The organism is Chelatococcus sp. YT9, from assembly GCF_018398315.1.
In the GTDB taxonomy this organism is placed as follows: domain Bacteria; phylum Pseudomonadota; class Alphaproteobacteria; order Rhizobiales; family Beijerinckiaceae; genus Chelatococcus.
In genome coordinates, this window is the sequence record NZ_JAHBRW010000001.1 from 656521 (window position 1) to 711275 (window position 54755).

At 61.7% G+C, this 54755-nt stretch carries 66 protein-coding genes and 1 tRNA gene (2 of these 67 only partly in view); 38 read left to right on the plus strand and 29 right to left on the minus strand.

What is annotated here, in order from left to right; genetic code table 11:
* The 10 genes from KIO76_RS02945 to KIO76_RS02990 form a co-directional block, all read left to right on the plus strand.
* Positions 1–370 carry the 3' portion of a hypothetical protein gene (locus tag KIO76_RS02945; protein WP_213321385.1) on the plus strand. The gene continues 92 nt to the left of window position 1, outside the view, so the window shows 370 of its 462 coding nt (coding positions 93–462); its start codon lies off the left edge, out of view; it ends in the stop codon at positions 368–370.
* Between the two features lie 33 nt (positions 371–403).
* Complete coding sequence (locus KIO76_RS02950) at positions 404–889, plus strand: hypothetical protein (protein WP_213321386.1); 486 nt, start codon at positions 404–406, stop codon at positions 887–889.
* 245 nt (positions 890–1134) lie between these two features.
* Positions 1135–1611, plus strand: a complete 477-nt coding sequence (locus KIO76_RS02955) for a hypothetical protein (RefSeq protein ID WP_213321387.1) — start codon at positions 1135–1137, stop codon at positions 1609–1611.
* A gap of 213 nt (positions 1612–1824) precedes the next feature.
* Entirely contained in the window at positions 1825–2646 is an 822-nt protein-coding gene (locus KIO76_RS02960; RefSeq protein WP_213321388.1) for an RICIN domain-containing protein, read from the plus strand.
* 26 nt (positions 2647–2672) lie between these two features.
* On the plus strand, positions 2673–3185 hold the full coding sequence (locus KIO76_RS02965) for a hypothetical protein (protein WP_213321389.1): 513 nt from the start codon (positions 2673–2675) through the stop codon (positions 3183–3185).
* A gap of 178 nt (positions 3186–3363) precedes the next feature.
* Complete coding sequence (locus KIO76_RS02970) at positions 3364–4047, plus strand: hypothetical protein (protein ID WP_213321390.1); 684 nt, start codon at positions 3364–3366, stop codon at positions 4045–4047.
* A gap of 502 nt (positions 4048–4549) precedes the next feature.
* A complete protein-coding gene (locus KIO76_RS30850; RefSeq protein WP_249729457.1) occupies positions 4550–9388 on the plus strand; it encodes an autotransporter domain-containing protein in 4839 nt (1612 codons plus the stop codon).
* A gap of 30 nt (positions 9389–9418) precedes the next feature.
* The gene (locus KIO76_RS02980; RefSeq protein WP_213321391.1) at positions 9419–10351 is read left to right on the plus strand and encodes a hypothetical protein; all 933 of its coding nucleotides are present in this window, start codon (positions 9419–9421) and stop codon (positions 10349–10351) included.
* A gap of 5 nt (positions 10352–10356) precedes the next feature.
* Positions 10357–10908 (plus strand): invasion associated locus B family protein, encoded by a 552-nt coding sequence (locus tag KIO76_RS02985; protein WP_213321392.1) that lies wholly within the window; start codon positions 10357–10359, stop codon positions 10906–10908.
* A 73-nt stretch (positions 10909–10981) separates the two neighbouring features.
* The gene (locus tag KIO76_RS02990; RefSeq protein ID WP_213321393.1) at positions 10982–12091 is read left to right on the plus strand and encodes a helix-turn-helix transcriptional regulator; all 1110 of its coding nucleotides are present in this window, start codon (positions 10982–10984) and stop codon (positions 12089–12091) included.
* On the opposite strand, the gene KIO76_RS02995 is transcribed toward KIO76_RS02990, so the two are convergent.
* The 6 genes from KIO76_RS02995 to KIO76_RS03020 all read right to left on the minus strand — a co-directional run bounded on the left by KIO76_RS02995 (position 12088) and on the right by KIO76_RS03020 (position 16432).
* Complete coding sequence (locus KIO76_RS02995) at positions 12088–12666, minus strand: SMI1/KNR4 family protein (protein ID WP_213321394.1); 579 nt, start codon at positions 12664–12666, stop codon at positions 12088–12090. The two genes, KIO76_RS02990 and KIO76_RS02995, sit on opposite strands and share 4 nt — an antisense overlap.
* Positions 12667–12902: 236 nt before the next feature.
* Positions 12903–14537 (minus strand): recombinase family protein, encoded by a 1635-nt coding sequence (locus tag KIO76_RS03000; protein ID WP_249729459.1) that lies wholly within the window; start codon positions 14535–14537, stop codon positions 12903–12905.
* A 241-nt stretch (positions 14538–14778) separates the two neighbouring features.
* On the minus strand, positions 14779–15516 hold the full coding sequence (locus tag KIO76_RS03005) for a hypothetical protein (protein ID WP_213321395.1): 738 nt from the start codon (positions 15514–15516) through the stop codon (positions 14779–14781).
* Positions 15517–15849: 333 nt separating this feature from the next.
* Positions 15850–15924 (minus strand) — tRNA-OTHER (locus KIO76_RS03010).
* 8 nt (positions 15925–15932) lie between these two features.
* Positions 15933–16190, minus strand: coding sequence for a hypothetical protein (locus KIO76_RS03015; RefSeq protein ID WP_213321396.1), 258 nt, complete (start codon positions 16188–16190; stop codon positions 15933–15935).
* Positions 16190–16432: a hypothetical protein gene (locus tag KIO76_RS03020; protein ID WP_213321397.1), complete on the minus strand. Its 243-nt coding sequence runs from the start codon at positions 16430–16432 to the stop codon at positions 16190–16192. Before KIO76_RS03020 ends, KIO76_RS03015 begins: the two co-directional genes overlap by 1 nt.
* Before the next feature lie 102 nt (positions 16433–16534).
* Between KIO76_RS03020 and KIO76_RS03025 the strand changes: the two genes are divergently transcribed.
* From KIO76_RS03025 to KIO76_RS03035, 3 genes are all read left to right on the plus strand, one after another.
* Positions 16535–16843, plus strand: a complete 309-nt coding sequence (locus KIO76_RS03025) for a helix-turn-helix domain-containing protein (protein ID WP_213321398.1) — start codon at positions 16535–16537, stop codon at positions 16841–16843.
* Between the two features lie 95 nt (positions 16844–16938).
* Positions 16939–17310, plus strand: coding sequence for a hypothetical protein (locus tag KIO76_RS03030; protein ID WP_213321399.1), 372 nt, complete (start codon positions 16939–16941; stop codon positions 17308–17310).
* Positions 17311–17688: 378 nt separating this feature from the next.
* Complete coding sequence (locus KIO76_RS03035) at positions 17689–17982, plus strand: GlsB/YeaQ/YmgE family stress response membrane protein (RefSeq protein ID WP_213321400.1); 294 nt, start codon at positions 17689–17691, stop codon at positions 17980–17982.
* A gap of 20 nt (positions 17983–18002) precedes the next feature.
* Here KIO76_RS03035 and KIO76_RS03040 read toward each other — a convergent pair whose 3' ends face one another.
* Positions 18003–18191: a hypothetical protein gene (locus KIO76_RS03040; RefSeq protein WP_213321401.1), complete on the minus strand. Its 189-nt coding sequence runs from the start codon at positions 18189–18191 to the stop codon at positions 18003–18005.
* An 18-nt stretch (positions 18192–18209) separates the two neighbouring features.
* Between KIO76_RS03040 and KIO76_RS03045 the strand changes: the two genes are divergently transcribed.
* Positions 18210–18755: a hypothetical protein gene (locus KIO76_RS03045; RefSeq protein ID WP_213321402.1), complete on the plus strand. Its 546-nt coding sequence runs from the start codon at positions 18210–18212 to the stop codon at positions 18753–18755.
* A gap of 55 nt (positions 18756–18810) precedes the next feature.
* Here the strand turns inward: KIO76_RS03045 and KIO76_RS31300 are convergent, their stop codons facing one another.
* Positions 18811–18936: a hypothetical protein gene (locus tag KIO76_RS31300; RefSeq protein ID WP_283771401.1), complete on the minus strand. Its 126-nt coding sequence runs from the start codon at positions 18934–18936 to the stop codon at positions 18811–18813.
* A gap of 250 nt (positions 18937–19186) precedes the next feature.
* Here KIO76_RS31300 and KIO76_RS03050 point away from each other — a divergent pair, with 250 nt between their 5' ends.
* Positions 19187–19435 carry a hypothetical protein gene (locus KIO76_RS03050; protein ID WP_213321403.1) on the plus strand — a complete coding sequence of 83 codons (249 nt, stop codon included), beginning with the start codon at positions 19187–19189 and terminating at the stop codon, positions 19433–19435.
* 452 nt (positions 19436–19887) lie between these two features.
* On the opposite strand, the gene KIO76_RS03055 is transcribed toward KIO76_RS03050, so the two are convergent.
* From KIO76_RS03055 to KIO76_RS03065, 3 genes are all read right to left on the minus strand, one after another.
* A complete protein-coding gene (locus KIO76_RS03055) occupies positions 19888–20124 on the minus strand; it encodes a hypothetical protein (RefSeq protein ID WP_213321404.1) in 237 nt (78 codons plus the stop codon).
* Positions 20124–22724 carry a phage tail tape measure protein gene (locus tag KIO76_RS03060; RefSeq protein ID WP_213321405.1) on the minus strand — a complete coding sequence of 867 codons (2601 nt, stop codon included), beginning with the start codon at positions 22722–22724 and terminating at the stop codon, positions 20124–20126. The genes KIO76_RS03055 and KIO76_RS03060 overlap by 1 nt, the downstream gene beginning before the upstream one ends.
* A gap of 145 nt (positions 22725–22869) precedes the next feature.
* Entirely contained in the window at positions 22870–23175 is a 306-nt protein-coding gene (locus KIO76_RS03065) for a hypothetical protein (RefSeq protein ID WP_213321406.1), read from the minus strand.
* Between the two features lie 60 nt (positions 23176–23235).
* Here KIO76_RS03065 and KIO76_RS03070 point away from each other — a divergent pair, with 60 nt between their 5' ends.
* Entirely contained in the window at positions 23236–23748 is a 513-nt protein-coding gene (locus KIO76_RS03070) for a DUF6756 family protein (RefSeq protein ID WP_213321407.1), read from the plus strand.
* A gap of 376 nt (positions 23749–24124) precedes the next feature.
* On the opposite strand, the gene KIO76_RS03075 is transcribed toward KIO76_RS03070, so the two are convergent.
* The 15 genes from KIO76_RS03075 to KIO76_RS03145 all read right to left on the minus strand — a co-directional run bounded on the left by KIO76_RS03075 (position 24125) and on the right by KIO76_RS03145 (position 36030).
* Positions 24125–24787 (minus strand): hypothetical protein, encoded by a 663-nt coding sequence (locus tag KIO76_RS03075; protein ID WP_213321408.1) that lies wholly within the window; start codon positions 24785–24787, stop codon positions 24125–24127.
* Positions 24788–24828: 41 nt separating this feature from the next.
* Positions 24829–25518 (minus strand): hypothetical protein, encoded by a 690-nt coding sequence (locus tag KIO76_RS03080; RefSeq protein ID WP_213321409.1) that lies wholly within the window; start codon positions 25516–25518, stop codon positions 24829–24831.
* A gap of 8 nt (positions 25519–25526) precedes the next feature.
* Entirely contained in the window at positions 25527–26012 is a 486-nt protein-coding gene (locus KIO76_RS03085; RefSeq protein ID WP_213321410.1) for a hypothetical protein, read from the minus strand.
* A gap of 282 nt (positions 26013–26294) precedes the next feature.
* On the minus strand, positions 26295–27536 hold the full coding sequence (locus tag KIO76_RS03090; RefSeq protein ID WP_213321411.1) for a hypothetical protein: 1242 nt from the start codon (positions 27534–27536) through the stop codon (positions 26295–26297).
* Positions 27537–27956: 420 nt separating this feature from the next.
* Positions 27957–28127, minus strand: a complete 171-nt coding sequence (locus KIO76_RS03095; RefSeq protein ID WP_213321412.1) for a hypothetical protein — start codon at positions 28125–28127, stop codon at positions 27957–27959.
* On the minus strand, positions 28117–28413 hold the full coding sequence (locus KIO76_RS03100; RefSeq protein ID WP_213321413.1) for a hypothetical protein: 297 nt from the start codon (positions 28411–28413) through the stop codon (positions 28117–28119). The genes KIO76_RS03095 and KIO76_RS03100 overlap by 11 nt, the downstream gene beginning before the upstream one ends.
* 208 nt (positions 28414–28621) lie before the next feature.
* Positions 28622–30319 (minus strand): DUF3987 domain-containing protein, encoded by a 1698-nt coding sequence (locus tag KIO76_RS03105; protein ID WP_213321414.1) that lies wholly within the window; start codon positions 30317–30319, stop codon positions 28622–28624.
* Positions 30316–30582: a hypothetical protein gene (locus KIO76_RS03110; RefSeq protein WP_213321415.1), complete on the minus strand. Its 267-nt coding sequence runs from the start codon at positions 30580–30582 to the stop codon at positions 30316–30318. The genes KIO76_RS03105 and KIO76_RS03110 overlap by 4 nt, the downstream gene beginning before the upstream one ends.
* A 33-nt stretch (positions 30583–30615) precedes the next feature.
* Positions 30616–32358 (minus strand): recombinase family protein, encoded by a 1743-nt coding sequence (locus tag KIO76_RS03115; protein WP_249729460.1) that lies wholly within the window; start codon positions 32356–32358, stop codon positions 30616–30618.
* A 117-nt stretch (positions 32359–32475) separates the two neighbouring features.
* A complete protein-coding gene (locus KIO76_RS03120; protein WP_213321416.1) occupies positions 32476–32775 on the minus strand; it encodes a hypothetical protein in 300 nt (99 codons plus the stop codon).
* Positions 32775–32933 carry a hypothetical protein gene (locus tag KIO76_RS03125; RefSeq protein ID WP_213321417.1) on the minus strand — a complete coding sequence of 53 codons (159 nt, stop codon included), beginning with the start codon at positions 32931–32933 and terminating at the stop codon, positions 32775–32777. The genes KIO76_RS03120 and KIO76_RS03125 overlap by 1 nt, the downstream gene beginning before the upstream one ends.
* Positions 32934–32935: 2 nt before the next feature.
* On the minus strand, positions 32936–33664 hold the full coding sequence (locus KIO76_RS03130) for a hypothetical protein (RefSeq protein ID WP_213321418.1): 729 nt from the start codon (positions 33662–33664) through the stop codon (positions 32936–32938).
* Positions 33661–34614, minus strand: coding sequence for a DUF6551 family protein (locus KIO76_RS03135; RefSeq protein ID WP_213321419.1), 954 nt, complete (start codon positions 34612–34614; stop codon positions 33661–33663). Before KIO76_RS03135 ends, KIO76_RS03130 begins: the two co-directional genes overlap by 4 nt.
* Complete coding sequence (locus KIO76_RS03140) at positions 34611–35045, minus strand: hypothetical protein (protein WP_213321420.1); 435 nt, start codon at positions 35043–35045, stop codon at positions 34611–34613. Before KIO76_RS03140 ends, KIO76_RS03135 begins: the two co-directional genes overlap by 4 nt.
* A 322-nt stretch (positions 35046–35367) precedes the next feature.
* On the minus strand, positions 35368–36030 hold the full coding sequence (locus tag KIO76_RS03145) for a helix-turn-helix domain-containing protein (protein WP_213321421.1): 663 nt from the start codon (positions 36028–36030) through the stop codon (positions 35368–35370).
* Between the two features lie 106 nt (positions 36031–36136).
* On the opposite strand from KIO76_RS03145, the gene KIO76_RS03150 reads away from it, so the two are divergent.
* From KIO76_RS03150 to KIO76_RS03170, 5 genes are read left to right on the plus strand one after another with little or no spacing between them, the layout of a single operon-like run.
* Positions 36137–36409, plus strand: coding sequence for a transcriptional regulator (locus KIO76_RS03150; protein ID WP_213321422.1), 273 nt, complete (start codon positions 36137–36139; stop codon positions 36407–36409).
* The gene (locus KIO76_RS03155; RefSeq protein WP_213321423.1) at positions 36406–37023 is read left to right on the plus strand and encodes a helix-turn-helix domain-containing protein; all 618 of its coding nucleotides are present in this window, start codon (positions 36406–36408) and stop codon (positions 37021–37023) included. The genes KIO76_RS03150 and KIO76_RS03155 overlap by 4 nt, the downstream gene beginning before the upstream one ends.
* Complete coding sequence (locus KIO76_RS03160) at positions 37020–38522, plus strand: DEAD/DEAH box helicase (RefSeq protein ID WP_213321424.1); 1503 nt, start codon at positions 37020–37022, stop codon at positions 38520–38522. Before KIO76_RS03155 ends, KIO76_RS03160 begins: the two co-directional genes overlap by 4 nt.
* Complete coding sequence (locus KIO76_RS03165) at positions 38519–39454, plus strand: toprim domain-containing protein (protein ID WP_213321425.1); 936 nt, start codon at positions 38519–38521, stop codon at positions 39452–39454. The genes KIO76_RS03160 and KIO76_RS03165 overlap by 4 nt, the downstream gene beginning before the upstream one ends.
* Positions 39451–40353, plus strand: coding sequence for a hypothetical protein (locus tag KIO76_RS03170; protein ID WP_213321426.1), 903 nt, complete (start codon positions 39451–39453; stop codon positions 40351–40353). The genes KIO76_RS03165 and KIO76_RS03170 overlap by 4 nt, the downstream gene beginning before the upstream one ends.
* Positions 40354–40435: 82 nt before the next feature.
* Here KIO76_RS03170 and KIO76_RS03175 read toward each other — a convergent pair whose 3' ends face one another.
* On the minus strand, positions 40436–40741 hold the full coding sequence (locus tag KIO76_RS03175) for a BrnA antitoxin family protein (RefSeq protein ID WP_213321427.1): 306 nt from the start codon (positions 40739–40741) through the stop codon (positions 40436–40438).
* A complete protein-coding gene (locus tag KIO76_RS03180; protein ID WP_213321428.1) occupies positions 40738–40986 on the minus strand; it encodes a BrnT family toxin in 249 nt (82 codons plus the stop codon). Before KIO76_RS03180 ends, KIO76_RS03175 begins: the two co-directional genes overlap by 4 nt.
* A 486-nt stretch (positions 40987–41472) precedes the next feature.
* Here KIO76_RS03180 and KIO76_RS31305 point away from each other — a divergent pair, with 486 nt between their 5' ends.
* The 16 genes from KIO76_RS31305 to KIO76_RS03255 all read left to right on the plus strand — a co-directional run bounded on the left by KIO76_RS31305 (position 41473) and on the right by KIO76_RS03255 (position 52226).
* A complete protein-coding gene (locus KIO76_RS31305; protein WP_283771402.1) occupies positions 41473–41598 on the plus strand; it encodes a hypothetical protein in 126 nt (41 codons plus the stop codon).
* Positions 41595–41858, plus strand: coding sequence for a hypothetical protein (locus tag KIO76_RS03185; protein WP_213321429.1), 264 nt, complete (start codon positions 41595–41597; stop codon positions 41856–41858). Before KIO76_RS31305 ends, KIO76_RS03185 begins: the two co-directional genes overlap by 4 nt.
* Before the next feature lie 14 nt (positions 41859–41872).
* A complete protein-coding gene (locus KIO76_RS31715; protein ID WP_213321430.1) occupies positions 41873–42250 on the plus strand; it encodes an HNH endonuclease in 378 nt (125 codons plus the stop codon).
* A gap of 177 nt (positions 42251–42427) precedes the next feature.
* Positions 42428–42844: a hypothetical protein gene (locus tag KIO76_RS03195; RefSeq protein WP_213321431.1), complete on the plus strand. Its 417-nt coding sequence runs from the start codon at positions 42428–42430 to the stop codon at positions 42842–42844.
* Entirely contained in the window at positions 42829–44391 is a 1563-nt protein-coding gene (locus KIO76_RS03200; RefSeq protein ID WP_213321432.1) for a terminase large subunit, read from the plus strand. Before KIO76_RS03195 ends, KIO76_RS03200 begins: the two co-directional genes overlap by 16 nt.
* Positions 44392–44417: 26 nt before the next feature.
* The gene (locus tag KIO76_RS03205; protein WP_249729461.1) at positions 44418–45674 is read left to right on the plus strand and encodes a phage portal protein; all 1257 of its coding nucleotides are present in this window, start codon (positions 44418–44420) and stop codon (positions 45672–45674) included.
* Complete coding sequence (locus KIO76_RS03210) at positions 45658–46266, plus strand: HK97 family phage prohead protease (protein WP_213321434.1); 609 nt, start codon at positions 45658–45660, stop codon at positions 46264–46266. Before KIO76_RS03205 ends, KIO76_RS03210 begins: the two co-directional genes overlap by 17 nt.
* A gap of 59 nt (positions 46267–46325) precedes the next feature.
* Positions 46326–47600: a phage major capsid protein gene (locus tag KIO76_RS03215; protein ID WP_213321435.1), complete on the plus strand. Its 1275-nt coding sequence runs from the start codon at positions 46326–46328 to the stop codon at positions 47598–47600.
* A gap of 51 nt (positions 47601–47651) precedes the next feature.
* Positions 47652–47837, plus strand: a complete 186-nt coding sequence (locus KIO76_RS03220; RefSeq protein ID WP_213321436.1) for a hypothetical protein — start codon at positions 47652–47654, stop codon at positions 47835–47837.
* A gap of 1 nt (position 47838) precedes the next feature.
* Positions 47839–48465, plus strand: a complete 627-nt coding sequence (locus KIO76_RS03225) for a head-tail connector protein (RefSeq protein WP_213321437.1) — start codon at positions 47839–47841, stop codon at positions 48463–48465.
* 14 nt (positions 48466–48479) lie between these two features.
* On the plus strand, positions 48480–48800 hold the full coding sequence (locus KIO76_RS03230) for a hypothetical protein (protein ID WP_213321438.1): 321 nt from the start codon (positions 48480–48482) through the stop codon (positions 48798–48800).
* The gene (locus KIO76_RS03235; RefSeq protein ID WP_213321439.1) at positions 48800–49399 is read left to right on the plus strand and encodes a hypothetical protein; all 600 of its coding nucleotides are present in this window, start codon (positions 48800–48802) and stop codon (positions 49397–49399) included. Before KIO76_RS03230 ends, KIO76_RS03235 begins: the two co-directional genes overlap by 1 nt.
* A 7-nt stretch (positions 49400–49406) precedes the next feature.
* Entirely contained in the window at positions 49407–49817 is a 411-nt protein-coding gene (locus KIO76_RS03240) for a phage tail terminator-like protein (protein WP_213321440.1), read from the plus strand.
* Between the two features lie 84 nt (positions 49818–49901).
* The gene (locus KIO76_RS03245) at positions 49902–51377 is read left to right on the plus strand and encodes a phage tail tube protein (protein ID WP_213321441.1); all 1476 of its coding nucleotides are present in this window, start codon (positions 49902–49904) and stop codon (positions 51375–51377) included.
* Positions 51378–51483: 106 nt separating this feature from the next.
* A complete protein-coding gene (locus KIO76_RS03250; RefSeq protein ID WP_213321442.1) occupies positions 51484–51969 on the plus strand; it encodes a phage-derived protein YdaY family protein in 486 nt (161 codons plus the stop codon).
* Between the two features lie 20 nt (positions 51970–51989).
* Positions 51990–52226 carry a phage tail assembly chaperone gene (locus KIO76_RS03255; protein ID WP_213321443.1) on the plus strand — a complete coding sequence of 79 codons (237 nt, stop codon included), beginning with the start codon at positions 51990–51992 and terminating at the stop codon, positions 52224–52226.
* A gap of 34 nt (positions 52227–52260) precedes the next feature.
* Here KIO76_RS03255 and KIO76_RS03260 read toward each other — a convergent pair whose 3' ends face one another.
* Entirely contained in the window at positions 52261–52662 is a 402-nt protein-coding gene (locus KIO76_RS03260; protein ID WP_213321444.1) for a hypothetical protein, read from the minus strand.
* A 95-nt stretch (positions 52663–52757) separates the two neighbouring features.
* On the opposite strand from KIO76_RS03260, the gene KIO76_RS03265 reads away from it, so the two are divergent.
* Positions 52758–54755, plus strand: the 5' end (the start) of a protein-coding gene (locus KIO76_RS03265; protein ID WP_213321445.1) for a tape measure protein. 2922 nt of this gene lie beyond the right edge of the window; only the first 1998 of its 4920 coding nucleotides appear in the window; its start codon is at positions 52758–52760; its stop codon lies beyond the right edge, outside the window.

Genomic DNA, 54755 nt, shown 5'->3' on the forward strand with positions numbered 1-54755 from the left:
ACCTTCGGCTGCAGGAAAGGCTGCGACGCGGTGCGCCTGCCAGTCTGCCGTCTTGTGCGGCGCCGACGAATGCCACCCCGCCGACGACGGCTACTGCACCAACTCCTTCATCGCGTTCGCGACAGACCCCCCGGAAATCAACTTCTGCATCGGAGAAGACTGCATGGCCGGGCCTGCCGCGCTCCTGCGGCCGCGCGAGGAAGAAGTCTGGCTGCATGGCAGCTTCGGGCATACCGCCGCGCCGGACCAGAACCCGACCTCAGTGACGTTTCTGCTCGACCGGACAACCGGGATCGGCCTGATCCAGGCCTCCGACGAACAGGGCGTCGATCAGGTCTCGCTGATCTGCGACCTCGGAGACAAGAAATGACCCGCCACCCGTCGCGGAGCATGGGCCTTCGACGTGCCGGGAGCCTCCCTGCTTGCTGCCGCCGCCCTGTGGGCGCCGATGGCGGCCGCGGCCGCGGTCGAGGACATGATCGTCGAGGAGATCGCATGCCTGCGGGCACCTGATCCGACATCCGTTCTGCTCAGCCTTTCTGACGAAGGCCGCATACGCATCGGGGATCAGGTCATGGCGGACAGCTTTTCGTGCTGGGCGTTCGCCGAGCCTTTGACCATAGGTTCGATGGACTTCAGCCATGTGTGTGCTTCGCATGAGGATCCCGAGACCGTCGAACAATACCCGGCTCTCTATTTTCGTGGACCGGGCACATCGCCTGGCACCAGCCTTGGCCTGGTCACCGGACTGCCATCCGGGATGGTCGCGCGCTGGGCTTCCGAATGGCTGCCCGCAGAGGCCGGCGAATACATCGTCGAGCCGATCGCGATGATAGAGGGCGGGACGGAGATTTCCTGCAATAGTCTTTATCGCAACGGCGCGCCTTAAAGCCTCGACCGCGATGCAGACATGTCTGCGCCATTCGTCAGGCGGGCGACTGCTCTCTTTCAGCCGACATGCGCGATTGGCTGGAATTCGAGCTGGCTTGGTCTCCGGAGTGATCGATCGCAAATCCTCCGACGTTTGGCCTGCTTCCAGAGCCGATTCACCGTCTGTCCTTCAAATGAATGATGCGGAATGGGCTTTCTCATCGCATGCTCGTTCTATCGAAACAGAGATTGGGGTCGTCCGCCATGATTTCGTTCCGCCGTTTCAGCGTGTGGTTGGCCCTCGGCCTGGCAATCTGCGCCACCAACCCGGCTCACGCCCTCGAGTTGAAGAAATACAATGCAAAGCAATTCAAGCAGCTGGCGGATCAGCCTGCGTTCAACAGGGGTAGACTTGTCGGGCTGATGTCAGGTTGCAGCTTCTACGAGCATGCCAATGCCGCCGGAAAACATTGGCGACGAGTAACCACTACGCAGACGGAGTGGCAGGGAGATCAGGTCCATATCGGCAAGGCAAACTTTCCCGCGGACGCCGATGGCAGAATCTCGTCGGTCAAATGCGATTGGGAGCCCAGGAAGGAGGAATGCGGTGCGCTGGTCTTCACGGGTTCCAATCAAACCGGGAACAGCACATATATCCTGGGCTCGTCCGGAATCGTGAATTTGACAGGCGCCTACAACGACGCGCTCGCGTCGGCGACGATCATTTGCGACCTAGATTGAACCTTCCGCATCGAATCCCGCCGACGTCAGGGTCGGGGGCACTTTCGCCCACCGTCATCAAGATAGCACACACGATGTGCAAGCGGCGAGCGCCTTCGTCGCCAGTGCCGGGACGACGCTGAAGAGGCGGTTCGATGCAATCGGCGCCGGAAACCCGGCAACAGGCCGGCGGCACGATCGCTTCCGGCCGGAGCGACGACTGTGGAGGTAAGGATGGGAAAGTTGCTTGCTCTCTTTCTGTTCGCATTCGGCTGCACGGCCGCAGGCGGCGCCATGGCAAGAATGCTCCAACCCTATCATGCACCCCACATGTGTCTCGATTTTGTGGGCGGCAAGGGCCACTTGCGGAACTGCAATTCGCAAGATTCCCAGGATTTCAAGTTCCCGACCGGCGGCGGGACAGGCCCGATTCAGGTTGCAGGAGCCTGTGTCGCGATGGCCGGGGAAGGTCAACCGCTGATTGGTGCAAACTGCCGTTCAATGTCAGAACAGCAGTGGGTTCTAAACGCCGAGACCCATACGCTGCGCAATCCGTCTTCGGGTCTGTGTATCGATGTCCGTGGCGAAGGCAGGGAAACCGGAGCTGAGGTGATCGCCTACCGCTGCACCGGTGCAGCCAACCAGCGCTGGAAGCTCACTCAAATTCGTGTCGCGCCGCCGCAGCTCGTTACCCTGAGACCGCTTCACGCAGAGAGCCTTTGCGTTGACTTGGAAGGCGGCGGGTCACGTATCCTGTTGTGGCGGTGTCACGGACAGAGCAATCAGAAATTCCAGCTTCCACAGGGAGTGCGGGAAGGACCTATCCGCATCGAGGGCAGCAAGTGTCTGGGCACCGGTTCGGGCCGTAACGTGGCCGCAAACGCGGTGTTTTGCCATCAAGGCAATCCGATCTGGTTCGCAGACGGGACGGGCCAGATCAGGAACAAGAGGTTCGGCACCTGCCTGACAGTTCCCAATCGCTCGCAGCGAGTTGGGACCGTCCTTGTTCTCGACGCCTGCAACCAGGGCGCCCACCAGGTCTTCATCCGGAAGTAGCCATCGCGCAAGAATCGGAGAATGCCATGAAAGAGATTATGACACGCGCAGCGATCGCTGCGATGCTAGCCGCCATGTCAGCGCTACCAGTTCAGGCGCGGGAGTCATGGAGCAACCATGTCCACATGGCGCGCCTGGATTTGAACGGCACTTACGGCTGCACTTTCTACAACGCGCCAAACGGCAGTGGCGCGCGCTGGCGTATCGACGGAAAACTGAACCAGACCTATGAGGGCAAGCCGTTCTTCTCAAAACGTGTGGGTCACATGCCACCCGGACTGCTTCCCACGTCGCTTCAATGTGACGACAATAAATGGGTGCGGTGTCAAATTATTGTTCACAGTCAGGCCTTGTATCAAGGCCAGACAGGCATCTTCCACGGACGGCAAGGGCTGGTGAACCTCGCCGGCAATGGCTGGCCCAGAGGCCAGGTAAAATCTTTCGACATCCGTTGCCAGCCCGCGCCGGCATCCGCCGCCGACAATGCCAAGACCAGGCTCAAGTTGAAGAGATCGATCCCAACTGCAGGATGGAAATAGCGGGTACAATGCACGGTCGCATCACCTAGCTGGCCCCCAACGCCGACGCCCAGTGGCGGAAGGTCAGGGAACAGCTTCTGAACCTCCCTGAGTACAGGATAGGTGGAAAGCCATGAGATCTCTTGCCTGGGGCGCGTTTATCGGCGGAAGCATCGCTTCGTTGCTGATCCCGCCGATCATGGCCGACGCACGCGATGGCTCTCCCAAACCGGCTCGCTTCGCCATGCCGTTCGAACTGGTCGACAGTGCGGGTCAGGTCGTTTTCAAGGTCGAAGAGACTGCAAACGGCCCGATCCTGAAGATGACGAGCGGCAGCAAATCCATCCATCTTGGGATGAATGCCGGGGGATCGGCCCTGCAACTGAGTTCCGGTTCGGATGTCGCCTCGGCTGCGGCGGGAAGCAACGCCAGCATCTTCAGGTCTAAGGTTGGCAACGTACTGACCACGCTCGGTACAGAGGAAGCGGATACCGGCATGCAGATTGATGTCGGTGAAATGGAACAAGTCCATATCGGGATAAAGCCAACGAAGAATGCCGCCGCTCGCGTGTTCAAACCGGACGGGAGCATAGCCGTGCAGCTTGGATCAAACCCGGCAGCGCAGGGTAACGGCACCCTTTATGTCTATGGCGCAAACGGAGAACCAGCCGCTCATATCGAGGCGAAGGAAGACGGGGGATACCTCGGCATTTCAAATGGAAGCCAGCCGCTGGCCAGTCTTTCTCCGGGTCGGGATGGCAGCGCTGGAAAGATCGGTATTTTTACACCTGACGGCAACCAGGTTTTTGCAGCGGGAGCCGTTGGAGGGCGCGGGGTGGCCTGCGCGTATGGAAACAACAGGCAGCAGTGTCTCAATCCATGATGTCAGCGTTGCCAGCGGGGAACCGGGCGGATTACTTCTGAAACCTCAACAGCCCTGTGCAACAGATTGGCGCGCGGCACACTGGTTCTGCCGATGGCCGTCTGGCCCGCGCCGCAACGCGGATCGGATCCGCCATCTACTGAGAAAATGCCTCAATTGCTGATCATACACCAGGACTGAAGACTCGCCCCCGTCCTGTTCAAACACCGGCCTCATTAAAGTGAATGATGCCGTGGCGTTGCGAAAGAGCGAAGGCCACCATCGCGCGGCAACGCCGCGCAATGCATCTTAAGGCGGGCAGAAATCAAGGCCGAGAGATACAATATCTGCCGGCAGGTTGATCCCTGTCGGTCTGTGGTCATGTGCGCGGACTTGTCATTCACCGGTCAAAAGTTGTTCCAACCCTATCATATGAGAAGTGCCACCCGGTGGCCTTGCCGGTAATTTTCCGCCGATCGGGACGACTCGCGCGCTATGCGGGCTTGGAGAAAGGCGGGCCGGCATGGCGAGTATCAGGGAAACGACGAGGAACAGGCACGACGCGAAGATCGATCGGCCGACACACCGGAGGCTGCTGTGCGCAGCAGCGCTGATGGGCTCGACCGCGCTTGCAACATTGCCGGGCACCGCGCTGGCAGCCTGCGTCAACACCGGCGGATCGGACTATCTCTGTTCGGGCGCCGAAACAGCGGGGCAGGTCGTCAATGACGACAACGCCGCGGTTACGACCGCAGCGGACTTCAGTGTCGATAGCGATATTGCCACCGCGCTCACGATTACCGGAAACGGCGCCATCAGCTATCAGGACGCGAACGGCTCGAGCCTGTCCGGCGCCCCGGAGGGGCTCCATGTCGAATCGACCGGCGACGCGGGCGCTACGGCCGGAAGCGTCACGGTGGAGACGGGCGGTGCCATCTATGGTTCCGACACCGGCATGTTCATCGGGAACGACGGCTCGGGCGCAACGCAGATCACATCCACCGGACAGGTGACGGGTCTCAACAACAGCGGCATCACGGCGATAAATAGGGCCGCTGCCACCGATCTGGCCGTCGAGGCGGCGACCGTATACGGTCGCAGTTTCGGGATAGACGCCTTCAATTCCGGCACCGGCGCCACCACGATCACGGTGACCGGTACCGTCCATTCCGGCCTGGGTGTCGGAATCAATGCCAACAACGGTCTGACGGCCACCGATCTGACAATCGAAGCGATGCAGGCGAGCGGCGCGGCGTCGGGAATCGTCGCGAACAATTCCGGCAGGGGCGCGACCAGCATTACCGTGAACGCCACGGTGGATGGATACGACAACTACGGCATCTTGGCCTACAACGGCACGACCACGACCGCGAACCTTGCCGGCGACGGCCTTGTAATCGATGTCCAGACGGTCACGGGGGGCACCTACGGGATCACCGCCGCCAATTCCGGCGCGGGCGCGACGCGCATCATGGCTGCCAGCGCCTGGGCCGGCGATGTCGGCATCTACGCCACCAACGCCGTCGTCGATGCCGCCGCGTTCGCGGCTGATCCCAACACGGCGGCCTTGGCGGCCAACGCCAACGCCACCGATCTCATCATCGAGACCGGAATCGGGACGGTCGAGGCGGGCATCCTTGGCATCCAGGCGCTGAATTACGGCACCGGGGCGACCGTCATTACCGCCGCCAACACGATAAGCGGAGAAGACGAGGGTGGCATAGCCGCAATTAATACGGCGACCGCCACCGATCTCACAATCGACGTCGTGGATGTCAACGGCCGCCACTACGGCATCATTGTCGACAATCGCGGCACCGGCGCGACCAGCCTCAGCGCCAGCGGGACGATCACCGCCAGCGGCGACGGCTTGCTCGTCTTCAACGACACGACCACGACCGCGAACCTTGCCGGCGACGGCCTTGTGATCGACGTGCAGGAGGTTTCGAGCGACAATCTGGGCATCGCCGCCGCCAATTCCGGGGCCGGCGCGACGCGCATCGTGGCGGGCGATATCTCGACCTCCGGCGCAGCGGGTATTCTCGTGACCAACGCCGTCGTGGACGGAGACGATTTCCTCTCGTCTCCGCTACCGGCGCTGGACGCGGCGGCCGGCAACGCGAACGCCACCGACCTCATCGTCGAAGTCGGCAATGCCAGCGCCGCCAGTTACGGCATCTATGCCCTCAATCACGGCACCGGGGCAACCAGCATCACGGCCAGCGGCGCGGTGGACGCCATCAATGAACTCAGCTTCGGCATTCATGCCCAAAACGAAGAAACCGCCGCCGACCTGACGGTCGAGGCGGTGGATATCAGCGCCGGACTCATCGGCATCAACGCCGTGAACGCTGGCACGGGCGCGACAAATATCGCCACCACCGGCGCGGTGCAGGCCGCGCGAGCCGACGGCGTCGGCATTTATGCCGAGAACGAAGGAACCGCTACCGACCTGACGATCGAGGCGGTGGATGTCGGCGGCGGACTGGCCGGCATCCAGGCCGTGAACGATAGTGCCAATGGCGTCTTCGGTGCGACCAGCATCACTGCCACGGGGATGGTCGAGGGCTATTTCGGCATTATCGCCGAGCACGCGGGAAGTGCCACCGTCCTGACCATCGAGGCAGCGGATGTCAGCGGCGACATCTTCGGTATCGCTGCCGCGAACAACGGCAGGGGTGCGACCAACATCATCACCACCGGCGCGGTGCAGGCCTTGAGCGGCACCGGTATTTACGCCCGGAACGAGGGAATCGCCACCCATCTGACCATAGAGGCGGGCGTCGTCAGTTCGGGAGGCTTCGGCATCGTGGCCCAGAACGAGGGCATCGGCGACACCCTTATCGCCGCGACCGGCACGGTCGGGGGCGGCCATGGCGGGATTGCCGCCTTCAACGGCGTGAACGCCGACGACCTGACGGTCGAGGCCGCCGATGTCAGCGGCAGCCTATACGGCATCGCCGCCGCCAATACCGGCGAAGGCGCGACCCGCATCGTCGCTGGCGACGTCACGGCGTCCGGCGAGGACGGCATCGGCATTATCGCAACCAACGCCCTCGTGGACGGAGACGATTTTCTGATCGACCCGCTTTCGGCGACCGATCCGGGCGCCGCCAATGCCACAGCCACCGATCTCGTCATTGAGGCGGAGAACGTCAGCGGCGGCTTTGGCGGCATCTTTGCGTTCAACGCTGGCACGGGCGCGACCAGCGTCACCACAACGGGCATGATAGAGGGTGGCTCCGGCGGCATCTCCGTCTATAATGGGGAGACCACTACCGACCTGACCATTGACGTGGCTGATGTCGGCGGCACGATTATGGGCATCTCCTCCCTGAACTTGGGCACGGGCGCGACCAGAATCACCGCCACGGGCGCGGTCGAGGGCGGCATCGCCGCCGTGAACGAGGGCACCGCCACCGATCTGACCATCGAGACAACCGACGTCAGCGGCGATACCTATGGCATCTATGCCCTGAATGGCGGCACGGGCGTGACCAGCGTCGCCAGCAGCGGTTTGGTCGAGGCCGAGGGATTGGCCATCCTTGCCGGCTCGACGACGGGCAATGCTGTCAATGTGCACAATCTCGCCGGCGGCACGCTGCGCAATGCGTCCGGTTCCTCGTCGGATGCGGCGGTTATGGCACTGGGCGGCGCGGTGACGTTGATCAACGATGCCGATATTGTCGGCACGGTATCGCTCGCCGGCACGGTGACGCGCTTCGAGAACAACGGTGCCTGGAACAGCGCTGGCGGCACCAGCACGTTCGGCGGCGCTGCCGGCAGCGAACTGGTCAACGCCGTGGGGGCGACCGTCATCGGCGGTATCGATGGGGCGTTGGCGGAGACCACCATGCTGGCCGACCTGCCCCTGTTCACGACACACGGCGCCGTGACACTCATTGATGGTGGCGCGGGCGACGTGATCAACGTGGACGGTGCGGCGGATTTCCATGCCGGGTCCGCGCTTTCCGTCGATGTCGGCGGGATCGGTGGAGCGGATCGTTTCCTGGCAACCGGTACCGTCGACCTTGATGGCACGGCCTTGAACGTCAACAGCGTCGGCGTGCTCGGTTATGGCATGCGCCACAATGTGCTGACTGCGGAAAGCGGGCTGACAGGCACCTTCGACACCATAACCGGCCTGCCCGCACCGACGGCCTTCCTCGTCGTGGAAGAAGGCTATGACGCAAACAATGCCTGGCTCGAATCGATCAAGTATCGCGATTTCGCCGATGCCGGTGCGACCCCGAACCAGATTGCCACCGGCCAGGGACTCGATACAATTCCACCCGGCAGTGCCTTGTTCACTGCCGTGGCGAACCTGCCGACAGATGCTGCCGCACAGCATGCCTTCGATCAGCTTTCGGGGGAGATCCACGCGTCCGCGCAAACGGCGCTGATCGAGGATAGCCGATTCGTGCGCAATGCCGCCAATGACCGTATCCGCGCAGCCTTTGGCGATGCTCGGGCTTCGGTGACTCCGGTTCTGGCCTATGGCCCGGGGGACACGCCCATGGTGGTTGCCGCCGATCATGCCGGGCCTGTGTTCTGGAGCCATGGCTTCGGGTCCTGGGGCTCGACGGACAGCGACGGCAATGCGGCAGGTCTCGACCGCAACACCGGCGGCCTGCTGATCGGCGCGGACGGGCTCGTCGGCGAATGGCGTCTTGGTCTTCTGGCAGGCTACAGCCATTCGAGCTTCGATGCCGATGACCGTGCGTCATCGGGCTCGAGCAACAACTACCATCTCGGCCTTTATGGCGGCACGGAATGGGGCAATCTCGCTTTCCGCACCGGTGCGGCCTACACTTGGCACGATATCGACACCAACCGCACGGCGGCTTTCCCCGGCTTTGCAGACAGCCTCTCGGCCGACTACAATGCCGGCACCTTCCAGGCTTTCGGCGAGTTGGGCTACGGCCTCGCGTTGAGCAGCGCTACCCGCTTCGAGCCCTTCGCCAATCTCGCCCATGTCAGCCTGCGCACCGACAGCTTTACCGAACAGGGTGGACCGGCGGCACTGTCGGTAGACGGCGGTACGACGAGCATGACGTTCACCACGCTCGGTATCAGGGGCGAGCACACTGTCGCGCTCGGCACGGTCGATGCCACCCTGCGCGGCATGATCGGCTGGCGGCATGCCTTTGGCGATACGACGCCGGAGAGCGTACATGCCTTCTCGGGTGGCGACGCCTTCACCATTGCGGGTGTGCCCATCGCCCAGGACAGCGCGGTCATCGAGGCTGGTCTTGACCTCAACCTGACGCCCGAAGCGACTTTGGGTTTCTCCTATTCCGGCCAGATCGCCTCCGATGCCTCCGATCATGGTTTCAGGGCGAGCCTTGCCGTGAGGTTCTGATAGGTATCTGCGAGCAGAGGGAGCAAGCGAATGGTTGAAGGATGGTCTGCCGATAAACCTCGAAAGCCGCCGCCGCTCTTCGGCGTGGAGGGAAACGACGCGATCGATGCGAAGACGTTGGAACATGAGATCAAGGCGGCCGCCGCCTCGATCCGATCCGTACTCGACGAGAACGGGGCCAAGGGTGCCGTTCCGTTCAACTTCGGGATCGCCACGGCGCTCTACGGCATGTGGGTCAAGGATGGTCAGGAAAGCCAGTATACGACCCATCTGCAGACCTTCGACCAGTTTGGAAGTGTCGTCCAGGACTATGAAGCGCAGGGGTTCGCCCCGATAGATTTCATGGGCTCGGGCCGGATGTTCGAACCGTGGACTGTGCTGGTCGCCCCCAAACCGCGTGCCGGTTACTACGTATTGTCGACGACCAACGCCGACGATTTCTGCAAGAAGGACACAGAACTTTTCGAGTCAGGGTTCCGCATCGTCTCGTTCAATTATCGGCATGGCAGAAGCTTCAATGCGACTTGGCGGGGCGGCGGCGGCGGAGCTCAGTGGATTCACTGGGATATGAGCTATTTCGATTTGCTGAGTTGGAATGCGCATTACCGCTCGGAGGGGCTGCGCATTGCGGCCATCGATCGCTACGGCAATGGCGGTGCGCTCTATGCCGCCGTGTGGCAGCCGGGCGACGGAGAGCAGATTATCGAAGCCCCAGGCGGTCAGAATATCTATTTCGGCCAGCCGGCGCGGCTGAACGTCTATCGCTATCGAAACCGGGGTCTGCACGTAAGGGCCATGGGCCATAACGGCTATCCGATCGTCGTCTTCCGCCCGACTGACAGCCAGGCCGCTCCGGAATGGTTCGCCTCCTCACCATCCAACTTCAAAGCCAGGAACGACTGGATGCGGGAGCAGGGCTTTCGTCTGGACACCGTGGGCCATGCATCGTGGCAGTTCGGCTAGCATCGGTGCGCGGAGTATTGGCGATACGGCGGCTCGTTCTGGCACTTGGGCTGTTTCTGGCATGGGTGCCGGGCACCAGCATCTCGCGCGGGCAGGACGGGACACCGCTTCTTCCAGGCGGCGCGTCATCCTTGCAGGAAACCTATGGCGACTGGCGTGTCGCCTGCGTGGTACGTGAGACCGAAAGGCTGTGCAGCTTGTCTCAGCAGCACAGCCAGCAGAACGGCCAACGCGTCCTCGCAATCGAAATCGTCCCATCGGCAGAGAATGCGGCCAACGGCACCCTCGCCCTTCCGTTCGGGCTTCATCTTTCGGCGGGCGTGACACTGACTGTCGACGATCAACCGATCGGCGGCGCATTGCCGTTCTCGACATGCTTGCCTGCCGGCTGTCTTGTGCCGCTGGCGTTGGACAGCCAGACGATCGAGCGGGCAAACGCGGGAAGCAGACTCGCCATCGGCGCAACCGCAAGCAACACCGGCGCACCAATGTCGTTCACTCTGTCACTCGAAGGCTTTGCGGCGGCGATGGCCAGAACCCGGGAGCTGTTGCAGTAGAACTTGGATGACGTTGCGCTATCGAACAATGTTCATCAAAATAACCCAAGCGCTCTGACGGGCAGGAGAGGCAATGTCCGAAGATGCAACTCTGACTGATCGTATCTATGAGGCCGCGTTCGTACCCGAACTCTGGCCCGATGTCCTTGAAGGCATTGCAGCGATTTCGGGTTCGGTTTCCGGCTCCATCCTTGTCTTCGATAATCCCGATCTGCCACCTCGCTACAAGACTACCGCATTGACAGAGGCCTCACTTCAGGCCTTCGTCACGACAGACCAGTGGCAACAAAGTCGGCGTATTCCGTTTTATTTTCCTGAGCTTTTGACGGGACGATATGCGCGCTTCTTCTACGTGCACGATCTGTTGGCGCCAGAGCAGATCAGCAAAGACTCGGTCGAGAAGGCGCTTCAGCAATTGGCTCTTGGTGAACAGATCACTACCATAATTCCCATGCCCACACGGGAAGTCGTGAGCTACACGTTCGAACGTCGAGTCGGTGAGGGACGCCATGAGGCTGAGGCGATCGCTCTGTTAGACCAGATCAGGCCACACGCAGCACGTGCTGGAATGATATCCGCGCGGCTGGGACTGGAACGCGCTCAGGCGACGGTGTCTACGCTCGAAGCCTTGGGCATTCCGGCAGCCGTGCTGACCCGTACAGGGAAAGTTCGGGCGACCAATGGCCTGCTGGACTCTGTCAATGACATTGTTCTTCCTATCGCTTTTGGCGGATTGGCAATCGCTTCGGCACCTGCGAACAAGTTGTTTCAGGACGCTATCGTGCGAGCCCTCGACCATGTGGACGAATTCGTGTGGTCGATTCCGGTTCCAGCACGCGATGATCAGCCGGCGCGGGTTGTGCATGTCCTCCCTCTGTTGCGGACCGCGCGGGACCTGTTGTTCGGAGCGGACATTCTCGTTGCGATCACGAAGATGCACCCGGGCAATCTCGTTCCATCTTCCCCCATACTGATGGGTCTGTTCGATCTCACGCCGTCCGAAGCCCGCATCGCAGCCGCCTTGGCCTCGGGCAAATCCTTGCGGCAAGCCGCATCCGAGATGGGTCTGAGTTTCGGGTCAGCGCGCACATATCTGGCGCACATCTTCACCAAGACCGGAACCAACCAACAAAGCCAGCTCGTCTCTCTGCTCAAGTCGTCACAACCGATAGCTCCCCTCTAGATCACTTTCCAGCCCGGATAACGGGCCTTCAATTCCTCTTCCGTCCCTAGTTCCCTGAGGAAATCGGTGAAGCTCGGCGCGACATAGCCGACATTATTCCAGCCGTAATTGGCGTGCTTGCCGAAAACCTGCTTTCGCACATAGGGCAGATACAACACGTTGCCGAAGCTCTCCGGGCGAAGATCGATCAGCACGGCAGACTGGTTGTCGCCAGTCAGCGGCAGCAGATCACGCGAGACACGCGGGCTGACGCCCTGGAAGTCCGGATGAGGGTAGCAAAATCTCCTCACCACCCCGAAGGTCAACTTCGCATCGAGAACCGGGGTGAAATGCATATGAATTTCGTTACGCTTGGGAAACTTGCAGGGGAAATAGCCTGCTCCTATCGACTGCACGATGCCGATGGTTGAATATTTCAGCAGGAACTCCTTGTAGTCTTCCGGCAGGCTTCTGCCCATGATCTCTTCCAGAGCAGCGACATCTTCCTCGGAGCTCTCCTGGAAATAGACAGGACCTCCCGCCCTACGGAGTTCCCACATCGCGAAGACTTTCGGGTTTAACGTCTGCAGATCCATGGTCTCTCGCAAGTTAATTCCATTCAGGGTACGAGCTTATTATGGCAGTTTCTCGGAATCCTATTCCACAAGCCGACTTGCGGCAAACCACCCCATTGTAGCCATTCGCTCGCACGTCAATTTTGGAGGACTATAGCGTAGACGTGGTTCTCTGTTTCATCGGCTTCGGAGCCGGAGGGATTCGAACTGCTTGCCGTAGCCAAAACTTACGCCTCAGCCTTATGACAGCTATGGCCTCAGCAAATGAATCTCGTCGCAGCACTGTATTGGCGGTATCCCTCCTCCGCTACCAACGTCATAGACGACGCATCCGAGCCGATCAGGCTCGCCAAGTGTCCGTTGATGCTTACCTCATATTCCTCCCCTGCACGGCGTGGATTGACAACCACGCTCTCGACCAGAGCGTGAAATGGTTCGGCCAGATCGAGGCTGATCTCGCCGTCCTTCGACACGATCGCCGCCAGCGCCTCCATGTTCTCCCGGAAGCGCTCAACGGCTTGCGGCCGAAGCTCGATCACATTGGTGGTTTGACCGGCCAGAGCCAACTCCGCCGTGAATTTCTCTTTGTCGGCGCGCAGCTCGACCATACGTTCGGCGACGTCCTCCTCCGAGATCACGCCCTTGGCAAGGGCATCGACCAGCCGTTTGATTGCAGCATTTGCGTCCGCCAGTCCTTTCTCGATCCGAGCCCGGTCACGTCGAGCTCCTGCCTCGGCTTGGCGCCGCTCCTCGCGATAGGCCTCGACATATTCCCTAATGAGCGTCGGGCTCGCCAACTGGATCCTGAGGGCATCGACGACCAACCGCTCAATCTTCTCGACGTAGTACCTCGCGCCGTTGTCGCAGGCCTTACTCTCTCGACGTGTGCTGCATTGAATGCGCGGCCCCGAACGATCCCGACCAATTATGGTCATCCCCCCGCCGCAGCCGCCACATCGCAGCAGCCCCGACAACAGACGCTTCGACCGCGGCGCGTGAGCGGCATGCGCTCCCCCTCGGCTTTCCTTTCGACCGCGAACCGCATCGAAAGTTTCCTGATCCACGATCCGGAGATGCGGGGCATCCGAGGTGAGCCATTCGCTCTCAGGATTCACACGCGACACACGTCGGCCAGTGCTCGGGTCCTTGACCATCCGGACGCGGTTCCAGATGTTGCGACCGACGTATAGCGGGTTCTGCAGAATGCCGTGCCCACGCTGGCGGTTGCCATTTATGGTGCTGCCATTCCATCGCTGACCACGCGGCGGCGGCACGCCTTCGCTGTTAAGCTTGGCAGCAATCGTCCTAGGCGACACGCCTGATCGATATTCCCGAAAGATCCGTTGAATGATCGCGGCCTCTTCCGGCACGATCTCCAGCTCGCCCGGCTTGCCCGAAACGGGGCGATAACCGAAGGCCCGTCCGCCAGCATGGCGACCATCGCGCACGACGCCCTGCATGCCACGTCGCACCTTCCGTGCCCCCTCCTCCCGCTGCATCTGACCCACGAGGCCATGGATGCCGATGGCGGCTGTGTCGACCCGCCCGCCATTGACGGCGACGATCTCAATACCGAGGAACTCAAGCTGCTTGTGGATGCCTGCAAGATCCGCCATGTCGCGAGACAGGCGGTCCAGCGCCTCCACGACGATGACATCCATGCCACGCGCGCGCGCCATCTCCATCATGCGCGCAAGGCCATCGCGCCCGAAGACCGACGCGCCAGATCGCGCACGATCGTCGAACGTCGCCGTCACGACATATCCATTCCTTTCAGCGAACCGCCTGCAAAGGGCGACCTGGTCCTCGATGGAACGGTCGCTCTGCAGGTCGGTCGAAAAGCGCGAATAGATCGCCGCGCGCATTTTTCTAGTGCCTGCGACGGTTGTCATTGGCGACCTTCCCCTCCATCGCGGCAGCATCGATGCGCGCTTGCCGACGCGCGAGCGCCCGGACAAAGTGTATAAGCGCAGGCGCGGGCTCGCAGCTTGCGGGAGCGCTCGCCCCCGCTACCGCAATCCGCGTCGTGCGATTAGCATTCTCGTTGGCAACAAAAGTCATGGCTCGCCCTCGTGGCAGCCTCTGGGAACCCGGCGTTATCGCTGCGGGGTAGTCTAGGCGGCGTGGCGGAGTCTATGCTGCGACTTCCGTGATGAAAATGCGTAGGTCGGTGGGTCGACCCGTCCGTAAAAATGCTCCCCGCCTCACGCCGTTCCTGCGACAGATCCGGTAAACGTCCGCTGGCTCTACCAGCCCCCAGACGGTTCCGTTGGCGTTCGATTCATCTTCAGTGCCCGCGGTAGCGTAGGATAATTCTTCTGCCACCTCTGAAATAGCAGACCAGACATCTTCCAGGGCAACGATGCGCTGCGCGGCCCGCCACACTAGACGCTGAAATGCGAATCTGTTGCGACCGCGCGCTCCAAGGCACTTTCCGATAGTGGAAATAGACCCGTGGTCGCCTTCAGTCGCGCCCAGCATTCGCAGCGGAATGCCCCGCTCTAGTCTAAATCGGCGCTCGCCAGCTGGGCCAACTGCAGAAGTTACACCTCTGCGAAAATGCAAAGGTCGATAAGGATAGTCGATGTAGCAGGATGTTCGGCCAGCTCGGGATATTGGTCGAACCTCTCCGGCATAGGAGACGAAAGAACCGCCGGCACCATCAACCGAGTAGGTAGCGCTTACACCGATCTTGGATAGGGAAATGCCAAAGGCATACATGGCAACAGCGTGAGAGGCCTCATGAAAACAGGCGGCATTCATCTCCGATACTACTGTAAACATGTTATGTTCGCCAAGTTGGTCGTTCTGAAACATGCCCGTCGAGTAGGCGCACTGTGTCTCGGCAAGAACGCTGCTGAAGCTGTCCATCCTCTCCCCCATCGTGACAAAGCTTCGCCGCGGGCTGCTAATGCAGCGCGCGGCCGGTCAAATTGTGTTGCTACGCTTGTGACGTTGGAAAGTTAGTGCACATCGGGAGCGGCTACAATATCTAGCGGGCCTGGCTTTTTCGATGCGCAATCTCTAGAGCCGTTGATCTGCCTCACCGTCGTTTCAGCACAAGTAGAATAAACGTGCCCGACAGCTATGTGAAACAAGGCCTTTCCGCATGCCGGGGGAAAGGGGCCACAGCGTCACCATTTGTTCACCACAATCGAATTTTCCACCTTCATCCCCATGGCACGTGCAGTATGCTTATGGGTTTGGAGGCCCGTGCAGGACTCGAACCCGCATCCGCCAAGTAGAAACTGGCGATCTGTCCGGTTGAATTAACGGGCCGTCTCAGGTCACGCGGCAACTGCCTTGGGCAGGGTCTTCGCCCAATCGGGAAATTCGACAACCGCCTGCGGCCGCAGCAGCGCATCAAGCCGGTCCAGCGCCGCCTGCGCTTTGATGGCCTCGTCGCGCGCCGCCTCCATGACGAACAGCGCCTCCTGGTCGGGTTCCTCATCGCTTCCGAAATGATTGAGTAACCGGATGGCAGCGCCCAACAGTACGCTGACGCGGTCGTTCGCCCGCACTATGTCTTGCAGCGCGTCCTCCATCACGACACCAGCGCCAACGCAGGCAGCGGTCGGTTGGCGCGCCACCACATCTCGAGCCTCTCGTGCAGATCGAATGTCATGGCGACTTCCGCGTGAACGCGCTCACCATCGTGGCCGATAATCATCATGCACTCGACGATTTCCGTCAGAAGGGCCGCCAGGTCGGCGGCCCCCGCGCCCTCCGATAGGGCGCATCTTAATCTCGGAGTGCTGGTGGGGGTGACGTTGGCGCGTGCGGTCATGACAGTCTCCTCGTTTCTGGGTGGCGTTAGACGGTTGCTCATACGAGCCATATCGTCTAACGCTGGTAATTATGACGCGCATCGCCCGGAAGTCAAGTCAAAATGACTGAAAATAATCAGAATGAAATATCTGCCGCCCAATGCCGAGCCGCTCGAGCCCTGTTGGGCTGGTCGCAAGGCCAACTTTCAGATGCGTCACGGGTGTCGCGAGCCACGCTTGCCGAATTCGAGCAAGGCAAGCGTGTACCGTACGAGAGGACGCTGAGAGATATCGAAGCCGCCCTCACGGCCGCCGGCATCATCTTCGAATCGGATGGCGAGATGATCACAGGCGGCCCCGGCGTCCGACTCGCCAAGCAACAAGACGAAGGCATCCGGCCCGACAAGCTCACGAGTGAGAACGATGGCTGACACGCACCCGAGCCCTCCCGTCGTTATCCGGCCGGTAGCCATACCTAGATGACCTTGCAGCGCTGCACGGGCGGATATGCGCGACCTATGCGCTCTTGGACTTCACCCTGTCCGACGTCACCGCCCGCGCCGGCCCCGCTCAGCACTCCTATAAGATCTCCCGCCGGATAGCGGCCGCGCGCCGCGCAGAGCCGCGCCTGGCGCCCTTGCTGCCCCGCATGCGTACATATACCCACATCCGGCGCCTGGCCGCCCATGGCGTCCTGACGGCGGCGGGCGAGGTTCTGGAGTATGCTCTCTACCGGCCCGATGCAGCCAAGCGGCTGGCGATGGAGACGGTCCGCATAGACAGGCAGAAGCTCGAGCGCCAGGCCGCGGAGTTCGACGCCTACGTCGCCGAGGTGCGGGAGGTGGTCCGAGCCGCTTTGTCAGTCAGCGCTTCCTCCGCAGCATGCCAACCACGGTGATAACCGCGCTCCTCTGCCTCACTCAGTAACCGGGTCAATGCAGCCCGTTCGGCGTCGCTACGGTCGCTGCCAAACCACCATACCGTGCCGCGCCATATAACGCGCGGCAATGTCCAAGCGACAACCACCATCACCAGCGCCCCGCCGGTTTGCAGGGCCTGCGCCACGACGCTTGGCCAACTAATACCGTCCAACATCCCGCGCCCCGCCCAAGTCAAGTCTAACCCGCCGAGTATCAGCGCATTCAGTAGACGCTTCGGTCAGCTTCTCACAAGCCTCGCGACGTCAATTGTGCACGGTGTTAAGCGGCTCGCAAAGTTGTTCCCTGAATCGCTGGTGTCGTGGTAGCCGTACGAAAGCGGGTTGGGAGCCACACATATGCCTATTCTGGAGCATCTAATTGTCTGGGCCATTATCGGGCTGCTTGGAGGGAGTTTAGCGGGTCTGGTTATAAAATGGGATCGTCGCGGATTTGGGTTCTTGCGCAACCTCGCGATCGGACTCGTCGGCGCGATTATCGGCGGCCTCCTATTCCGATGGTTCATGATTTTTCCGGCGCTCGACGGCATTGCAGTTTCCCTTCGAGACATTGTTTCTGCCTTTGTCGGCTCGCTCGTGGTCCTGATCGCGTTTTGGGCTTGGAATCGCTTCGGAAAGCAGCGCGTGGGCTGAATGCCCCGCTTACGCTTCCGCTACCGGGCGCGCTTGAGGTCTTGGTAGATCTTGCTGCGGCTCTGGCCGGTGCGCTCGGCTGTTTCGGTGGCGAATTGTTTGTTGCCACGTCCGGTAGCTGGTAAAGTGTCCAGATCTTGGACGGTTTTTTCACCAACATCCCTCTCCCTCTTCCGCTTCCACGCCTCCTCACGAATTCGGACGATCATGTCGCAGAGTGGATCCGCTTGACGGAGGACAGGCAGAGAGATGGTGGCGCGTCCGACAAACCGTCACAGCCCGTGACGGTTTTCAAGGGGGGCAGGGGAAATGAAGGCGGCATTAACGCCGCCGCTCGCGAACTCGGCATCAATCGCATGGATGCGCATCGCGCAATCAAAGTGGCTTCTCTCCCGGAACAAGCCAAAGCCGTCGCTCGGGAGACGGGCTTAAGCAAAAAGCGCGGCGCGCTGCTCGAGGCTGCCAAAGAGACTAGTGACGAGGCCAAGGTCGCGAAGATGCGGGAAATCGCAGAGCGGGAGGGACGCAAGCGCCAAGAGCGCGCTGAAGCCCGTAAGGCGCCGCCCCACACCGACTCCGCTGCAGAGCCAATCACCCCCGGCGCCTCGTTCGGTGTCGCGCAGGTCGGGGTGCGCATCGTCGATGACTATGTGAAGCGGACACGCAGCGCGGTCCAGCTTCTCGCCGAGCTTGACGCGATAGGTGACTATTCGATCAGGGCGCTTGCGGACGCGATCCGTACCGCCCTCCGCCAACGCAACGAACCCATCTAACCATCCCCACGGGGGATGCGGACCGCCGTCAGAGGATCCGGGTTACGAGTCCGGTCTAGAAGGAAAATGAGAGCTGGTCGAGATGGGAACGCCAGTGAGCACAGACATGCTCAAGGCGTCCAAACCGCCAGCGGACGTAGGCCCGCACTCTCACCACCTTCGACTTCAACATGTTGGCCATGTTGTCGTCTCCCTGGTTCGAGGCAGGGGGGAGCCCTGCTGCCCCGGTCTTGCTTGCGCAAGACCGTGCCCCGTGCGGGCGCAGCAAATGCTGACGAACCAAGGCCACTCTGACGGCGGTCCAAGTCAAGCTGAGCATGCATAGCTTTTATTGTCCAGCCACAGCTAGGGCGCCCCGTAAAAAAGTAGGGCTTGCAAAACGTTAACGGCCAAGATCAAGCTCTTTATGGGGACAATCGGGGGATTTAACCATGCCACCTATAGATGCGTGGATCGAGGCGGCCAAAGCCGCAGAAATGGAAGACTGGCAGGCCGAGGAGGCGGACAGGCGCGAGGCCGAGCTGACAGCGCACGAGCCCGAGATCAGCAGGGAAATGTTGCTCGCGGGCGAGGCGGCGGCTGCCAAATATGGAGGCCACTGCAAGCACTGCAGCGGGCCTGACCCCATCGACCTTGCAGTCGAGGTCTATCTCGCGATGAGGCGAGCAGTCAGCCCATAGCTATGGCGCCGTGCGCCATAGCCTCACCGCCGAGCGCTGCACTCCAGCGTTCCGCCGTGGGGCAACTCACGACCGCAGCGGCTCGGCCATGATCAACGCCTCTTGTGAACGCCGCACATCAAGTAGGTCGCAAAGGGGCTTCACAACAGACCCCATGCTCGATACCGGCCGACTTCCTTGTAGGACTCATTGATACGCTCATGCTTGAACGCATCATGCTCTGCCTGGTTCGTCCCCAATCCCCCTAACCGCCCATCCACGCCGGCCGGATCACGGCCGGCCAGGGAATCCTGAGGAGCACCGACTTCCCCCTTTCCCCGGTAGTGGAAGTCATTTCGGCACCGAAACGCCAGCGATATCCCAGGAGGGCCTGCACCCGTAGATCTGGTCAAGGGGGAGGACCCGAGGGTGTGGCACATCCGCCACACCCTCGGTCGGCCATCGTCCCAAAATCAGGCCCGCTTCCAGGCGGCGAATGCCGCCTCCATGGCGTGCTGCCGCACCGTCACCGCGGTGACAGCGTCAAGCCGCCCCTCGAGCCCCGCGAGGGCCTCGTCTATGCCTTCCTCGAGGTCGACCATGTCGCCGACATTACGCGGTGAAAACGAGCCGTGGAGCGTAGCCCGTGCCGCCTCGGCCAGCACGAGCGCCTGGCCGAGCGAGCGAAACACATCGGATAGTTCGGACATCATTGATTCCCGTCATGAAGCGAGCCGTCTTGGCGGTTTTTGAAACTGGATCCGACTGCCCTGCCCATCTCGGCCTGCGCTTGCCGCGACGCAGGGCCGATCAGGGAGATCTTCCGCAACAGCCGATCGACGAAGCTTTCCGCATCCGCAAATGAGGACACGTCCACTTGCGGCCGCGCCACGACGTCAAGGGACGCCTTGATGTCATTGCCCGCTTCCTCCGCCTTGGCCTTGGCCTCGTCGAGGGCCGTCGTGTCGACGGTGGGGGCGGCGATCGGAATTGGCTGTGTTGCAGGTACATGCGGCCCGCCCTCCGGCACTGGCTTGCCGCCAAGGCTTTCCGGCCTTCTGGGGGGAAGCGGTGCCGGCGCGGTCTCAGGCGCGGGCATGCCGTGCCTACCAAAACCAAACGTGGTCAGTCCCGAACCAACCGGTTCGGCATTGTCCATGCTGCCCCCGCCCATGACGTCGCGCAGGCGCTCTTGGGAGCGAACAACGGCACGCAATGCCGCGAGTTCCTGCTGCATTTGGGCGTTGCGCTGCTCGGTACGCCTGACGACTTCCTCGAGGTGCGACAGCTCGGCTTCGGCGACGTCACGCGCCATATATCGGCCGGTCTTCTCATCGAAGACGACACGATTGCCGCCAGCGTCGGCATTGCGCTTCCGCAAGCGGTCGCGCTCGTTGACCATCTCACGCTGCTTGCGGAAATGCTCCTCGATGGCCGCCTCGCGGCCCTTCCGGGCCGCCTCGTCGCCGGTCTCCCCGAGCCAACTATCCAGCCCCTGGCGCCACACCCTGCCGCTTAGCCAGGGCGCGTTTCGGTCAAACCAATTATCGCCCCCAACGTCATCCAGGACGGGCGCGCCCATGTCGATCTTGCCATCCGGCCGAAGGCGCCCTTCAAGCTCGGCCGCTTTTTTCAATTGGGCGTCGTACCGTCCCAGCACGCGCTGAAACAGGCTGTCGCCCTTCTCGATGCTGTCGACGAGGCTGTTGACCTCTTGCGCCGCTCCACCGGCGATCACCTTGAACGCGTTGCCGGCACGGGCCGCGAGGACGTCGAGCGCCTGCGTCGCGCGGGCAATCTTGTTGACGTCCGTGTTGATGGCGGTATCGAAGTTCTTCTGGACCGAGCCGAGGTACTTGGTCCGATCGGCGACCATCCCGAGAATCCGGTGCAGGCCTTCCATATTGCCCGTGAGCCGGGCAATATCGTCGCCGTACTCTTTCCCATAGATGTCATTTAAGATGGATGCGCGCTTGAGCGGATCCTTGATCGCGGTGATCTTTTCGAGCAACTCCAAAGTCGTTTCCAGAGGTTTCTTGACGAAACTCTTCTGGAACTTCTTGATGTTGATGCCGAGCGCCTTGAAGCCCTCTTCGGCATGCTTCGTGAACTCTGCACCGAGCGTGAGAGAATTCACGAGCGCATTGAAGGCGGTGGCGGCCACGTCGGTACGCGTGCCGATTTCCTTGAATGCAGCCCCGAAGGAGATGACCTGCTCGGCGGTGAAGCCGGCTTGATCACCGACCGCTCCCGCCCTGCGAATGAACTCCAACAAGTCCGGTTCGCTCGCCGCAGCGCCATCGGCAACGGTGTTGACCGCGTCACCGATCTCTTCGATACGAGCCTGGTGGGCGCGGAAAATGTTTCCAAGCTCGGCCAACGCCTGGCCGGTATCCTCCGCCGTCGTGCCCCATGCGGTCGTTGCCTTTGACGCATATTCGGTGAAGCGGACGAGCTCATGCGCGGGCCGGCCGGCAAAGCCAGCCGAGGCGAGCATCGCGCCGATCTCCTCCTTTGTCTTGCCCGTCGCGCGCGCGATATCGAGCACCTTTTGCTCGTATGCCTTCAGCGCTGCGCCGCTGGCATCGGTCGCGCGTGCGACTTCCGTCATCGTCTTCTCGAGCGAGAGCGACGACTCAGTCACCTGCTTGATCGCGAAGCCCGCACCGGCCGCGCCGAGCAGCGGGCCGCCCATCCCCACGAGGACGCCACCCGCGGCACCATAGGCCGCAGAGGCCGCGCCGCCACGGACCAAGGGGGCGTGAGCCGAGGGCGCCATATGATGCGCCCTTGCCTCCACACGCTTCTGGAACGACAGTGACGTGTTGGTCTGGTCGATCGCCGACTTCAGGCGCCTTTCGGCCGCCGCAAGCTTGTCGATCGGCACACCTGCCGTCTCCATCGCCCGCTTGGCGGCGACGATGGCGGTCCTCTGGCGCTCAAACGCCTGAGCGGCACTCCGCACTTCCCGTTGAGCCCGTGCGAAGGCCGTCGCCATCTTTTGTGTCGGCTTGTCCACGGCCGCCATCTCGCGCGCGAGACGCTGCACTTCAGTCTGAGCCGATCGGAAGCGCGTCCGCGCCGCTGCGAAGTCAGCCTGGATGCCGCGGAAGGACTCGACCTTGCCGAGTTGGCCCTGCAGTTTACCAAGGTCCTGCGACAGGCGTTGCACTTCAGCGGAAGCGCCGCTTAGCTTCTTCAGCCCCTTGCCGGCGTCGCCCACTTTACCAAGGGCGCCGGCGGCTTTGCCCGCCGGTCCCGAGAGCTCGTCTTTGAGCTTCAGGACCAGATGACTGGTTTTCGTTGTCATTAATCAGCGCCTCTATGTTGGGCGGCGGCCTCCGCCCACCAGGCCACCAGTTCTTCCCATGGCCATGTGAGCATCTCGGACCGCTGCTGCCCGAACACGCGGGCCACGACCGTCATGATGGTTCGGGAAGTTCCGGGCCAGGCTCTCAGGCCACGGCGTCCCTGAACCGCCGGGGCAAAAAATCCAGCGCGACCTTGTTCACCGCTTCCGCGTCATCGTCGTCGAGGTGGTCAAGCACCACGTCGGGCACGTCGAACATCGGAAAGCGTGGCGCCGGCTGGTCAGCGTCGCGAGCCGCGGTCAGCGCCTCCGCATAAGCGGAGACCTCGGCCACCGTGAGCCGGCGGACGGTGACAGCGTCGTAACGAACGCCGTCAAGTTCGAGAGGATATTCGAGAGCGACGGTCCGCGAGCGGGGTTTCCCGCCCACGAAAGTGGGTGTAGCGGTCATGAGAGATCCTGAAATGGAAATGTCGTTGTGCCCGTCCGGCCAAGCGATCATGGTGACGGGATGACGCGAGCTGAATTCCAGCGAACAGCAAAGCCGCATCTCATCGCGGATGTGCGGCTGTACTCGACTGCGGAGGTGACGTTGTACGATCTAGTCGCTGATGTTCGTGCCTCTGTCGAACGTCATTCGATGGTCGAGATGCCGGTCGACCAAGCCGCTGATTTTGTTCACGCTGCCAAAACAACGTTCCTGAAAGAAGATGTGGGATGGGGTTGGTGGTGGGAAAGCCTGTCGCAGCCAACATTCCACGTTGTTTATCAGGCTAGCCTATACTCTTCAGTGTTGCTTCCGGCGCTACTCGGCCCCAAAGCACAAGTGGTCTTGATCGTTCCGACAGGGACCCCTCGGCAGGCCACGCCCGCGTTTACGGGTACGGCTGAGGAACTGGTCGAGGTCTTGAATGACCTTCCAATGTTCGAGTTCGTCATCGTCGATCCGCATCTCAAATGGATCATATGCGATATGCACGATGGCGTGCTCTGCTTCTGCGGTGCCGTAACCGTTGCAGAATAACTGATCCGTATTGATCCGGGCTGGAACCCAGTGCGCTGAATCAGCCTCTTCTCCCCCGTGTGCTCATTTGGCGGATGAACGGGCTGCGGACCCAGTGCGCACGGGTCCGCACGGTGCGCACCTTCGTGCGCATCCCGGAATCCTTGGTGCGCGCCATGTTTGGCCCAGAGGTGCGAACCTCGGAATCTAGGCTAGAGCTAGCGAAATTAGGGGCTGCCGCCGCCGCGCCCCCCGTCGGGGTGGTGGCCAAGGACCCGTGAAACAGGATGTTTCACGGTCGCCGTCGGGTCCTTCCCCGCGGGGGTGCGCACCGCGACGGCGAGGCATCCCGACGAACGACCGGCTGCAGAATTCTCCTGGGGGGTTCCGCTTCCGCCTAGACGCGCGGGAGCGCGACGCGGATGAGGTCCTCGCTGTAGCCCATCGAGGTCCACATTGGGGCGTGGCAGCCGCCGGGGAGTAGGTCAGGCGGGATAAGGCGGCGGATATCTTCGTCCTGCATGATCCGGTCTTTGTGTAGCTCGCGCGCGACCGTCTGGATCGTGCTGAATACATCGGGCCGCGTTACGAGATCGATCGCGCGCTTTTCAAAATGCCTGTAAAAGGCCAGCGCGGTTGCATCACTTGCTCCTGGTTCACCCTCGAAAATTGCCGCGAATGCGCGGCAGTTGTCACAGCTCCGGCGCTCTCCTGCGCGCGCGGCTTCGATGTGGAACCGAAGATAGTCCGATTCCGGCCGCCATATGTGCCGCCTCAGCCACCCCTCTGCGAGCGGACCGGCAAGAAGGATCACCACGTCCTCATGATTAAAGCTTGGCCCAGGCGGCCGGCCGTGGCCTGACGCGAAGCGCGACGAGATATCGACACCGCATGACGTAATCATCCACCCCAGCAACAAGGCGACGACTGCATGGCCGGCCTCGTGAGTAGCAATGGGCCAGAGGTGGGAGGTGCTGAAATGCGCGGACCGATCCGCCTGCCTGGCGAATGCACCTTCGCCCTGAATCTGCCCCATCTCATGCGGTGGCGCATCACCCAAAAACGGCTCTTTGCAGCGTGCGCAACAGAACTCCCCGCACATCATCGGCGATAGTACTCAGGTGCGTCTATCCTCGCCAATTCAGCGTCAGTCAGGCTGCGACCGATCACGTTCCCAGCAAACCAGCCGTCGCAAACTCCTTCGACCCGCCGCAAGGTGGACACCAGCACTGAGTGGCGGCTGCGTGGCGTCATCCCGTGAAAATCCTGTGGCAACGGTAGGGCGTCTCGGCGATGCTCGACCGCCTCAAGCTTCTCCGCCTCCCAACGACCGGCTTCCGCAAGCTTCTGGTTTACCGCAGCCACCGCCGCCTCCGCCTTTTGCAATCGCGCCAGCAGGGCGACAATTGTGTTGGCGGCCGGTGCGTATTCTTCGCGCAACGCGCGGGCAACGGCCTTCGCCTCCGCCTCAACAGCTTCTTTTTCGGCCGTCAAAGCTTGCTCGGCCTCTCGCTCGAGCGCTTCGCCGTGCCTGATCTCCAGTCGGCTGACCAGAGCACCGGCCCGGTCGAGCTCGACACGAGCATCAGCGAGCGCGTCGTGGGCGGCACGTGCTGCCTTCGGGCTATCCAGCAGGGCATCGCCATAGCCGGCCTCGGCCGTCGCGAGCGCGCTGGCCGCGGCGCTATATTCCGCGCGGGCCTTATCGAGGCTTTCGGCGATGATGGTGGAAGTCGCTTTATCATCGCGCGCGACCGAGATCAGCGCAGCGAGACTGTCGAGAATTTTCATAGGGATCCTCAATTGAGGGAAGCTGCGCGGGTCAACGCGGCGGAGACGATCGGATCGAGATGCAGAACCAGAGTGCCAGCGGGATTGGTCCGGTTGCAGGCCGCGGCGATGATGCGGGAGTGCGCGGTGCCTGGCGGGGCGCCAACGATCTGCGGGGGAGCGCCTGGCGCGGCGACTAGATAGGTGTCACGGCCGGCATAAAGCTCGCCTGGCTCCCGCCGAAGGAACGCACCATCCTCATCGAGGCCGTCGCGCTTGTCGCTGAAGTGGTATGCGAGGCGGACAGCCCGACCTGTCATAGCGCCCGCACGAGTCAGCGCGCCAACAATTGCAACTTGCGCAAGCCTGCGTTTGCCCAGGAGCGCGGCGTGCCCTTGCCCCGCTGGCGGGGTGTCGCCTTCCCCGAGCGCGAGGGCGCCGCGCTGCACCCATTGACAGAGCGCGCCCAAAGGCACGCCCGTCGCCTGAGCGACGACGGAGAGTGTCAGTTGCATGGTGAAATCCTGTTTTCGATGAATGACGTGATGGGGAAAACAAAACACCCGGCTTCCGCCGGGCGTGAGTTTGCCAATAGAGCGAGGGGGTGCGAACCGACGGTGAGGCCGGACCGCCGGTTCGCTATCGGCCTGCTGTCTCCGGACGGCTGGCCGAATGAAAAAGGCCACCCGGAGGCGGCTTTGAAACTTGTGGGGAAATGGGGCCGCCCTCGTGAGGTGCGGCCCAAGTTCAGAAGTTCCCTAATACTCTGTCCGTCGGGAAGCTGGAGAGGTGTCCCCTCACGCAGCGACTGCCGGCTTGACGTTGTCGTTGGCGGGTCCGGTCGGGCGTCCCATCGGTTTGATGATAGCGCCGGCATATCCAATCCCGGTCCACCAGGACGGATCGAGGGGCTTTCCGTGCTGCTCCGCCCAGATGATCGCGGCATAGACTCGGAGTGCGCGCCTCAGGGCTGTGCGCAGACGATCGGCGCCGGAGCGGGCGCGGGCCTTCTCGTCTCGGCCGACGCCGATCTGCTCCAGGGTATCCCAGTCGCATAACGCAGCCTGCAGCCAGCTAAACAGATCGTCGCCGAGGCACTGCCTCAGGATGGCTAGCCGCCGCTGCGAACAGCAACGGGCATCGGATGAGGATAGATCCGCGACACCTGCGCCATCGACGCGATGCGCGACGGTCGCGCCGACAAGCCGGAAGATCGCGCCGTGCTCCCCGTCGTGCTTCGGCTCGCCCGTCTTCTCGTCGAGGGGGATCTCCCGGACCACGCTACGCCACACCGATCGACCGGCCGGGGTCGGGCACGTCACGGTCCGCGTGATGACGCGAAACTCCAGCCGCTTCTTCACCTTGTTAGCGCCGTCGTCGACTTCCACCGTCCTATATTCCGACTTGATCTCGGCGAGCCCATAGGTCCAGCGCGCCGCGTCGACCTCGGCGAGGGTCATCGGTGCCCCCTCGACGTACTGTCTGATCTCCCGCCACCAGCGGGGCACATCCGGTCGGGCTACGGGTTGCCAGTGCCACCGGGCCGATTGTGACCGCTGCACACGGCCATACTGATGACCGTCGCGCTTCGGATCCTGCGCCTGAGCCGAGTCATTGATCACGAGCTTACGGTCGATGCTCATCGAAGGATCCGGCCCGGATGGATCTACGCCGTCCGGGCGCCATCGGTTGGTTGTGTCGATGATGCCTTTTTCGATGGGCGTGACGTCTGACCAGGCGTTGATCATGGACTGAGCCTCGACGGTTGCCCGGTCGAAGTCCGAGACGATCGCGCGCGCCAAGGCCAGGAAAGCGGGCCGGCTGTCGCCGTCCGCTTCGTCAACAACCGTCGCGCGGGGGTTGCTTATGGCGGTGATGAGCGGAGGAACCTGGCGGACAAATGATGCTGCGGGAGCTCGAGCAACCCCGGGCCCGTCGTCGGGAACGCGGGTCAGCCACCAACGTGACGACGCGCCGCCGGGCGGGCCGTCGTTTGAAAACACGACAACGCGCGAAATTCGCGCTTTTGGTTCGATCATAGGGAACGTCCGTGTTGCAGCGAGGCTGCGACAAGCCAATGGCCTTGAGGCCGGTTTTTGTAGAGGGCCGCTAGGGTGAGTGCGGCGGATGGCTCGGAAGGGCTTCTGTATTGGTTTTGCTTTTGGGCCGGTCGCGATCTTTCACGCGGGACCATGCACAATGTAGCCGGAGACAGCGACGGGGTCAAGCGCAACTAAGAACAATGCACGGCTGAGGGGGCGGTGTCAAATTCGTGCGTCCATATTTTGGACGCACGAATGTCTCCCGCCTGAGATCGTGGGTGTCCAGATTCTGGACACCCATCACCGGAATTCCGGGGAGAAAAATTCCTGTTGTGCGGCGAGACAGGTGGGAAAAGTTTTCCACCTGTCTGAGGCGAGATGGGTGGCCAAACTTTGGCCACCCAGAGCTACGCGGCCTCAGTAGTCCATCCCGTACTCGGACAGGGTAGTGTATCCGGCCTCGGCCAGCGTCTCGCGGGCAACCCAGGTCCAAATGTAAGTGCCGCTGTCCCGGTCCATTACCAGCAGAAGCAGGGACTCGTCGTCGGCATCATCGATCCCGTCGATGTGGTCGAAATCAAGATTCATGGTGAGACCCCAATATGCGAGGGTTCGTGATGCGATGCCCCAGAACCGCCTTCACCCAGACCTGATATGATAGCCGCCCAGATGCGATCTCGTTCTCGAGATTCTCTGCGGCGGGCCGGAGATCTTCCGGACCGACGTGCTTCGCGATGACGCGGGCCGCGGCTTCCGATGCATAGAATCGATCGGAACGTGCTGCGACCCAGGAGCCGTCGCCGGCGAGATATTCGAGCAAGTAGGTGGCATGACCATCTCGATCGACTGCCGCTCCCAGGAAACGGCAGGGCATGAACTTGCGTGATCCGTCGCCCGTAGAAATGAAGGCATACCCGTCTCGGGACCGAGCCTTCCGTTGTGATGATTTCAAGGGGTCACCGTGGGTTTGTCACCGCTTGTCCCTTACGCGCGCGAGGCATACAGAAAAATTCACATAGAGAGAGTGAAAAAAATCTATGCCTCGCACGCAAGGGACAAGCGGTGACAGATTGCAAAAACGACTAATTGCCGCCGTCAGTTGCAGCGCGTGAAATCAGCGATTTGATCTCGGCCCGCCGCCTCGATTCATCGGCTGCGCGTTCCTCGAAAATACGGTGAACGCTCGGGTTCACACGATATTCCGATATTTTGCCGCCTCGCCGGGGAGGCACCGCATCCAGCCAGCCCATGAGCTCAAGCTGTTCCAAGGCTTTGGCAGCGCCTTCGGCCCCCAACCTCCTCAAGGGCCGGCTGCCGCGGCATATGTCCCGCACTGTAATGCTCTGAAAGCGACCCGCCAGGATGTACCCCGCCGCTTCGGCAACATCGTCGTGATCGTCTGTTAGGCCGAGGACGTTCGCGTAGAAGGCAACAGCGTGACGGAACAGAAAAGTGTGCAGGAACTCACCTGCCCGTCTTGTCGTGCCTTCCGATATCTCTTCCGGCAGCTCGTGACTGGTCGCCTCTGCCGCATGGAATATCAGGCATAGCCGAGCGAAGAACGCGTCATACTTCCCTAGATGCGCTCCAAACTTTCGATTGACCATCTCCCATGCCTGCGCAAGCGCGAGGTGCCGCTCCTCCAACTCATTGCGCAGCGCCTGCGCCGCCTCGCAAAAGCGGATAGGACGCTCGTCCCCCACAGGGCCGTGATGAGGCCGACACTTATGGAGTCGGCGCACCAGGGCGCCATAGGCGCCCGTATTGCCCTCAAGCGGTTCGTGGCTACCAACCGTCGCTGGACCGAGAACAACCGGCAGCAGGCGCTGCAGGAGGCCGTCGTCGTGCGTGTCTGAGGCGATTGCTCGGATAGGCTCGGGCTGAATGCCGCCCAGGAGACTCACCGACAGGTTTGGGACATGGACCAGCCCGCGGCCGATGCGATTGGTCGTGTGTGCCCCACCGTTGAATGATTGCAGCCAGAAGCCGCGATCTGCCATCGCACCCTTCGTTGTGCCGTAACGCTCCATCGATCCGAACCAAGCGCTAAGCTCGTCGCGGAGAAGCAGGACGCCGCCCTGATTGTCGCGAAGCAACTCCTGCGTCGCCTCGACCGTGGTATCCTCAAGCATCACCCGCTTCTGTATCGGGGGCGGCGTAACGGCCCGCTCAGCCTTGGGCAGCCGTGCGTGCTCCGCAACTGCATTCAGATAATCACTGACGAACCCGGTATCGATTTCACGCAGGGGGCGCGCCGCTGTTGCAATCATGGGTGACTTCTTCGTGCTTGGCGCTCCGACAAGCGCAACCCACAGCCGCGCCGATTCCGTCCAGTCCGGATCGCTCCGCTTAACCTGCAGCTGAACGCGATCCGGCAAGGCAGCGGCGCACACGGCCAGCGCCGCGATCGCAAGGCCGCCGGCATCAACCCCCATCTGTTTGGAGCGGGCTTCCGCAAACTCCTCGATGACCGGTGGAAGTAGGCCCTTTGGAAGGGGCGGCTTCTGCCGCTCGGCCCAAAGGTCGACAGGCGTATTGTCGTTCGCCGCCGGAGGTGGCTGCACCGGGAGGCCCACCGCCATGCGAGCGTAGCGGGCAAGATCGGTGGGCCGATATTGACTGTCACCACTTGTCACCACCACGGGGCCGCCATCCATGGCACGGAAAACGTTGCAGTGGATCCCGGCGATGGTGCATCCGACCAGCGTGCCGGACTCGACTGTCCCTCCGAACTTTTCTGAAAGCGCTTCTAAGATGTCGGGATCACCATCGTTCGTCACGCGGCCACCCGCTGCGCACCCGTGATGCGCTCTTGAACCATCGTCGCAATCTCGCGCCGCGTCTCCTGGGTGAATGTCGCGATTGGCTCGGGGTCCCGGTTGCATCGCGCGGACCACACAAGCAGTTCACCGTTCCCGGCTCGCGCCAAGGTCAGGTCTCTAAGGCGAATGCCGTGAGCGTTGAGGGTGAAGCTCGCGAGCAGCTCAATGCCGCCCTTCGTCAATCGGCTCGGCGTGAAGACCGCCAAATTTTCGATACGCATGTAGATCTCTTCCAAGAAATGGGAGATACTGCCTCAATCGAAATCAAGGTCAGCGATGGCGCGGATCATTGCCTCGCGCCAATTTCCCAAGTGAATAATATCAACTACTTGCGTTCGTCTATTGAGGCCAGCACGGTCCTCCGCTACCATCTGCACCCCCGCGACGCGAACAGATGGGAACACATCGCATTCCAGCAAGGCTGAAAGCCTTCCCTTGATATCGACGGTCAGATTCTCCCCTGGTCTGGCTGGGTGGACGACCACGCTGTCTACCAAGGAGCGAAACGCTTCCAGCCCGGCCTGATCGTCACGAAGTGACGTAGCAAGGCTGGCGGCTAGATCTTCGAGGTGCTGACCATAGCGGACGAGCACGCCAGGGTGCAGAGCGATCACCTGGTCTTCCTGGTCGGCTAAGGTGAGATCGGCTTCAAAGCGCCGCATGTCAGCCTCCAGATCCCTCAACCTGTCCGATACCATCGCCGCCGGCACAGACCCATCGGCGATAGCATCTATGATCCTGTCCATCGCTCGTTTGGTCTCGCCAAGCTTCCGCTCGATGGCGGAGCGGTTTCGCCTACTGGAAGCCGAAAGTCTTTTCATCTCGGCGTGGAAGGTGGCGACATACTCCGCGATCACCTGTGGATCACGCATTTCATCGCGTAGGCCTTCTACAACGGTCTTCTCGATTATGTCGGCATAGTAGCGGCGGCCGTTTGTGCACGAACCGCTTTCGACGTGGCGCGAGCAGCGCACCCTAAGGCGCCCTCGGTCCTTGTCATGGACGCGCATGCCTGATCCGCATTCCCCACACTTAAGCAGGCCGGATAGGAGATGCTTTGGCTTCTGTCTGTGAGATGCTGGTGTATGGGACCGTTTCAGCTTTCGTGTCCGCGCAGCGTCGACAAGATCCTGTTCCACGATGCGCAAGTGAGGCACGTCAGCCGTGAGCCATTCGCTTTCAGGGTTTGGCCTGGAGACACGCTTGCCAGTGTCGGGGTCCTTAATCATTCGGACCCGGTTCCAAACGAGCTTACCGGCATAGATATCGTTCAAGATGATGCCGTAGCCTCGCGCCATGTTGCCGTTGATCGTCGAGGCGTTCCATACCTGCCCACGCGGCGGCGCTATGCGATCTCGGTTGAGCCCGGCGGCAATGTCGCGCGGCGTCCTGCCTCCTGCATACTCGGTGAAAATGCGGCGCACCACGTCCGCTTCATCCGGTACGATTTCCATCTCGCCTGGCTTGCCGGCAACAGGGCGATATCCATAAGCTTTTCCACCAGCATGGCGACCTTCACGCACGATTCCAGATTGGCCCCGCCGAACCTTATGGGCAAGATCCGCAAGAAAGAGTGAGCCCAATAGGCCCCGCACTCCGATCTGCACCGCGTCGGCCGTGCCCTCGTGCACCGCCACCACCTCGACGCCGATGAAACGAAGGCGCTTCCAGATCCCTGCCAGATCTTCCTGATCTCGCGACAGGCGGTCTAGTGCCTCAACCACGACGACATCGAACAGCCCGCCTTTCGCGTCGCGCATAAGGGCTTCGAGCCCCTCGCGGCCGAACAGCGAGGCGCCGGACCGAGCTCGGTCGGAATATTCCCGGACAACGGACAGCCCATTTCGTGAGCAATACGCCCTGGCAAGCGAAATCTGATCGTCAATCGAGCGGTCCTTCTGAAGATCGCTGGAAAAACGCGCGTAGATTGCTGCGTGTCTACTTGCCTGTCCCATCAGCTTGGTGCGCTCGTTCTGCTTGCTCTCGCTGGTTGGCATATTCGCGTCTGGCATCCGCCCGCGCAAGGGCTCGTGCGAGTTCCAGAACAGCGGGGTCGATCGGCCGGCCGCAAGAACGTGCCAATGGAGCCCTGCCGTCGTATGGCCGGGATCTGCTCAATCGCGCCTCCACCCTTTCTTGTCCAGTACAGCTTGGAGCTCGACGCGTGCCTTCTCCGGCAACCCGTCCCAGCCGAACCAGCGATCCGTTGCCCAAGCCGTGAAGGCCATGGCGTCGTCAGCGGCCTTGCCGGTCGCCTCGTCAATCATCGCCTCAAGACTGCCGGGAGCGACGCGCGAGCCGAGCTTGTGCCCCGTGGCCTTCTCGAACCCACGGCGCATGTCAGGGTCATTCCACGCATAAGATATGAAGTCGCGCCAGGCGAGTGCCTGTAGATCTTCCATCGTCTCGATCATCAGTCGTCCCTCCCTGGTGGAAATGGTTCGGAAAAGGCGCCCCATGCGGCCATAGCCAGACAGATAACCGCCTGAGACATCACCCCGCCTGCCGCGAACACAACGGCGAAGGCTACGAAGATGGCTGCGAGAAGGATGTTGATCGGGAGCGGGGTCATGGTCAGCCTCCCGCCCGAGCGCGGATTGCGGCGGCTGAAACACGTCCCGTCCGCCACAGCAAGGCATCGATGACCGCTCCGATATAGCCGCGCCTAATGGCCTCGATCTCGACTTCGACGGCACAAGCTTCGCACTCATTATGGACAGCGCTGCGAAGGCAGTCCTGCGCCTCTTCCGCCCATACCTGATTGAGGTCGCGGTCTTTCTCCGCCGCTTCGGCGCGGGCTTTCTCTGCCCATAAGCTGTACCGCAGCTGAGAGTTGATCGACCGGATAAAATCTAGCTCCGCCTTCACCTCATTCGGAGGGTTGGCTTTGAGTATGAAGGCATCAATCGCGGGGCATGTTAGAGGCGGCTCGATCTGGCCGGTATCGTCCTGAGAATGGGCCTCAACGCTTGGCGGCTCCAGGGGTTCGGGGTGGCCGGTGCTTTCGTGGGACTCACCCTCCCACCATGCCCATGCAGGCCATTCGCCTGGAGCGCCGAAAAGCTGGGGCAAGGCGTTCTCGACAGTGGGCACGAGCTTGTTCAGAGCCGCGTCAGACCGGTGATAAGCCGCGCTCCTGATCTCGTCGGTGCAAAGCCTGTCCTTCGCCGCGTAGGCGTCACCGGAAACGAAGCTTGAGAAAACCATGTCTATAACGATGCAGCCGATTTCTTCTTTGATCTCGGGCGGAAGGCGGCGCCATGTGCACCGGGGATTGAAAGTGTCGAGCGGGTTGATGTTCATGCCGCGTCCTCCTGGTACGCACAGGCAGAGCAGGTCGTCGCGAGGCGCGCGCCGACGAAAGTGTTGTCACAGGCGTTGCAGCGATGGAGGTGGACACCGGGGCTCCAGCCGCCCCGGCTGTGAGGTGGAGCGGCGGCCTTCTTCCGCTTCTTTGTCTTTTTGAACCAGACCGAGGCCAACCCTCGCCAGAGCGGGACGCAGTGCGTAGCGGCGAAGACCTTAGCTTCCTTCTCCGCTTCGTCGCCGAGCTGGACGATCGCAGCGGTCAGATCGGCGGCATCGAAGGCCTCGCAGTACTCCTCATCCGTCATCAGCAATTCGACCGCTCGGATCTGCTGAGCCGATACAGGTGCGCATTCGGCCGCCCGCAGGACATCGAGGACCCATTTCGCGCCCTCCTCGCCGTGATTTCGGATAAGACGTTCAATAGCGGCGATCGCCATAGTCTCGCCCGGCTTGAAGGCCTTGGGCTGCGTCCTGACGATCGCGATCCCCACCGCCGCGCAGACGCGCTCGATGCCGAGTGCATCTTCGTCTTTCGCCGCGAGCGATGCCGCATGGATCTGCGTTCGGGTGACGTTGAGCCGGTCCCGGTTGTGGCCTAAGAACGCCTGAGCGCGGTCGACCAAGTCAGGTGCTTCGACGACCATCACCGGTATCTTCTCGATCGCTGGATGGCTCATCGCGGCAATAGCCGTGTGCTGTCCGTCGATGACCTCCAGGCCCTCCTCAGTCCAGGCGGCAACGGGCGGCTTGAAGCGTCGCCAGTCCCATGTCGCAACAATGCGCCGGATCAACGTGATGGATCGTTCGGACAGCGTCCGCTGATACGCCCCGTCAACCAGGAGATCGGAGGGGGACAGCCACGTGCATTCCGGCGGTGGCGTCGGTGGCGTCGCTGGGACAATGCCGTCGATCGCCATCGCGTGGATCGGGCGACGCATTGTCATGGCAGCGCCTCGACCATCTTGACGGCCTCGAAGTCCGATCGAAGGACGCCCACCACCCGCCCCACAATCAGCTTTTCAAGCATGAAGTCGGCGGGGTACGGGCCATCCATCATGAAGATGGGCTTCCCGGTTGTCGTCATCTGTGGCGAGATGGATTTGAGGTTATAAGCGGGCTCGTCAGTGTCAGCAAACGTGACGCCGCGCGCCACCTCGAGGACCGCGATCCTGCATCGCCCTCGGCTACTCTGGATCAGATACATCTCGCCAAGGGCGAGATCCCGATTCCCCGAACCGACGACCGCAAATTCGCCGACACGGATAAGTGGTTCGCTGTCCGGTGAGCCGACTGGATGTGCAGTGCAACCTGCCGGCAGCTCGTCATAGACGAGCAAGGCGCTGTTGACGCCGAAGATTGGCGAGAGGCTGGTCATTGCCGCCCCTCCATCCTGCCCGAGAGAACGCGGCGCACATTTTCATAATGCCGGATGCCTGCTTCATGAAGGGCGAAGATATTATATCGCCTTCCGCTTGGCTCAGTGATGAGAAGGCCATCAGGTTCGGCGCTGGGCTCGACCGAGAAGCCAATTGATTGGTACGCGCTAATGGTCTGGTAGGCCGCTGCGGCGTCCCTGTCGTCTATGCTGAATTCTGAACTTGGCGTCGGGGAAAGCAAAGCTGGCCTCCATCGGCTGGCGATGAGGCAAGCTACCCGCTTAGGGTTAACGCTGTCAACCCGTTTACGTGTTAAAAGTGTTATCGGCGCACATGCCGCGCCACCACCCTGTGGCAAACTGGCCATTCCGCCCGGTCAAGATCAAGCTCTTTTGCTGGGCTCCACTGCTTCACTTGCCATTTGCTCTGCCGAGGCCGCACAAGCCTTTTCATCATCGCACGCCCCTCGCCTAAATCGCTCGCGTAGAAGATGCATGTCGTGCCGCTCACGGGCGGCAGGCGCGGGTGCACGATGGCGAGATCACCCGGCTCATATTCCGGTGCCATCGAATCGCCGACCACATAAATCGCATACCCGCCCTCGATCCCTTCCAGGGGCTCGGGGCGCTTCATGAAGTCAATCGGATCGTTCGCGATCAGGATCTCGCCGTCTTCCTCCATTGCCGCGTACACAGGGATCTGCCCGGATGGCGCAGCCACCACCCGCGGCTTGATCGGAAAATCCACGGCGCCGACCGAGCCCCCCGCAGTCTGTGGCGGCCATTGCGTCGTGATTATTCTGCCATGGAGCGGGATCCCTAGCGCCATTGCGACTTCCGGCGCTATACGGGAACGCGCCACGAGCCCGCGCTCGATGCGGTCGATTGATGACTGGGTTGTCCCAACGGCTTCCGCCAGCTTGTCCTGGCTCCAGCCCTTGGCCTCGCGCGCCGCACGCACGGCTTCCCCGAATTCATTGTCCATGGTCAACCCCGAACACGTTTTCCCTGTTATTCACACTTTTACCCGATATCGTTTTAACTCGCACAACCCTATTGCGCATTATTCGTTTCAGGGTTAAAAATGCGGCATGACGCGATTTCGGAACCCTTCTCTACAGCGGGCAATCGAGATCGTCGGCTCGCAATCGAAGCTGGCGAAAATGATCGGTGTCCGCTCCCAGGCCGCGATCTCCAGGGCTCTCCTTGGGGAAGTGAAGCTGTCTGCTGAATTGGCCGTGGCGGTCGAGGCTGCCACGGCCGGACAAGTCCCACGGTGGCAGTTGCGCCCGGACCTCTGGGCCGCCCCATGGTCAACATACTCGCTGCCCGAACCTGAACAGAAGCAGGAGGCGCGCGCGTGAGCCATCAGGCGGTCGCTTGGGCCAAGCGCCAAAAGATCGTTGGGGGAGCGGTTAAATCAGTTCTGATCCTGCTCGCGGAATATGCGCAGGAGAAGACGCATGTCGCATGGCCATCGCAGGCAACGTTGGCGCGGGATCTCGGCATCTCGTTGCAATCCGTTCGCCGCGCCTTGGCCGTGCTCGACACGTACAAGGTCATCAAGAGGACGATGCGGACGAATGAGGCGGGCGGGCGCACGTCCGATCGCATCAAGCTCCACGTCGGCCGCGAGTTCTGCATTACACGTGATCAGGCTCGTGTCGTTCGCCTCGATCGCGAGGTGAAAAAGCCGGTGGTTGACGCCGCCCCCCCTATGTCCCCACGGGACAGGGGGTATGTCCCAGTGGGACAGGGGGTATGTCCCCACGGGACACTGAACCACCATAGAACCTCCATTGAACCTCCACTAAGACCTAGCCAAGAAGGGGAGCTGACCTTTCAGGAAGAGGCTCCACGTACGCGAGAGGACGGACAGGGTCGCCCAACGTTGACGGTTGTGCCCGGCGGCCTCTCATCTTCTGGCTGGGCTCCCGATGCCAGCGGCACCACGGCGATGATCGGGGTGTGCGCATGAGGCCGCTTTTCGATCATCAGGTGAGCGCGCTCGCGATGTTGCGGCACTCGCTCGCCTCGGGAAAACGGCGCCCGATGCTCCAAGCCCCGACCGGATTCGGCAAAACGATGCTCGGCGCGGCCGTCGTCGACGGAGCGCTTCGCAAGGGCAACCGGGTTGTGTTCTGCGTCCCGGCGGTCTCGCTCATCGACCAGACAGTTGAAGCCTTCTGGAATGAGGGCATCCGTGACGTGGGCGTCATCCAGGCAACGCACCCGATGACGGACGGCACGCGGCCCGTGCAGGTTGCCAGTGTGCAGACCCTCGGGCGGCGGCGGCTCCCGCCCGCTGATGTCGTCGTGATCGACGAGGCGCACGTCATGTTCGATCTGTACCGGCGATGGATGGCGGACGAGGATTGGCAGAAGGTTCCGTTCGTCGGGCTATCCGCCACGCCGTGGGCTCGCGGGCTTGGCAAGTACTACGATGATCTGCTGATCGCCGCGACCACGTCCGACTTGATCGAGCGGGGCTTCCTCTCTCCTTTCCGGGTATTCGCGCCGTCGCATCCTGACCTCTCTGGCGTCAAGACCATCGCGGGCGACTACCACGAGGGACAGCTATCCGAGGCGATGGATAAGGGCTCCCTCACGGCGGATATCGTGACGACTTGGCTCCAGCGCGGCGAGAATAGGCCAACGCTTTGCTTCGGCGTTGACCGCGCCCATGCTCGTAAGATCCAGGAGCGCTTCGAGGCGGCTGGTGTCCCCACCGGCTACATCGATGCGCACACCACGACTGACGAGAGGAACGATATCCGCAAGGCGTTCCACGCGGGCGATGTCAAGATCGTCTGTAACGTCGGTTGCCTGACGACCGGCATCGACTGGGATGTCCGGTGCATCATCCTTGCCCGTCCGACCAAGTCGGAAATGCTATACGTCCAGATCATCGGGCGCGGTCTGCGTACCGCTGACGGCAAAGATGACTGCCTGATCCTCGATCACAGCGACACAACCCTGAAGCTCGGCTTCGTCACCGACATCCGTCACGAGCATCTAGACCTCGGCAAGCCGAAAAAATCCTCGGGCGGTGAGCGCGACGAGAAGCCCGAGGCCCTTCCGAAGGAATGCCCGAGCTGTGCCTACCTGAAGCCAGCGAAGGTTCATGTCTGTCCGAACTGTGGCTTCGCGCCGCAACGTCAATCGACCATCGAGTGTGCCCCCGGTGATCTCGTCGAGCTTGCCGCGCGCGGATCGGCGAAGCGCAAGTCTGACGCGACCATGGACGAGAAGATCAGCTTCTATGCCCAGCTCAAAGGGCACGGACAGAATCGCGGATATCGCAGCGGCTGGGCCTACCACGCCTATGTCGAGAAGTTCGGCGTCAAGCCCAACGACCCGCGCCTGTCCGACGTGCGACCGCAACAACCGGGCGACACCGTGCGCAATTGGATCAAGGCGTACAACATCCGGAAGTCTATGGGCCGTAAGCTTGCCGCGCGGGGTGCCGCCGCATGAGTCGCACCGCCCTCAAAGACCGCGCTCGCGGAAAATGGATCGGTATCCTTACGCAGCTGGGTGTCTCGTCAGAGTTCCTGACAGGCAAGCACTGTCCCTGCCCTATCTGCGGAGGGAAGGACCGGTTTCGCTTCGATAACAGGGACGGCCGCGGAACCTACATCTGCTCGCACTGCGACGCAGGTGACGGCGCGACCCTCATCATGAAGGTCAAGGGCTGGGACTTCCGGCAAGCGGCCGATGAAATCGAGGCGATCCTCGGTGACATTCCGGTGCAGGAGTTCAGGCAATCGAGGGACGACAAGGAGAGCCGTGAGGCCAGCGTCAAGCTTTGGAAGGCTACGACGGCCATTCAGCGCGGCGATCACGTCGACCGGTACCTCAGGGCGCGGGGAATAGCTCTGGACGAGTTCCCCCCGTGCCTACGATCGGTGACAGAGATGCTTCATTCGGCTGAGAAGCGCACGATGCATCCCGGCATGGTCGCCGTGGTCACCGCAGCTGTCGAAGGCGAGAACGGCACCCTGCATCGAACATATCTCACGCTCGACGGACGCAAGGCCGCGGTAGAACCGCCGCGCAAGCTCATGCCGGGCCAAGCCCCCAACGGCGGCGCCGTCCGGCTAGCCGAGTTCACGGATACGCTTGGTGTCGCCGAAGGCATCGAGACGGCCTTGTCGGCATCGATCCTTTTCAAGGTGCCTGTCTGGGCCGCGCTCGACGCCGGGAAGCTCGCATCGTGGCGACCGCCCTATGAGGCCCGGCGGATCATCGTTTTTGGCGATCACGACGCCAGTTTCACCGGTCAACAGGTGGCCTTCTCTCTGGCACGGCGGCTGGCGAATGACGGTCGGGAGGTCTCGGTTGAGATCCCCCGCGACATCGGCACCGACTGGAATGACGTTCTCATGATGGAAAGGGCAGCAGCTTGAAGACAGTCCATGAGCGCAAGGCAGAGGCAGAAGCGAAGGCGGAACGCTGGGAACGCAGCGCAGACCGGCACCGGCTTGCTGCCGAGCGTGCCCGCGCGAAGGGGCATCATGACCGTGCCGTCAAGCATGAGGCCCTGCATGCCCGTGCCTTCCGGCTGCTCACGAAGGCCAAGCGGGCGGTGACACGCTATGCACCGCTGTCTGCCCATGCTCTCGGTGCCGAGCGCCTTGCCGAGCGCATCCAAGGCACCACCGCAAGGCTGAACCGCGAGCGCAAGGACGAGGCGAAGACCATGCGCCGTCGCCGTCATCGTCGGGAGGATCTGCACGGGAACGACGGCCGCGTTGAGATCGGGCACAAGGACGTTAAGGACCCGTACGAGCCTGACAAGCGCCTCCGCGTCACCATCAACGTCCGCGAGAGCCCGCTGGAGATCCTGAAGTCCCGTCGCCGCATCGACGATGCCGAGTATGAGGCAGGCCAGTGGTTCCGGTCAGCCTACGAGCGTGCTTCCATAGGCCCGATGACCGGCTTCGATCCGACACGGGAGCCTGTCGACGGCGGTGGGTTCGCTGATCCCTTGTCAGATCGAGCGATAAGGGCCGCGCAGGATCTGCGCGAGGCGGTGGCCGTAGTCCGCCCCCAAGGCTATCTCATCCTTGCCGCGGTCGTGGGCCAGGGTCGGGCTATCGCTGAAGTCGCGAATGTATGGGGCCGCACCGTCGTCCGGATCTCGGAAGGGCAGCAGCGGCGGCAAAAATCAGCCGAGGCGATCGTTACGTCACGGTTGATCGAGGCATTGCGTGACCTCGCTGCGCACCGGGGCACGAGCGGGCCAAGCAAGGCGCTGATGCGGGCCGCGCGAGAACTTGGGATTAATGATACCGAGGTCGCTTGACGCGGTGCACCGAATTGAGTACAAATCAGGAACTTGGATTTTTGCGCCCGGATCGCTTCATGCGCCTCCGGGCGTTGTCGTGTCAGGCTTTCACATTGGCCTTCTCCAACAGCTCGGACATTTTGACCCGCCAGTCTTTCCCGGTCGCTTTGAACCGGGCGACGGTAGCTGGATCAAGGCGCAAGGTCACCGCCTCCTTCGGTGCGGCGACCCTTGGCCGTCCCCGAGCACGCTTGATGCTGTCCATCAGTTCCGGGAAGGCTTTCCCGAACGGCTTGGCTTGAGCAAGCTGCTCGTCGGTTGCTTCGGGTGCATCGGGATCGCTGGCGATCTGCCGCTGGATCCGGGCTTCTTCCGCATCGGTGATGTGCTTGGTTCGCTTCGTCATAGGATGCTCCTTTCCTTCCGGCTTGCCGGCCGCATCGAGATAACCGACAGCGCTTCCGAGCCGAGGGGGCGAAACACCACGGCGATGATGATCTCGCCCCGGAATTCGCCGATAGCCATGAAGCGGCCAGCCTTTGCCGGGACCACCATGGACGAAGCGAAGAACTCGATATCGAGATCGGCAAAGTCGAGCCCGTGCTTCTCGAGGTTGGTTTGCCGCTTGGCTTCGTCGTAAGTGATCATCATGTATTTTTTGTACACGGAAAATAGGTAAGCGTCAAGAATATTCGTGTACGAAAATTGAGAGAGTTTTTGCGGTCACAAGCCCCGGTGGGCTGCCCGGTCTCATAAGCCGGATCACGCTCGATTCGACCCCGAGGGCCGCAACCATCTTGGCGAGACGGTGCCTCCAGACGGTGGCCATCGAAAAGCATCCGGCGCTGAAAGCAGGCTAAGGCCGACGCCGAGGTTTCTTGCCATCGCGTCCCCGGACTGCCACTGGCTCCTGATCAGAGACATGCAGCCGGCTTATGGGTGACGTGCCGCACGATGCGCGGCCAACGTCACCACCCCCCGGAGACAAAGCCGAAACGGGTCGGGTTCCTAGGCCGATCACGACGGGACAAAGGCCGGGGAATTCTTCCCACCTGGAAGAATTGCCATGCACGCTGTTGTCATTGCCCTCTGGTGGCATGCCGCCTATCGGGCATGGGCTGAGCTATGGGGATCCGAATGAAGCAAGGCCTTATCGTCACCCTGGTCGTGCTCGGTCAGATCCTGTCGGTCATTGGCGTCGTACTCTGGCTTGCCGTCCTCCCGACGATGGGCCTCATGTGGTGGGCAGGCTGGCTGAAATGATGGGCCATCGCGAACCGCTGATTAATGGCGACGAGTTCGACTACCTGACCCGCACCCGCCATTGCTACAACCGGCCCCGCAATCTGCCTCAGATCAAGCGGAACTTCACCAAGCGCATCCGTCGAGCGGCCAAGGTCGAGACACTGACCGAGGCTGAGGATGCTTGGCGCGACCCTTTCGACAATGGTCACTTCTCGTACTTCGATGAGCTTCGTTTCGTCGACGAGGATGACGACGACAACATATGGCCCGTCCATTAGCCTGAGCCTGTCACGTGACAACGGATCAGCAGCGCCTTAACCGCAAGCGTCAGCACGACGCAAAGCGCAGAGCCGAACAGCCTTGGCGAGCATGGTACAGCCTACCCATATGGCGCCACCCACAAACGGGACTAAGAGCACACCAGCTGAGACGCAAGCCCCTATGCGAGCGCTGCGACCAGCGAGGCATCATCACCCCGGCTGACACGGTCAACCACGTCAAGCCTCACAAGGGCGACTGGTCACTGTTCATCGACCCGACGAACCATCAGAGCGTCTGCAAGGCCTGTCACGACAGCATCGTCAAGGCTGAGGAGATGAGAGGCTACCCCATCGGCAACGACGTGAGCGGCAGGCCCATCGATCCGTCGCACCATTGGAACCAAGACTGACCACCGACGCACGATCGTTTCATCAGAAACCATCGGCGACGTGTCGAAATGGATCATGTTGCATCGCACAAGGAAATGTTGCGGCGCGGTAGGGGGTGGGTCGATCTCTCGACCGATTGGGGGCCGCGACCGACTGGGGCCTCGACTTGAGCAAAACCCGTATAAAAAAGGTTTCACATGGCGAAACGCGGCCGAGTTCCGGCGGCGTCATTGGCCGTTGCCTCGATCCCGACGATCGAGACCATCGAGCGTCCTGATGCCCCATACGATCTGACTGACGAGCAGGCAGACGAGTGGTGGGCGGTAGTCAATCGCATGCCGGTTGACTGGTTCCCCCGCGAGACGCACGGGATGCTGGCGCAATATTGCCGCCATGTTGTTCGAGCTCGACGCCTCGCCCAGCTGCTCAACAAGCTGGAGACATCCGAGGATATCGACGTGAAGGAATACCGTGACCTTCTTCGATCGGAGGAGGAGCAATCGCGGGCCATCTCGTCGCTCGCCACGCGCATGCGTATCAGTCAGCAGGCAACGGTTCGCGCTGAACAGGCACGCAAGCCCACGACGATGAAGCCACCGTGGCAAGACGTGTAAGGGCCAAACCCGTTCGGACCCGTGCCGAGCGCAACATTGCATGGATCGAGGAACACTGCCGGGTGCCGGAAGGTCGCCTTGTCGGGAAGCCGGTCAAGCTTCGGGAGTGGCAGCGCGATATCATTCGCGGCATCTACGACCAGCCGACGCGTCGCGCGATCATCAGCTTCGGCCGTAAGAATGGCAAGACGGCGCTCAGTGCCTTCCTTCTGCTGCTCCATCTGTGCGGGCCAGAGGCGAAACCGAATTCCCAGCTGTACAGCGCGGCTCAATCACGTGAGCAGGCGGGCATTCTGTTCAACCTGGCTGCCAAGATGGTGCGCCTGTCGCCGACGCTCAGCGCCTATGTGAACCCGGTCCAATCGAGCAAGCAGCTGCTATGCGCTGAGCTGGGCACGATCTATCGAGCCTTGTCGGCTGATGCTACGACCGCATACGGGCTATCACCCGTGTTCACGGTCCATGACGAGCTTGGCCAGGTGAAGGGGCCGAAGTCGGAGCTGTACGAGGCGCTTGAGACGGCGACCGCCGCGCAGAGTGACCCGCTCTCGATCATCATCTCGACGCAGGCGCCGACTGATGCGGATCTTCTGTCCGTCCTGATCGACGATGCCAGGACCGAGGCAGACCCTCGGGTGCGCTTGTTCTTGTACTCGGCGCCTGAGACGGCGGACACGTTTAGTGAGGAAGCCATCAGAGCCGCCAACCCGGCTTTTGGCGACTTCCAGAACGAGGTGGAAGTGTTGGCCATGGCGGAAGACGCCCGACGCCAGCCCTCTCGCCAACCGGAATTCGAGAACCTTGTCCTTAACCGGCGCGTCGAGATGTTCGCGCCATTTGTGTCCCGCCCGGTGTGGCAGGCAAACGCTGGCGACGGTGTTGTTGATTTCGATGGGCTGCCGGTGTTCGGTGGCCTGGATCTGTCCGAGACGACCGACCTGACGGCCTTCGTCATGGTGGCGCCAACGGGCGGCAAGTGGCATGTCCGGCCGACGTTCTGGCTTCCGGGTGAAAACCTGAGAGAGAAGGCCCGTAAAGATCGCGTCCCGTATGACGTATGGCGGGATCAGGGCTTCCTCCAGACCGCACCCGGGCGGACTGTCGATTACGAGTTCGTCGCCGAGTATCTGCGCAGTGTCTGCGACCTCTACGACGTGCGCCAGATCGCCTTTGACCGGTGGAACTTCCGGCACCTCAAGCCTTGGCTGGTCAAGTCAGGTTTCAGCGATGCCGAGATCGAGGCCCGATTCGTTGAGTTCGGCCAAGGCTTCCAGTCGATGAGCCCAGCGCTTCGCGACCTGGAGGCCGCGCTTTTGAACGAGCGTCTTGTCCACGGGATGCACCCCGTTCTGACCATGTGCGCCGCCAACGCGGTGGTGCAGCCGGATCCAGCCGGAAACCGGAAACTGACCAAGGCCAAGAGCCGAGGCCGCATTGACGGAATGGTCGCCCTGGTAATGGCCATGAGCGTGGCAGCGACCCACGAAGAGGAAGTCATCATGACATCACCGTGGGACGATCCCAACTTCAGCCTGGTGTCCGCCTGATGTGGCCATTCAACCGCTCACAGCCCATGACGCCACCGGTTCAGACCGAGTGGAGGTCAGCGAGCATCGAGAACCCGACCGTAAAAGTTAGCGAAGAGAACTTCCTCGCGTTCTTCGGGCAGTCGTCAGCCAATCTGCCGAGCGTCACGATCGACAGCGCCTTGCGGGTGCCGGCGGTGCTGGCGGCGGTATCGTTTCTCTCGCGGACGCTGGCCTACCTGCCGCTGCACGCGTATCGAGACACCGACAAGGGCGCCGTCAAGGTCGGGGGCAAGCTTCAGACGATCGTGCGCGACGCGCCGAACCCGGAGATGGGCAGCTTTAAGTTCCGGCAGTATTTCTGGCAGCAGGTGTTCACCGGTGGGCGGGGGCTCGCCTGGATCGAGCGCAGCGGGTCGTCAGTCGAGAACATTTGGCCCATCAATGCGAAGAAGGTCACGATCAAGCGCCGCGGTCTCAAGCTTGTCTATCAGTTCGAGGGCAAGGAGTACCCGGCAGAGGACATCATCGACGTCGCGTTCATGCTGAAGGATGACCAGACCGGGCATCATGGACCGATCCAGATGGCCGCGAAGGCAATTCAGCTCGCTCTGGCGATGAACGATTACGGAAGCCAGTTCTTTGCCGGTGGAGGTGTGCCGCCGCTTGCTCTGACGGGTCCGCTTGCGGCTGGCGCTGATGGCATCAAGCGTTCGATGGATGACACCTGGCGCGCGATCGAGGCCGCCAAGAAGTCAGACAAGCCCGTTTTTGCGATCCCGCCAGGCTACGAGCTGAAGCCTGTCGGTTTCGATCCGGCAAAAGGCCAGATGATCGATGCCCGCCGCTTCCAGGTGGAGGAATTTGCCAGGGCTTGGCAGCTGCCCCCGGTATTTCTGCAGGATCTCACTCGTGCGACCTTCACCAACGCCGAACAGCAGGACCTGCACCTCGTCAAGCATCTCATCGGCCATTGGGCTGGCGCCCTCGAAGACGAGATGAACCTGAAGCTGTTCGGGCGTGGACGCGGCTCGCGGTATGTGCGGCATAACCTCGACGGCATCATGCGCGGTGATCTGAAGACCCGTATCGAGGCGATCGCCCGTGCCGTTCAGACGGCGCAGATGACGCCGAATGAAGCCCGCGCCCTTGAAGAGCGTGCCGCGCATAGCAACCCGGCCGCTGACGAACTTCTTGTGCAGGGCGCCACGGTGGTTTTGGGACAACAGCCCGAGCGTGGGATTGGCGATAACGGCGGGCCGCCTCTGGACGACAATGGAGAGCAGAATGCCGCAGCAGCCTGAAGCGGAAATCCGCTCGCTCGTGCGTGACGTCGAGCATCGCGCTGACGATGCTGGCAAGATGACAGTGGCGGGCTACGCTGCCGTGTTCGGTGAGATCGCCGATATCGGGGGGCATTTCCGCGAAGTGCTGACGCGCGGCGCCTTTGAGAAGACATTGGCATCGTCGGACGTCCGCGCCTACTTCGGACACGATCGCGGCCGTGTGCTCGGTCGGAAATCGGCCGGCACGCTACGCCTTCGGGAAGACGAGAAGGGCCTCGCTGTCGAGATCGACTTGCCGGACACCTCCGATGGCCGGGATGCCAGGACCCTTATTGAGCGCGGCGACATTTCCGGGATGTCCTTCGGCTTCGTCGTGACGAAACAGGAGTGGGACGAGACAGGCGAGACGCCGCTCCGCACCATTCGTGAGGTAGTCTTGGATGAGGTGTCGATCGTGTCGGAACCGGCCTACGACGGCACCTCGATCGCCATGAGATCCTTGGACGCGGCCCGGAAGGAACGGCGCCAGCAGAATTTCAACGCTGCGGCTCGACGCCTCGGCATGAAGGTCACCCTCGACTTGACGTCGAGGAGTAAAGCGAGGGCCTGAGCCCCGCCCAACCGCACACCTGGCCCGCTTCGCGCGGGCTTTTTTATTGGAGGATGGCGATGGACAATCGCATCAAGGAATTGCGGGACCGGCAGGCGAAGCTTGTCACCGAGGCCCGCGAACGTCTCGACCAGATCAACGGCACCACGGACGAGGCCCGCGTCAAGGAGCTGGAGAGCCAGCACGACGCCGCGATGGCAGAGCATGACCAGATCGAGGCTCGTATCAAGCGCGAGGAGACCCTTGCCGCGATCGAGAAGCGTGACGAGGAGCGTCGTGCCCGCATGCGTCCGGCGCCCGGTGACGGGGAGGCCCGCGGCTCCGATGACGGCACCCCGCTGGAATATCGCCAGGTATTCCACAAGTTCCTCGCGGTTGGCGGCGACCCGTCCGAACTGAACTCGGAAGAGCGCGCCGTTCTTCGCCGGGGCGCCGAGGCAAAGGCTGAGTTTCGCGCTCAGACGGCCGGTACGACGACCGCGGGCGGCTTCACGGTCCCGACCGAGCTTGCCGGCTTCATCATCAAGACGATGAAGGCCTGGGGGCCGATGTACGATGAGGACATCTGCACCGTCCTCAACACGTCGAGCGGCAACCCGATCAAGATCCCGACCGTCGATGACACGGCCGTCACTGCTGAAAAGCATACGGAAGCAACGGCCCTCACGGACGACGGCGGCAAGGACGTCACCTTCGGGCAGAAGTCCCTTGACGCCTACGTCTACGACACCGAGTTCATCCGCTTCTCCATGGAGCTGGCGCAGGATTCGATCTTCAACGTCGAATCCCTGCTGGGTGACCTGCTCGGTGAGCGCCTCGGCCGCCTGGCTAACAAGGAGCTGACGGTCGGCGACGGCACTGGCGACCCCAACGGCATCGTCACGGCGTCCAGCCTCGGCAAGACCGCCGCCGCCACCGCCGCGATCACCAGCGACGAGATCATCGATTTTCTTCACTCGGTGAATTCGGCCTACCGGCGCTCTCCCAAGTCCCGGTTCATGTTCGCGGATACGACCCTCGCGGCAATCCGTAAGCTGAAGGACGGTCAGGGTAATTATCTCTGGCAGATGGGGGACATCACCACTGGCGAGCCCAGCACCCTGCTTGGCTACCGCTACAGCATCAATGACGACATGGATTCGCTTGGAGCGGCCAAAAAGGTCATGCTTTTTGGCGATTTCAGCAAGTATTTCGTCCGAAAGGTCGGATCTCCCGTCATTGGCGTCCTTCGCGAGCGCTTTTGGCCGGATCTCGGCATCGCTGGCCTCATCCGCTTCGATGGTGAGCTTGGCGACACTGCCGCGGTGAAGCACCTCATCACCGCCGCTTCGTAACCAACGTTGGCGCCGTACATCGCGGCGCCAACCCCTTCCGAGGTGATCCCCATGAAGATCAAGATGCTCGTCGGCATCGCCGGCACTGACTTCGCCCTGTCTCCCAATGAGGAGACGGATCGCTTCTCGACCAAAGAGGCGACGCGCATGATCGATGCGGGCATGGCTGTTCCCGTCAAGGATGACGAGAAGGTCGAGCGCGCTACGAAGAAGCCCGCGCCGGAAAAGCGGGGCTGATATGTGGTATCCGGCGACTGTCGTTATTCCCCCGGACGGCACGGACCCGCTCACCCTTGAGCAGGTCAAGCGCCAGTGCGGCATTGCCTTGTCCGATACCGAGTTGGACGACACGCTGGAACTCATGATGAAGGCCGCTCGCGGCCATGTGGAGCGCTATTGCTCGATCTACGTTCCGTCTCAGACGGTCGTGGTGAAGTGCGACAGGTTCTGTGATTTTGCACGGGTGCCGGTGGCGCCTGTCCAGTCTGTGGAAACGATCACGTACGTCGACACGACGGGCGATGACCAGGTCCTCGATGACGAGGCATTTGAGCTTCGCAACGACGGGATGACCGTCTCGATTGTCCCGGCTCCCGGCACACGCTGGCCAGCGATCCAGCCCGGATCCCGAATTATTGTCCGTGCCGTCGTCGGTTTCGAGACGGTGCCAGCCGAATTATTGTCCGCGATGCTTCTCCATGTCCGATCGCAATACGGCATGACCGGCTCTGACGTGAACCTGAAGAAAAAGGTCGTCGACGGCATCGGCTCCCGCGAATGGGACATGACAGGAGCGGTTGACGCGATCACCCGCCAGGCTGTGGCGAACTTCCTCGAGCCCTTCCGTTGCTGGCCACTCGCATGATGAGCCCAGCTGACATGATCGCCGATCTCGACGCGATCTTGGCGGAAGACGGCACCGACATAGTGTTCCGGCAGATCCATAAGGCCCCGACGCCTCACGTGGACACCCCGATCAAGGGTCATGTCCGGGACGTTGACAGTAGTGAGAACGGCAACGGCGTGGCGGTCGCCCGCTCGGTAGTGATCATCTCGCCAACCGGCCTTCCGGCTATCCCGAAGCGCCTCGATCAGATCCTCGTCGATGGCAAGGTCCGCACCGTCCAGCTGCCGCGCGTGAAGCGGGTACAGGGTCAGGTGGTGCGCATCGAACTCGACTGCGAAGGCGTGCCGGGCTGATGGCGGTCAGGGTGCGCACGCAGTTCGTCAACCGCGACATTGTGGGCTTTGTGAAGGCTGGCCTTGCGCCGGAAGTCGCTGCCAAGATGCGCGCGGAAATCGCCCGACAGGCGCTTGCCGAGGCTCAGTCTCAAAACCGGTCTGTGCTTGGCCGTGTGCCATCCCATGAAACCTTCGTCGATGGGCGAAAGAGCACGGCTCTTGAGAGCGTCAAGCCAACCGGCTCGATCATCTTCGAATTCGATCTCCTCCAGGGCCTCTTTGCCTGGATTGGCGAGCAGCTTGTCCTTCATTCGCCTGTCCTCACCGGGCGCTACAGGCAGTCTCACATCTTTTACGCGGACGGGACGGAAGTTGAGCCCGGCGCCGCCCTCCCGGAGGCAGGCGAGTACGCTTTCGTCAACGATCTGCCCTACGCGCGTAAGATCGAACGGGGTCTGTCCGACCAGGCTCCGGACGGAGTGTATGAAGCCGTTGCTGCTCTCGCCAACCGCCGCTTTGGGAATGTCGCCCGTATCCGCTTCACATTTCGAACGGTCGTCGGCTCGACGAAGGACGCCAACACGCGCCAGCCGGCCATCGTCATCACCTTGAAGTAGGTTTCCGATGCCGAGCAGATCAGTAGCCAACGCTGTGGAGGCGCGGCTTACCGCCCTTTGGACGCGTTGCCCCGTGTTCGACATCAACGACGAGGCCATCGGCCCGGAAGACGGCTCGTCTTATCTGGAAGTCCAGTACCCCGTCGCGAACCGGGAACAGATCACCATCGGCGCGCCGGGCGGCAACGTCTTTCGCGAGGAAGGCGCAATCCGCTTTGTTCTGCGCATCGAGCGCGGTCAAGGGCGGGATACAGCACTCGCTTGGGCCGATGAACTGGCGCTGATGTTTCAGGCGAAGCAGTTCGACGGCGTCACCACTTGGGCGCCCTCTCCTCCGACGCTCGATGGTCGCAACTATGCCGGCAACTACTTCACGGTGACTTTCGCCGTTCCTTACTTCGCCGATACGCTCGGCTGACCCCTTCGACAATTCACCGGCGGGCTGATCGCTCGCTTTTCTCGGGTCGCATGCGGCTCCCGCACGACCATAAAGGAGGCCCGCATGGCCGATCTGCAGTCAACTAACCGCGTTAAGCTCGCCAAGGTCCGTGAAATCACCGCGGGCGTCACTCCTCCGAACCCGGCGTTCAAGGAGATCCTGCAAACGTCGAGCGGCCTCAACGCCGCGCCTCAGACTGTCACTTCGAACATCATCCGTTCCGATCGCCAGGTGGCTGATCTCATCCTCGTTGGCCTTCAGATCGCTGGCGATGTGGGCGGTGAACTCGCGTTCGGAGCAGCGGACGATGATTTCGAGGAAGCGCTTCAGGGCACGTGGGCCAGTAAGCCGGCGATCGTCGTGGCGACCGTTGACACCGAGATCTCGGATGTCACAGCGACCACCGTCACCGTCGCCTCGGGTGGCGCGGCCTTCAAGGCTGGCCATCTCGTCGCAATGAGCGGCCTTCCCACGCCAGCCAACAACAAGCTGGCCCGGGTCACCTCGTCCACTGCGACGACCATCGTGTTCCCGGCTGCCACCTTCGCGATCGAAGCTGACCCCATCCCGGTCGGGGCAGCGGCTCGCGTCGTGGGGTTTGAGGCTGCATCGGCTGACGTGGCGGCCGTGACAGCAGGCGGCAACGGCCTGACCGCGACGGCCCTCGATTTCACCACGCTTGGGCTCAACGTCGGGGAATGGGTGAAGATCGGTGGCACCGCGGCAGGCACCCAGTTCGCGACCGGCGCGAATAACGGCTGGGCTCGCGTCTCGGCCATCGCAGCGGGCAAGCTCTCCTTCGATCAGGTGCCGGCCGGCTGGAATGCCGACACGGGCACGGGCAAGACGATCCAGATCTTCACGGGCGACTTCCTGAAGAACGGGACGACCAAGCGCTCGTCCACCTTTGAGCGCCAATACCTCGATCACTCCCCGGTCAGCTACGAGTATTTCCGCGGCCTGGAGGTGAACACCCTCAGCATCAACGCCCCGGCGCAGCAGATCGCCACGTACACCAAGGGCTACATCGGACGCGAAGCCGAGATCGTTTCATCTCGCGCATCCGGCGCAACGGACGTTCCATCGACGGCGGGTGATGTGCTCAACACCTCATCCAACGTTGGGCGCATAGGGATTGGTGGCGTCGAGGTCACCGGCCCGAATTTCGTCATGTCGGCAACGATCGAGATTAACAACAACCTTCGGGCTCAGAACGCTATCGGGTCAATCGGCGCGGTTGGCATCGGCAACGGGGAATGCTCGGTGACCGGCACGCAGGAGCTCTATTTCGGCGACAAGTCGATTTACGAGGCTGTTCTCGGCAATACGCCGTCGAACTTCAGCATTCTGTTCGGCCGTGAGGACGGGACGCGTTCCTCGATCCTGATCGACCTGCCTTACACGAAGTATTCCTCCGGCGCTCCGGGCGTCAGCGGCAAGAATGCCGACGTGATGCTGTCAGCCAACTTCCAGGCCATCCGTCACCCGACGCTTGGCTACACCATGGCCGTCCAGCGCTTCCACTATCTGCCGGCATAACCCGGCTCCACCCACGTCGTGAGGTCCTGGACGGATCCCTCGCGATAGGCGGGAGGCGGGTCACAGCGCCTTCCGCCATCCTTTCTGTGACGAGGAGACTTTTTCAATGGATCTGAAATCCGCGAAGGTGAACAGCGTACTCATCGAAGCTGGCGAATGGGTCAAGGACATCCCCGGTATGGATGACCTTGCGCTGAAGGTGCGAGGCCTGGGCTGTATCGAGGCCAAAAACTTCATGAGCAGGCGCGTTCGGGCTCTTCCGAAGGGTACGATGAATCGCGACGGGACGTTCCCTCCGGCGCTCCAGGAGCGGCTCCTGACGGAGCAGTGCATCGAGGTGCTATTGCTCGATTGGGAGAACCTCACCGAAGACAAGACGACGGTCCCTTACAGCAAGGAAAAAGCTCGAGAGCTACTGACCAATCCGGATTATCGCCCTCTCAAGGATGCCGTGTTGTGGGCCGCGAATACGCTGGCCAGTGGCGAGGCGCTGGCTGATGGGGAGATACTGGGAAACTCACCGCCTACGTCGAATGGCAGCACGGCTGGAGCCGAAATCACGACATCCTCGTTGCCAATTACGAGCGAATAGGCCAGCCAGTTCCGGAGCATTTGCTTCCTCCCGATCTCAGTCTGATCGAGGCTGAGATCGCCGAGGCCTTCAATGAGTTGGGATCTGATCGCCAGATCTTCTTCGGTATCGGATGCATCCCCTTCACCTCCATCGATCGGTATGCCGAACGCTACGGCTTCGACACGCTGGAAGAGTTCGATTTCCTCAGGCGTGCGCTGCGTGCCATGGACGCGAAATTCTTGGAACTCAATTCGAAACCAACGAAGAAGGCCTAGGAGGGGCGCGACGTGGCCCTTCCTAGGCCGAAGGTCAGAGTATAATTCCCTCGTTGTGGCAGTAGTTGGTGGTGTATCTCACGGCGAAGTCGTCACCGCCGACCAGCCTGGCAGAGCCGAGGTATTTTCCGCTCGCCTCGATCAACCCAGCAGCGAACGGCTTCATGCCCGTGTACGCGCCGAAGCTGTTCTTGGCGTTTAGAAAACCGCACGCAACCACAGTCCCATCCGCGCCTCTTGTGGCCTTTATTTCACCAAAATGCGCGCTGTAGGGGTCTTTCAAATCCCGCTTTACCGCACTCTGAATGGCATCTATTTGCGCTTTATTCAAAGTGATGGGGTGCATCGGCACCCGTGGATTTGTTTGAGCGGCCTGGTTTGATGTGTTGCATGCCGCGAGAGCGACAGTTACCGCCACAACTGACAAAATGCGCATGTTCCCCCCGATGGTGACTGCGAACGGCGCGATATTACAACGGTATCAGAATGCGACAAGTCGCCTCTGAGCGGCTTTTTCTTTTGAGGTGACGCATGGATTTGGCTAGCGCGAAAGTCGTCCGGCTCGTCGAGACACGCTACACTTCAGAAGGTGCCGAGAAGGCGATTGGCGACGCTCAACGGCTCGACGCGAGCCAAGGGAAGGTTGGCCGCTCCGCTGAAGCCGTGGCGGTGTCGACTGACAAGAGCACGAAGTCTGTTCTCAGCGCTGATGACGCGTACAAGAAGCTCTTGGCCTCGGTGGACAAGCAGTTCCGCGCCCAGTCGCAACTAGCGGCAGGCCAGGCGAAGCTCGATCGTGCCATGCAGCAAGGCGTGATTGAGGCCCGCGAGCATGCGCGGGTGATGGATCTCCTCCGGCAGCGCTACACCGTCCTCAATGTGGCAAACGACAACTATTCGGGCGCTGTCGGCGGGCTCGGCACCTCACTTGCTGGCCTCGCGGCCCGGCTCGGTGTCGCTGGAGCGGCGTTCGCTGCCGTTGCCACCGCAACAGCTGCTGCCTTTGCGGTCATCTCTCCTGGCAAGGTCATCGAGGTCACAAGGGAATTCGAGACGCTACAAGCCTCGCTGCGCACGGTCACCGGTTCCGCTGACAATGCCAAGGCCGCTTTCGCCTCGATCAACGAATTCGCTGTCCAGACGCCGTTCAGCGTCCAGCAGGTTACGGAAGCCTTCATCCGCTTAAAGTCCCTTGGCCTCGATGCCGGAGCGGAGGCGCTGACCTCGTACGGCAACACCGCGTCTGCCATGGGCAAGCCGGTCATGCAGATGATCGAGGCAGTGGCTGATGCCGTCACTGGCGAATTCGAGCGTCTGAAAGAATTCGGCATTCGCGCCAGCAAGGATGGCGAGCAGGTCGCTTTCACCTTCCAGGGTGTCACCACGACGGTGAAGAAAAGCGCCGACGACATCGCCAAGTATCTGCAAGGCATCGGCAACGCTCAGTTCGCTGGCGCCATGGCCGAGCAGATGAAGACCCTTGAGGGCTCGTTCTCCAATCTGGAGGACATGGTCCAGGCCTTCCAGCGTCGCATCGGCGAAGGCGACTTTTCCCAGTCGATCAAGGATCTGAACAGCGCAATCAGCGATCTGCTCGGCAACAACATGGATGTTGCGGAAACGATCGGCGGCGCCTTCGCGGCCGTCACGAAGGAACTCATCCCGCTCGTGGATGGTGTGCAAGTGGTGATCAACGCGTTTCGGGATCTCGCGTCCTGGGGTCAGGTAATCGACGAAAACCTGAACCTGTCGGGCATTGCTCAGCAGTTCGCCGATATGCAGCAAGCATCAGCCGATGCCGGCGCTTCGGTGCGGGAATGGCTGGTCGACGCCTTCGCCGCCATTCTGCCGGTGGCGGTGGGGACCGTGCAGGCGATCGTTGCGGCTTTCGATACGATGCACGGCGCCATGCAGGCGCTCGGCGCGCGGATCAAGAACGCCTTCCTGTCCATCATGGAAGACATGATCAACGGCGTCATCGACCGCATCAACGCCCTCACGGGCTCGCTTGCGGCGATCGGTGTCCAGATCGGACAGATCGGCAAGGTGAGCTTTGGTAAGTTTGAGGTGGACGCAGCTGCGTCCTTCTCGAATATCGGGACCGCGGCGCGGGAGGCCTATGAAAAGGGCGCGGCCGGAGCGACTGAACTCGCCAACACGATCTCCCAGCGCCAGCAGGAGCTGAAGGGCGAATCCATCCTGAAGGGCATGGCCGCCAATGTGGCCTCAACGTCTGGCGCCTTGCCCGGTCTGACGAAAAACATGAACGCAGCCGCTGGCGCCGCGAACAACCTAGGCGCAGCGACCAAAAAGGCAGCGGGCGGCGCAAAGGAAGCGGCGAGTGCTTATGAGAACTTAGTCCAGCGCACACGTGATCGCATCGAAGAGTTGGAACTTGAGCGCCGCTATGTGGGGCAGACCACCGACGCGGTGATCAAGCTGAAGCTGGCCCATGACCTTGAGCGAGCAGCGAAGAAGAGTGGCATCGAAGTTACCGCCGAAATGCGGCGCGAGTGGAGCTCACTCGGC

Bases quoted from the DNA above. Each gene is read 5' to 3' on its own strand.
- KIO76_RS02955 (WP_213321387.1), top strand. From the start codon at position 1,135: ATGATTTCGTTCCGCCGTTTCAGCGTGTGGTTGGCCCTCGGCCTGGCA.
- KIO76_RS02960 (WP_213321388.1), top strand. From the start codon at position 1,825: ATGGGAAAGTTGCTTGCTCTCTTTCTGTTCGCATTCGGCTGCACGGCC.
- KIO76_RS02965 (WP_213321389.1), top strand. From the start codon at position 2,673: ATGAAAGAGATTATGACACGCGCAGCGATCGCTGCGATGCTAGCCGCC.
- KIO76_RS02970 (WP_213321390.1), top strand. From the start codon at position 3,364: ATGGCCGACGCACGCGATGGCTCTCCCAAACCGGCTCGCTTCGCCATG.
- KIO76_RS30850 (WP_249729457.1), top strand. From the start codon at position 4,550: ATGGCGAGTATCAGGGAAACGACGAGGAACAGGCACGACGCGAAGATC.
- KIO76_RS02980 (WP_213321391.1), top strand. From the start codon at position 9,419: ATGGTTGAAGGATGGTCTGCCGATAAACCTCGAAAGCCGCCGCCGCTC.
- KIO76_RS02990 (WP_213321393.1), top strand. From the start codon at position 10,982: ATGTCCGAAGATGCAACTCTGACTGATCGTATCTATGAGGCCGCGTTC.
- KIO76_RS02995 (WP_213321394.1), bottom strand. From the start codon at position 12,666: ATGGATCTGCAGACGTTAAACCCGAAAGTCTTCGCGATGTGGGAACTC.
- KIO76_RS03000 (WP_249729459.1), bottom strand. From the start codon at position 14,537: ATGACAACCGTCGCAGGCACTAGAAAAATGCGCGCGGCGATCTATTCG.
- KIO76_RS03005 (WP_213321395.1), bottom strand. From the start codon at position 15,516: ATGGACAGCTTCAGCAGCGTTCTTGCCGAGACACAGTGCGCCTACTCG.
- KIO76_RS03015 (WP_213321396.1), bottom strand. From the start codon at position 16,190: ATGGAGGACGCGCTGCAAGACATAGTGCGGGCGAACGACCGCGTCAGC.
- KIO76_RS03020 (WP_213321397.1), bottom strand. From the start codon at position 16,432: ATGACCGCACGCGCCAACGTCACCCCCACCAGCACTCCGAGATTAAGA.
- KIO76_RS03025 (WP_213321398.1), top strand. From the start codon at position 16,535: ATGACTGAAAATAATCAGAATGAAATATCTGCCGCCCAATGCCGAGCC.
- KIO76_RS03035 (WP_213321400.1), top strand. From the start codon at position 17,689: ATGCCTATTCTGGAGCATCTAATTGTCTGGGCCATTATCGGGCTGCTT.
- KIO76_RS03040 (WP_213321401.1), bottom strand. From the start codon at position 18,191: ATGATCGTCCGAATTCGTGAGGAGGCGTGGAAGCGGAAGAGGGAGAGG.
- KIO76_RS31300 (WP_283771401.1), bottom strand. From the start codon at position 18,936: ATGGCCAACATGTTGAAGTCGAAGGTGGTGAGAGTGCGGGCCTACGTC.
- KIO76_RS03050 (WP_213321403.1), top strand. From the start codon at position 19,187: ATGCCACCTATAGATGCGTGGATCGAGGCGGCCAAAGCCGCAGAAATG.
- KIO76_RS03055 (WP_213321404.1), bottom strand. From the start codon at position 20,124: ATGTCCGAACTATCCGATGTGTTTCGCTCGCTCGGCCAGGCGCTCGTG.
- KIO76_RS03060 (WP_213321405.1), bottom strand. From the start codon at position 22,724: ATGACAACGAAAACCAGTCATCTGGTCCTGAAGCTCAAAGACGAGCTC.
- KIO76_RS03065 (WP_213321406.1), bottom strand. From the start codon at position 23,175: ATGACCGCTACACCCACTTTCGTGGGCGGGAAACCCCGCTCGCGGACC.
- KIO76_RS03070 (WP_213321407.1), top strand. From the start codon at position 23,236: ATGACGCGAGCTGAATTCCAGCGAACAGCAAAGCCGCATCTCATCGCG.
- KIO76_RS03080 (WP_213321409.1), bottom strand. From the start codon at position 25,518: ATGAAAATTCTCGACAGTCTCGCTGCGCTGATCTCGGTCGCGCGCGAT.
- KIO76_RS03085 (WP_213321410.1), bottom strand. From the start codon at position 26,012: ATGCAACTGACACTCTCCGTCGTCGCTCAGGCGACGGGCGTGCCTTTG.
- KIO76_RS03090 (WP_213321411.1), bottom strand. From the start codon at position 27,536: ATGATCGAACCAAAAGCGCGAATTTCGCGCGTTGTCGTGTTTTCAAAC.
- KIO76_RS03095 (WP_213321412.1), bottom strand. From the start codon at position 28,127: ATGAATCTTGATTTCGACCACATCGACGGGATCGATGATGCCGACGAC.
- KIO76_RS03100 (WP_213321413.1), bottom strand. From the start codon at position 28,413: ATGCCCTGCCGTTTCCTGGGAGCGGCAGTCGATCGAGATGGTCATGCC.
- KIO76_RS03110 (WP_213321415.1), bottom strand. From the start codon at position 30,582: ATGCGTATCGAAAATTTGGCGGTCTTCACGCCGAGCCGATTGACGAAG.
- KIO76_RS03115 (WP_249729460.1), bottom strand. From the start codon at position 32,358: ATGCCAACCAGCGAGAGCAAGCAGAACGAGCGCACCAAGCTGATGGGA.
- KIO76_RS03120 (WP_213321416.1), bottom strand. From the start codon at position 32,775: ATGATCGAGACGATGGAAGATCTACAGGCACTCGCCTGGCGCGACTTC.
- KIO76_RS03125 (WP_213321417.1), bottom strand. From the start codon at position 32,933: ATGACCCCGCTCCCGATCAACATCCTTCTCGCAGCCATCTTCGTAGCC.
- KIO76_RS03130 (WP_213321418.1), bottom strand. From the start codon at position 33,664: ATGAACATCAACCCGCTCGACACTTTCAATCCCCGGTGCACATGGCGC.
- KIO76_RS03135 (WP_213321419.1), bottom strand. From the start codon at position 34,614: ATGACAATGCGTCGCCCGATCCACGCGATGGCGATCGACGGCATTGTC.
- KIO76_RS03140 (WP_213321420.1), bottom strand. From the start codon at position 35,045: ATGACCAGCCTCTCGCCAATCTTCGGCGTCAACAGCGCCTTGCTCGTC.
- KIO76_RS03145 (WP_213321421.1), bottom strand. From the start codon at position 36,030: ATGGACAATGAATTCGGGGAAGCCGTGCGTGCGGCGCGCGAGGCCAAG.
- KIO76_RS03150 (WP_213321422.1), top strand. From the start codon at position 36,137: ATGACGCGATTTCGGAACCCTTCTCTACAGCGGGCAATCGAGATCGTC.
- KIO76_RS03160 (WP_213321424.1), top strand. From the start codon at position 37,020: ATGAGGCCGCTTTTCGATCATCAGGTGAGCGCGCTCGCGATGTTGCGG.
- KIO76_RS03165 (WP_213321425.1), top strand. From the start codon at position 38,519: ATGAGTCGCACCGCCCTCAAAGACCGCGCTCGCGGAAAATGGATCGGT.
- KIO76_RS03175 (WP_213321427.1), bottom strand. From the start codon at position 40,741: ATGACGAAGCGAACCAAGCACATCACCGATGCGGAAGAAGCCCGGATC.
- KIO76_RS03180 (WP_213321428.1), bottom strand. From the start codon at position 40,986: ATGATGATCACTTACGACGAAGCCAAGCGGCAAACCAACCTCGAGAAG.
- KIO76_RS31305 (WP_283771402.1), top strand. From the start codon at position 41,473: ATGAAGCAAGGCCTTATCGTCACCCTGGTCGTGCTCGGTCAGATCCTG.
- KIO76_RS03185 (WP_213321429.1), top strand. From the start codon at position 41,595: ATGATGGGCCATCGCGAACCGCTGATTAATGGCGACGAGTTCGACTAC.
- KIO76_RS03195 (WP_213321431.1), top strand. From the start codon at position 42,428: ATGGCGAAACGCGGCCGAGTTCCGGCGGCGTCATTGGCCGTTGCCTCG.
- KIO76_RS03205 (WP_249729461.1), top strand. From the start codon at position 44,418: ATGACGCCACCGGTTCAGACCGAGTGGAGGTCAGCGAGCATCGAGAAC.
- KIO76_RS03210 (WP_213321434.1), top strand. From the start codon at position 45,658: ATGCCGCAGCAGCCTGAAGCGGAAATCCGCTCGCTCGTGCGTGACGTC.
- KIO76_RS03215 (WP_213321435.1), top strand. From the start codon at position 46,326: ATGGACAATCGCATCAAGGAATTGCGGGACCGGCAGGCGAAGCTTGTC.
- KIO76_RS03220 (WP_213321436.1), top strand. From the start codon at position 47,652: ATGAAGATCAAGATGCTCGTCGGCATCGCCGGCACTGACTTCGCCCTG.
- KIO76_RS03225 (WP_213321437.1), top strand. From the start codon at position 47,839: ATGTGGTATCCGGCGACTGTCGTTATTCCCCCGGACGGCACGGACCCG.
- KIO76_RS03230 (WP_213321438.1), top strand. From the start codon at position 48,480: ATGATCGCCGATCTCGACGCGATCTTGGCGGAAGACGGCACCGACATA.
- KIO76_RS03235 (WP_213321439.1), top strand. From the start codon at position 48,800: ATGGCGGTCAGGGTGCGCACGCAGTTCGTCAACCGCGACATTGTGGGC.
- KIO76_RS03240 (WP_213321440.1), top strand. From the start codon at position 49,407: ATGCCGAGCAGATCAGTAGCCAACGCTGTGGAGGCGCGGCTTACCGCC.
- KIO76_RS03245 (WP_213321441.1), top strand. From the start codon at position 49,902: ATGGCCGATCTGCAGTCAACTAACCGCGTTAAGCTCGCCAAGGTCCGT.
- KIO76_RS03250 (WP_213321442.1), top strand. From the start codon at position 51,484: ATGGATCTGAAATCCGCGAAGGTGAACAGCGTACTCATCGAAGCTGGC.
- KIO76_RS03260 (WP_213321444.1), bottom strand. From the start codon at position 52,662: ATGCGCATTTTGTCAGTTGTGGCGGTAACTGTCGCTCTCGCGGCATGC.